The sequence below is a fragment of the Comamonas sp. MYb69 genome (genome assembly GCF_037479315.1).
GTDB lineage: Bacteria > Pseudomonadota > Gammaproteobacteria > Burkholderiales > Burkholderiaceae_C > Comamonas.
The window spans coordinates 115,344-159,813 of the sequence record NZ_JBBGZG010000008.1 but is presented as its reverse complement, the minus strand read 5'-3'; the positions used below and the strand labels follow the sequence as shown (position 1 = coordinate 159,813).

Sequence of the window (44,470 nt, the reverse complement as noted above, 5' to 3'; positions counted from 1 at the left end):
GTGCGGGAATAGCTCAGTTGGTAGAGCGATACCTTGCCAAGGTATAGGTCGACGGTTCGAACCCGTTTTCCCGCTCCAGTTTTCAAAGCTGGTGTGGATCCGTTCATGCTAGTTTTTGCGGGAATAGCTCAGTTGGTAGAGCGATACCTTGCCAAGGTATAGGTCGACGGTTCGAACCCGTTTTCCCGCTCCAGTGTTTCAAAGCTGGTGTGGATCCGTTCATGCTGGTTTTTGCGGGAATAGCTCAGTTGGTAGAGCGATACCTTGCCAAGGTATAGGTCGACGGTTCGAACCCGTTTTCCCGCTCCAACACATTGCGAAAAAGAGCCTCAGGGCTCTTTTTTGCTTTTCAGCTTCGGCTTTTCTGCTTGCCGGAGCTCGCTGCCACCGCGAGCCTGCGAGTCGCGCAGGATTCGCAGCTTCCTTCTTCTCTGTCTTCATGCGCTACACCAGCGCTTGCAATCATCGCTGCAGCGTTGCGCTCAGCCACGATCTGCCGCTGTCTTCGTCCAACAGCGTATCTGGAGCAGCTAGAATGGCAGGCTGCGTGCCTCGATGGTGAAATTGGTAGACACCCGGGACTTAAAATCCCGTGCCGCGAAAGTGGCGTGCCGGTTCGATCCCGGCTCGAGGCACCATCAACATGATTTGCTTTCACCGGATTTAACTTCGCAGAGTGAAAGCCGTGAAATTTCAAGCTTTAGCGGATACCATCTAACCCGTTTTAACTGCCAAAAGTGATTGTCCGTGAAGCTGGCTGCACGGGAAATGCACGGGCGAATGCACGGGAGGTCTGGGGATGGGAAAGCCAAGGAAAACTGCTGAGGGCACATGGCGAGTGCAGTACCAGCTAGATGGCAAGCGTGTTGGTGGCACATTCTCAACTAAGCGAGAGGCCGACGACTGGCTGGCTCGCACTCGAGTAGAAAGCACGGCGCGCCAACAAGGCAAAACCGGCACCATCAAGACGCTAAAGCAGGCGATGCTACGTTATGGGGAAGAGGTTTCTCCAACCAAGCGCGGCGGTGACAAGGAAATCATCCGCATCAATGCCATTCTGCAGCATGAGGCATTCCCCTCGAATGTGAAGTTGGCCGACCTGACCCCGGACCATTTGACAGCTTGGCGCGATGCTCGGCTCAAGATTCGGGCGCGCGGATCAGTTTTGCGGGATATGAACCTTCTCTCGTCCATTATGACGACGGCAAGGCGGGAGTGGCGGTGGATCTCGGCAAATCCCATGAGCGACGTTCGCCGGCCTGCTGAGCCTGACCATCGCGAGGTAGTCATATCGCGCGTCCAGATAGTCAAGATGATGCGAGCGCTTGACTACTCCAGTGGTCCTGTCCGGAGTGTTCGGCAAGCAGTAGCTATGGCGTTCGCTATGGCTCTATGCACGGGGATGCGGGCGGGGGAGTTGTGTAATTTGAAGTGGGAGGATGTGCGAGAGGATCATGTGATTCTGCACATCACCAAAAATGGGAAGCGCCGTGAAGTTCCACTGAGTTCACGGGCAAAGATGCTCATCACCCGGCTGCGCGGCTGGGATGAGGAGAAAGTGTTCGGGATTACTGCTCAATCCCTGGACGCGATGTTCCGCAAGTATCGGGTCCGTGCTGGACTCTCGGGGTTCACGTTCCATGACAGCCGGCATACGGCGGCGACGATGATCGCTGGCCGCATGCGCAGCGGCAGCATGCCAGCACAGCAGGCAGTCATGGACCTGTGCAAGATGTTTGGATGGTCCAGGATGGACCAAGCGCTGGTCTACTACAACCCCAAGGCTGGGGACATAGCAGCGCGCCTTGGCTAGGCCTTCTTCTTTGATTCCCACTCGAGAACCTCGGCGAGCAGCCAGCGGCCGTCGTTGCAGGGTTCGGGGAAGTCGCCACGGCGGACCATGGCCATCACTGTCTGGCGGCACCGGCCAACGCGTTCTGTGACTTGCACTGTGCTGAGCCGATCGCCTTTGTTCTGGGCCATCAAGATCACAGCATCAGTCAGGCGGGCGACCTCCTTCTGGAGTGCTTCGATTTCACTCATATCAGTTCTCCAAAAAAGAACCCCGCTCATTGGCGGGGCTCGGGTCAAAGTCCAATAGCCTTCAGCATCCTTCGAGCCGGACTGATGTCGATCACTTCCTTCTGCATCGACTGGAATTGGTAGACGGGCTCGATTCCCAAGCACTGCTTGATCAAGTCAGGGATTGATGCGCGCAGCTCTGACGGCATCTTGTTGTAATCGACGCAATGCAGAGCGCGGAGGATGTCATAGGCCTCTCCGCGAGCGCTCACGTCCAAGAGCTGTGCAGCGCTGTCAATGCAACAGATGCTCCAGTGGCCTTTGCGGAGTTGCTCGTTCACGGCGGTCATGGCCGCTAGTTCTTTCAGGTGTTGCATATCAATCTCCAAAATGAAGAACCCCGCAGTTGCGGGGCTCGGGTTCGTCTTGTTCGGGGAGGGGTGCTCGTTTGTCACCCCATTTGCGGGAGCGTTTGGTGGTCATAGTTACCGATCGGGTAGATTTCGGGCAATTTCCATCTTTGCCTGGTCATTTCTTCCCGTTCGGGAAGAGCCTGGGGCTGCGGGGAGGGGCTGCCAATGGGTTGCGCGGCAAGCTCCATCCGTGAAGTTCTCCAGGGAATAGCCGGGCGGGACCGTGGCCTCCCAGCATCCATAGTTGTGCGGAGTGCCTTTCACAATCTTGATATTGGCGTCGTGTGTGACGTGGGCGAGTGGCCGGTAAACAAGAAACTGAGTGCCATCCCTTGGTGCAGTCTCGATTGGCTGCCAGCGGTCTGCCTCACGGCTTGGGTCAGGGGTTGTCATTGGTGTCCTTTGCGATTGGTTGCTCAAGCAATTCTTGATCGCCCAGCTTGATAGAGGTGACAACGCCAGGTCGCCCATCGTCAGTCCAGATCAGCGCATTGACATTGAGGTCGTCTACTGGGCAATCAGCCAACTCAGCAATGGAATGCGCTACGGAGTGCCATGCGATCAGATCAGGGATGAACCGGACAAACTCATCTGCGGTTAGCTTGGGGATGTCGTACATGGTTTTGATGGTGCGAGCGGTCATCCCTCACCTCCAGTGCCGCGAGCGCGGATGGTAGAGGCGCAGTCCATACGCATCCAGTAGGCGCCGCTCTCTTTAGTGGCGGCCATGCCGGCCAACTGTTCACAGGCGGCGGCGCACGCCTCGCGCTCGGCCAGAACGGCCTTTTGCTTTTCGGCTGCCGCGACTTCGATGACAAAACTGGCGAACTTCTCAAGCCAAACGACTGGGACAGTGTTGAAGATCGCATTGACTGCTTTTGAGGAGGCGGCAGCTTTCATGCCTGCTTTAGCTGCCAAGGCGATCACAGTGTCTCGGTCAATCATTGGTGGCTCCTATTCCGTGTGCCCGTTCTGCGGCCCTGACGGCTTTCTGCATTGTTTTTCTGTCGCAAGGGCAGAAGGGGTTGTCTGTACTGAAGGTGTCTTTCCGAAGTTTTTCAATCTGCTCATCAGTCAGCGGCTCCCGCTCAGGTGGGGGAGGGGCGGCCAGGATGGCTTCTGCGAAGGCTCCAACCTCGCGCAAAGTTGCGCGCTCTCCGCGCACACGTCCTTTTGCATGGCCGGACTTAAAACCTTCAATGTAGAGAGGGTGAAAGCAGTCAGCAGCTTGCGGTAAGGCCTCAGCCAGACGCCTGCGAGCCGCATCTACCTGCCCATCCGGCGCAGCCTGCCGCGCTGATAGCTGGGCCTTGAGCTGCTGTATCTCGGCGTGCAGGCGGCGCAGTTCGGCGGCGGCCGCTCGCTCCAGGGCAACCACAACAGGGTTGCAGCCCTCGCACTCGTCTATTTCTGCGTTGCCGATCAGGCGGTCGGCCAGCTCCAGCGCTTCGGACTGTGCTTCTGTCTTGTCGGTCATGGTGTTTGTTCCTTTGCCCAGTATTCGGTGCAGTAATCGCCCTCGCAGCGCCTGCAGTGAGAGCAGTCGCAGGTCAGATCGGTTTCCCAGCACCAAGCTTTTCCCTTCTCGTCCTTGTACTCATGCGGCCCGTCGTGACCATCTGGCAGGTAGCAGCCGCTTACATCATTCCCTGGCGAATGCATATCGTGAAAAATTCCGCAGGCGATCTGGCTCTTGTCGGTCATGGTGCCCTCACATCGATGGCGTAAACCTGCACTGGCTCTGTGCCAAAGTGCGGGTGGGTGATGGTTTTGATGGTGTATCCACGCCATGGACGCACCAAGCGCCGGGCGTGGTCGTCGCGGGCGGGATAGCCCAGCGTCAGGATGATCTGGTCATAGTCGCGGCTCTCCAGGCGCTTGGCCCAATGCGGCGTGCACAGCCGGAACTCCTCGGGCTTGGTGCCAGCGCGGATGGCCTCGAAGTATTCGCGCTTGAGCGGCAGGTGCAGCGCGCTCATGGTGCTTCCTTGGGGGCGGGCTCGGCCAGCCGTTCAAAGTAAAAGGTCACCGGTGAGCTGGTGAGCTGCACGAGGCCGTAGCGCACGGCGCGGCGGAATGTGCTCACATCGCGCTGCAGCACATCGTTGCTCCGCTGGATGATGTCGCGCCAACTTTCCAGGCTCATGGAATGCTTGTCGATGTTGCAGGGCGGGCATGCTGGGTTCATGTTCTCCAGCGTGTCGCGGTGGGGGTAGTCGGGTCCCCTGGGGACCTTCAGCCAGTCGTTGCGCACAATCGGTTCAATGTGATCGGCATGCCAGCGTTCGCCCAGCGGCTGCCCGCAGTATGCGCACCGGCCGCCGAACTTTTCCCGAAGAGCGGCGCGCTTTGCTTTGTTTAGGGTCATCTCAATCCTCCTTCTTGGCCTGGGCTGTCATCAAGTCCGAGACAGAGCGCGTCTTAGCGCAAGACAGGCAGCATGGCGTGTTTGTCTTTTTGTGCCACCAGCGGGTTGGGGCCTTGCAGAGTGCACAGTGCTCTTTTATGAAGGCGAGGCCCATGCCCCACTTCTTCAACTCATCCACGTCTTCGTGTTCAACTGGGATCATTGGTTGCTGTCCTTCTGTTGCTTGACCCGCCGCCGGCAGCGCTGTTCAAGCTCCTGCTGCCACTGGGCGAGGTTGGTAGATCGGTCCCGGTAGATCCGGCAAGATGGGTCGTGGGTGTTGATGCACACCACATGGGAGAGGTCAGGGGCCAGGTCGCGGGCCCGAGACTCGCACTGCTCCAGCGGCATGGCGTCGCCAGCGGCACCGATCAGCCCTCTGGAGATGAACACGAGCAGCCAGATGTCAGGCATTGGGCTGGCCCTCCTGTGGTTGGGCCCGGTAGCCATCGCCAATCGCGTGCTTTACGCAGTCCTTATGAACGCGCAGTTCGTGGTTGTCAGGGTCTGTGACGATGGCAAAGATAAATCCGCCTCGTATGCGCACAAGCTGCTTGTGACAGTGAAAGCATGTGCTGATACCGCCCGTTTTGAATTTGCGCATCATTGACCCTCCCTCTGTTGGGCGTCAAAGTCCAGCAGTGGCACTGTCTTCCCTCGCAGGTCATGTGAGCAGTCGTCCAGGAACTGAACTTCTCCATCGTTGATCCAGGAATGGCACCTGAAGTCATGCCCCTCCGTAAGCACGCTGGGGCGCAGCGTTGGAGCCTCGGTGCTACCGTTCCATGTCCAACAGCCGGTTCCATCTCGCGTCCCGCTTCGGATAATGGGAAGCGTGAGCTGCCCCGTGGGGCCGGGTATGTTGAGCGTCACATGGTCGGCCTGGCCTGGAGAGCAAGGTTCGTAGCCAACGCCCCGAATTAGCCGCACTGGTTTTGCTCGCATCACTGGCCGCCTTCCTGGGCTGCAGCCATGGCGGCGTCGATAGTGTCATCGGCATTCTCTCCACACGAGAAGGTGCCGCCCAGCAATGCCATGCATCGCCAGAAATTCGGGTGCCCAGAGCCATCCAGCAGCATCCCCTGCGCGCGCAGCCATTCGTAGCGCGCAGCTTTCTTGATCGTCTCCGCATCCAGCGCATCAGCGGGCTGGGCCTGGGGTGCTGTGTAGAAGAATGTTCCGTGCTCAAACGCAGCAGTGCCCGTATGCCACTGAATTGCAGCGCCACTCAGTACAGTGGCAACTGGATTAGGATTCCCGCGCACGAAGAAATGTGTTCCTGCGTCCAGGTGGTATGGCTGTTTGTGCATCCAGCAGGTGCCGTACAGCTTGCTGTGCCAAGCAACTGGGTCACTGCTAACCGGCTCGGCCTGCACCTCTGCCAGGTCACCTGCCGAGGAATCCTCGGTAGCTGGAAGGGCTGGGGTGGCCAGCGGTTCTGTTTCATACAGGCCATCCATTTCATTGATAGCCTCCATAAATCCGTCGCCGTAGGCCACTGCTACGGGCGCTGCCTGTGCTTCCACTGCTGCAAGCCCGCCTCGCATCCGCAGGCATTCGTCGCGGATCGCCAAGCCGGCCGCATGCGAGTCAGCGGAATGCGGCCACTCAGCAACCACTGCGATCAGCACCGGGTCAATGTCCTGACGCTTGATACGGCAAATCGAGGTATTCAGGGCGTTTGCTTCTTCTAGCGCCACCTCGCGGGATGGCATTGGGTGCACATCATCAGCGCCTGTAACGTGCACACACCAAAGCGTTGCAGCCCCCTCGGCAGTCTTGAGGGGAGCGGAAGAGTTGTTTTCAGCCATGTTGGGCTCCAGAAATGGAAATGCCCGCTCAGGGCGGGCTGTGAATAGGGGACCACTGGGGGCGGTAGACTTGGCGCTATGACGCTTTTCGATTCAATGACCAACGCCATTCGAGCGCACTGGTCCCAACATGACAACGCCTACCCTCAGTGCATCGAGCTTGATGGTGTCTCTCTGAAAGACTTCATCGAGACCCGCAACATCGTGCGCAAGGGGTTGGGTAGCCCGCCTTCCACTGAGGCGGTGCCAACGCTGCTGGGTGTCAAGTTGGTGCTAGGCGACAGCAACGTGCTGGTCGCCAAGGACGGCACGCGGGTGCCACTGGGCTAACGCTTGGCCTGGCCCCGGTAGGTGAGGCCTGCGCCTGTGTACTGGCCCTGCACCGACGCAGCGCAGATGGGCGCATAGTCGGGCGGAATGCAGATATGGCGCTGAACCTCGACGGTTGCCGGGGTGATGATCTCGGCAGATTCTGGGAGATTGACGCCGGCCTGCTTGAGCGTGACCTGCAGTTGCTGGTGAGGCCCAGGCTGCTTCGGAGCCTTTGAGGCTTTGACCACCTTCGGAGGCTTTGGGGCCTCCCCCTTGGGTATCTGCGACATCCGTTTTGCTGCGGTGCTTTTGGAAATGCCCAGCTCCGCCGCAGCAACGCGGACCGACATCCCACTGGCGCGAAGCTCTCGCAATCTTTGCTCCATCTCAGGGGTGATTACCAATCTGTTTTGGGCCATAAGAAAAACCGCCTCTTGGGCGGTCCTGGGTTAGATCACTGAATACAGACGGAGGCTGCGGCGCATGGGGTCGATGAACGGGATGTCGTCGACCATATCTTCAAAGCCTCCGCCGCCTTGGCGGGGTGCCGGAGCTGGGCGTGGCGCTGGTGCCGGGGCCGGCCGGGGAGCTGGTGCCGCTGCTTCCTGGCGATTGCCATCGCGGGCGAAATCGTCAAAGTCGGCCACGCCTTCCAGTGCGAAACCCTCGCTGCCGTCGCTCTTTTGGAAGGTGGCAATGTGCAGATCGCGGACGATCAGCGAAACCTGCTTGCCCTTCAGGAGGTATTGGGCCAGTGACTCGGCCTGCTTGCCGAACATCGATACACGCACCCATTGGGTAGGGCGCTTGCCGTCATCTCCCTTTCGGCCATAGTTATAGGCCGCTGCGAGTTGTACGACGGTGGTGCCGCCTTGGGTCACGCGGGTTTCAGCATCACGGCCCAGCGTGAAAAGTCCTGTCAAAACTGCCATGTTTTTTCCTTATGCGGCCTGCTTGGCCTGTTCGTCGTTAGCGGCCAACGCGGCGCGCAGCTTCTCTTCGTATTCGGCGACCAGTCGCGCGAAGGCCATCAGGTCAGACTCCAACTCTTCGATTGCGTCCTCGTCACGCGTGATGCGCTTGATAACCATGTGCTCAAGATCGGGAACCCAGAGCACCAAATCCACCCACTGGCGGCCCAGGAGCCAGAGATAGCCCAGGCACTGATCGATGTAGCCGGACACATCTCCCTCCGCCACAGCGGTAAAGAGCGTGTCGCTGCTCACCATGGTCTTGATTTCCAACACCCCAACGTCGTCAATCAAGCCGTCTGGGGAGAGCCCAAACAGGCCGTCTTCAGTGGTGAAGAACCCCACCTCCTGGACCAAATTTCCCGTTCGGCGCTCGTATGCACGCCGGGCCAAGGGCTCCTGTTCTGTGCCGGTGCGCATTGCGGCGTTCTGGAACTTGCCCGGCGCCTTGCCACCACTTCGCTCCCGAGCTGTATCCATGGCATAGCCGATGCATGCTTTAGACGGCTGTCCGCCCTTTAGCTTGTCGCGGCAATCCTTGAAGCGGGAGCCTGTGATGCAGCCCTTGCGCACAGCAAGCCATTGCTCGCTGCCTTGCTCGTAATCGTGTTCAATCATTGCGCGGCTCCCTTCTTGTCAGCGTCCTTGGCGGCCTTCTTGAGTGAGTAGCTCTCAGGCTCCAGTGCTTCGCGGTCCTCAGGAGAAAGTGCCTTGATGTGCTTGCTCAGCGAAGCCCAGCCGCCCATCGCCGCATCCCGGGCGGCCGAAAGCAGGTGCAAGGGGACTGCAGCCGGGGGCGATTCGCCATCGGTGTCATCACCGCCCTCAGCCACGCCGCAAATAGCCTTCAGGGTGTAGCGCTCAAGGTAGCTCTTGGTGCTGGCTCGCGCCTGCAGGATGTTTTTGGCGCCGCCGGTATCGGGCGGGCCGCCCATGCTGACCGATTCGGAGTGCCCATTAACATGCTTCAAGGAGCATGTGACCTCGATCCAGTCCTTCTCGTCCTTGGTCAACTTCCAGGACGCGCTGAGCCCGTGGCGTGAAAGTGCTGGCGTTACGGCATCCACAACGTCATGCAACTCTGCGTAGTCGCGGCCCCGTAGCGGACCGTCAGTAACCTTGCGGCCTTTTACGATGCGCACCGCTTCGGCTTTGAAGGCGGCGAAGGCCACGTTATAGGCCTTTTCCGCTTCTTTTCGCTCCCAGCGGTCCTGCACATCCATCATCTTTCCGATCTCCTCCGGACTGATGCCTTGCGCGAATGCCGCCATCATCATCGCGGCTGGGGAATTCGGGGCCAGCGCAGTGGAATGGGTGGTCGCTAGGGGAGAGGCTTGCCGGGTGACAGGCTCAAGCTCCAAAACCTCTGCATGGGTTGTTGCGTTCATGGCTTGCTTTCAGTAGGCAATCGAAACTGCCGGGATGGATTTCTTGGCAATCAGGGTGACTGCCAACTTGGCGCACTCTTCGGTCATGCCGCCTTGCACGAAGGCTTCCAGGGCTGCTCGGTTGATGGCGGCCTTGTGTGCCTTGTCGCGTTCGCGGCGCTTGGCTTCGGCGGCTTCGGCTGCTGCCTGGGCTGCTACGCGGCGCTGTTCTTCTTCAACGGCCTCAGCGGCCCGGCGCGCTGCATCAGCCTTGGCCTGCTGCTCGCGCTGTACAGCCTCGGCTTTCTCACGCTCGGCACGCTCGGCGGACAGCTTCAATTCCAGCTCGCGGCGTTCGGCTGCAGCCTTGGTTTCTTGCTCGCGGCGAATTACAGCTTCTCGCTCGGCCTGGGCCTTGGCCTCGGCTTCTCGCTGGGCGCGCTCTCCTGCTTCGCGGGCGATGCGTTCTTCACGCTCCTTTTGCTCACGGGCTGCTGCTTCGGCGCGGAGGCGGGCGAGTTCTGCCTGCTCGGCTTCATGCTTCTCCCGGGCAGCAAGTGCGGAGGTCAGGGCATCAAGGGCTTTTGCCTTGGCTCGATGGGCCTCGGCTTCAAATTCCTCGAATGATTCATCAACCACAGTCAGATCGACTTCGTTGATAACAGCACTGAACTTGGCGCCATTCATGGCTGGGTCATCTGCTCGAATTTGCGCGGCAAGAGCGAACCATTCAATCGCGCCCTTGTGCTTTGCAATTCGTGCCTCCTCGGCTTCCTCCCACTCGGTCAGCGGGCGCCGTACATCGTCGCGCCACAGATCAAGCGTGTCGCGGACCCGCTTGCGCTCAGAATCGATCCGCTTTGGCACGTCCTTGAGGTCTGCCACCAGCTCCTTTCCGATGTTGTCCAGCGCCGTTTTGCTCTTGGCCACCTTGTAGGCGATGGAGGCAATCGCGTCACGGCCCTTCTTGGTGGTCACATCAGGCACAAAGGCGTCCAGCTCGGCCTTGATCTGGGCGAGGAATGGATCCAGGCCCATGGGCGTGCTGTAGACCTGCAGCGCCGTCTCGCTGGGCGGCAATGCGATGAGGTCGGTGTTCTGTTCTTTCATTGGTCACCCTTAAACAATCGCGCCCGCACGAACAGCGGCCGCAAAAAAAGAAAGCGCCGTTATGGCGCTCCATAGGAATGCGTGATGCAGAAGGTTCACGGCTTTTCTACTTTCCTGAGGTGAATTGATTGCAGCCGGCGAAATTTCTCGAAGGTCTTGCTCACATCGGTTGCAACGGCCGGCACGTAGCGGCTCTTCTTCTGGCCTCGCTCGGGGCACAGTGCTCGGGTTGGCATGGTCAGCATGGGGGTGGTGGTCATAGATCAATCCCTGCCTTTTCCTTCATTTCAACCGCCTCGTCTGCCGTAACCAGCAGCAAACGCATTGGCTCATCAACCATGGTGTTGATGGCGGCTTCTAGCGCCGACACGGTTGACACAATATTCAGTGGACTAGCGAACTGCTTTACAAGCTGGTCTGCCTGGAGAAGAAACGCTCGGCGAATGGCGACTTCGTTCATGCTGGCCTCACCACAAGCCCGCCAACGGGCCCAGAGAACAAAGAAAAAGCCGCATCAGTTGCGGCTTGGCGGGTTGGGTAATTGGCGGCGCTGACATGGCCGTGATAGACGTACACGTATTCACTCGTCATCTTCAATCCCCTCGATCTCGTTGCAGAGGCGCAGCATCCGATCCCCGGTGCAGCAGCGAATTCTGTTTGCGGTGTCTGCCAGGTCTCGGGCCTCTTCAACCAACTGGGCCAGCTGGTCGCGCAGCGTGAAGTTTTCGTCTTGTAGCTCCCGCAGGCTCTGCATGCGCGCTGGCGGGTCGAATTCAGGGACTCTGCTGTCCCATGCTGCCTGCCCACGGGCCAGCGCGTGATAGTTGGACAAGTCAGTCATGACAACGCCTTTCTGGCCCAAACTCCGGGGCGGCCAATTTGGTCGGCAACAATGCGCAGCGCCTCTTCTTGTGCGTACTGACACATCCCGCAGTCCATCAGGTGTTGAATGCGCTCGATTCCCTCGACAGGGGGAGCGCAATGCCCTCGACGCTCAAGCTCTTGAAGAAGGTCCTCGGTGTCGGCTTCGGTAAGGTCTGGACCATCGACCCATACGCTCACATAAGGCATAGCGATCTCCCAAATAAAAAACCGCCCGTAGGCGGCAAAAGCGCAGAATGTTCTAGAAACTGCGCTGAGTGGTCGTGAATAGATTGGCCAGGGTTGGCTGCTTATATGAATAAAACCATCATTTGGACGGGCAGGGCGCTACTCCTGCAAGGTGTTTCGACTTCACGCCATCCTGTGACGTAGAGCGGTCTGCGGCCACCTACCTACCTTTATGGCTTGGATTTCTGAGGTGCCATTCTTTCCTCTTTGCGTGTCTCCGTCGCACCACGCCGCCGCCCAAATGATGGCCCTCTTTCGAGGAGTACCCAAAGCATCAAATCATCTGAAATGATGCTCTTGGGGTGCTTATGGGGTTGCCTTGGCGATGGCCGCACGCTTCTCAGCATCCGGGCCGCACCAGCCCAGACCCTGGCATGCCTCGCACTCATCAAGGAAGGGCAACGAATCCGCACCCAATTGATGGCTGACCTTGTGATAAGCGGTCTTCTTTCCTTCTCCGCCGCACTCCGGGCACTCGTGCGCGTCGTACTCAACCCATTCCATCGGCTGCCTCTTGCCGCAGCTGTTGCACTCAATGCCGTCGTTCATCAGCAGCGAGAAGTTCACGGATCCGCAGTCACAGGTCACGGCCATGTGATCGCTGATGCTCATCACGTTGCTAGATTGCATTTATCATCCTTCCGCGCCTGTGCGCATAAATTGAAAACGCCCTGAGTAGGGCGCTTGGGGGGTTAGGGGCCGACTGCCTGCTTCGTGATAAAGCACTGGTCGTGTATGTAACCCTGTACCCATGATTCAGTGATAGCTGTCTGAACGGGAGGGGTGAATTTCAGCAAGGCCTCCGCGATCTTCTGGAAGCCCTCCATGCTCACCTCGAATTTTTCGTAAATCTTGTCCTCCACGTCGCGCTCATCGAGATCAGAGGCATCGGGATCAACGCCAACCACTCGGCAGGCAAGCTCTAGAGCTTCAAAGTCGTACATTGCATCTCCTTGAAAAAGCAAAAGCGCCAACCCGTGACGCTTGTGATTTCCCTCTGATGTCGCCCAGAGGGGAGCGCCGGCGGTTAGATGCCGCGCCGCAGGAATGCATCGGGCTTCGTTCTGGCGATGGACTTGAGCACCTCATCAAGCTCCTTGCGGGTCACTTTGTGCTTCTCCATTAACTCCTTGGCGCGCTCATCAGATAGCTGGGCGACCAGGGCCAAGGCCTTGGCCTTTTTGGCGTCGAATTCGGCCTTCCTAGCATCGAGTTCGTTGCGCTTTGCGATTGCCTGCTCACGCTTGTAGCGGTCAAGCTGGTTGTCGATGTTCCCGCGCTTAGCCAACGGAACATTCAGTACTCCGTGATCTAGCATTGCTACTCCCTAGAAAAACGAAACGCTCCCGATGGAGCGCTTTGGTTTTCTCCCCCGGCTAAACCGGGGTTGGCTGGTTACTAGAAAACCCCAATATGAGAACTGAGGTATGTGACTAATAGTTACCAGATGAGCATCGGATCAAAAGCCTCTCAAATAATCTGCAGCAGCGGATATTCGATCAACTACCTCTACGACCTGCACCTAAAGGCGAGTCGCGGGGATTCTGCTGCTCGCGAGCAGATTGGAGCTCTCATCAAGAAGAACAGGGAGTTGAGCCATGTCTTCTACACTTTTCAAAGTGCGGCCCAACGAGTACAGGACGCCCGTAGGGCTACACGCAAGCTCAAGCAGAAGGCCAAATCAACAGACCCCCGCAATGGCAGCTGGGAGCGCCTTACAGCTCGTGTTCGAAAGTCTCCAGGGCTCGCCCTCCAAGGAGGATTGCCAGGACTAGGTAAGGGAAGCCGATAGAAACAAGGCCTCGCTGAAGCCTTGTGTGTATCGCCCCTGCTCCTCTCGCAAGGGGGTTGCTGGCATCTCCCCTTTCGGGTCCAGCTTCGCTCTGGCAGCTTTATGCAGATCACTATCTGCGCCGTATGTGCACCATCGACCGCTTCGGGGCGGTCAAGTCGCAGCGCGTTCCGGAATTTCATCGGGGCGCCTTGTGTCTCACGACGTGCTTCAAACTCTCTTTTGTTAAAGAAGGGGAGTTAGCTCGATCACTTCACACCCATCGCCTGGTGCAACTAGCTGCGCTCCACTGGAGCTAGACCTTCCTCTTGCATCGAGTCGGTTCAGGGGCCGGATCGCTACCCCTTCGGTCGTTTCGCGTTCGTTGCTGCGATGAAGTCATCTTAAGCGATATGCTTAGATTTAGTCAAGCGAAATTAAGCGAAAATTTTAGCGATCTTAAGCGGTAGGGCTAAAATCCCCCATGCCCACCATCGGCCAGGGCAAGAAAGGTTGTCTATGGGGATGAAGAGCGCAGACGAGGCAAAGCCAGGCGCGGGCGTACCGGCCAGACCTAAGCCGGACGGGAGCACTCAGAGTGATAGGGGGGAGTGGGGGTACATACCGCCGGGCAGCGTGTTTGTGCCCAAGAGGTGGTTGGCATTCGTGAATGTCTGCCTGGTGGTGATTTTGGTAGGCAACGCCATCCTGCTTGTTGTGCAGGCGGCAAATTACTTCGAGAAGAAATCCAACACTGCAAAGGCTGTAGCTACAGCGCTGAGCACTGCAGCAGCGAGCGCAGCCAAGTAGTTCCTATCGTGTCTCCACGATTTCGGTGCAAGTTTTGCCGATTGCCTGCGCATCAATTCCATCGTGATGGCCATCTTCGCTCCTTCATCGAGAACGCCGTCTTGAGGAACGCTTTCCCGAGTCAGGTACTGCATGAGCTTTTCATCAGACAACTCTTTGATTTTCTCTGCGCGGAGGGAGTAGGGTTGAGGCTGTTTTTCGACCGGTATATAAGGCGGCTGCTGTGGTCTAGGTCCTGCCGGCGTAGAGCTACTCATGCTGCGCAGATGCTCGGAAATAAGTGACCGTGCGTTACGCTCCCGCTCTTCCACAGGCCCCAGGCCCGCAAGATCTGACAGCCGGCGGGCTTGTCGCGTGCGCGATTCGAGACTAGAGCCATCCTGATTTTGCGTTTGCTTCTCCATCATTGAAGTATCGCTGAGAGGGTACGCATCAGAGCATCCCAGGCAACAAAAAACCGCCCGGAGGCGGTTGTGTGGAGGAATAAAAAGGCCGATCCTGGTCACCCAGGTTAGCGTGCAAGTGTTAGAAGGGAGGGAGGGTGCTTCGCACGACTTCGGCATGAAATCTATGGATACATCTTAGACCAATTCTTTTGGTCAATGGTTCGCGGATGTCTCGTTGGTGCTACTTCAGGCATAAAAAAAGCCCGCAGTTGCGGGCTAAACACTCGAGAGCTCAACTCTTGTGCAGTGGTGCCTCCCCATGGAGTATGGCAATACTATGCCAGGCGCTGCTGCTCGACCTTGTCAATTGTCAAAGAATGATTGGCAAAAAAAGAACCCGCACAAGGCGGGCTGTGGGATCTATCCCCGAAGTACTCCTCCCTCCAGAGCAGTTAGCTAAATATAACAAATATATCGATATCTTTTCGTTGATTGATGTCAACTAGTGTCTTGTGGACGCCACCGGTAGAGGAAACTGTTGACAGGGTCAAGGTCTTGAGGGATACTGACTTCAGCTCATCGACCAGCGACTCGTGTAAGTGTTGAAGGAGTTACGAAGCCGTCCCTATGGGGCGGCTTCAGCTTTTGTGCTGGTGCTTCAACCATGACGCGTGACGTTTTACCAGTTTTGACCTCTGGTGTTCGCGATCTACGTAGTAGGCTGTCCAAGGCAGGATGTAGTCCTTTCTCTCATTCAGGACTACCAAATAGGCTTCATGTTCGAGATATATGTGGATTCTCGACTCATTACCTTTTTCTTCTTGCCACACTAACACTCCACGCGAATCGCACAAGTTAATACTAGGCTTGGGCCAGCGAATCCTCTCGCATCTTCGCAAGTCTGGAATTCGGTCGGCCTCTACATTTCCCTCGCTAATGAAATGCCAAAATGTACCCTCTTTATTGTCATACAGTGGGTATCGCTTCAGTCCTAATCTTTTGCCTCGAAATACAGGCTTTTCTACGACGAAATCTTGCTCAAATATTTTGTAGATCGCGTTTAGATATCGCGTCCAGTCTCCATCATGAGACCCCAACGGTTCAGATGCTGGTAACCATTCATAGTGTTCACTCACCATTTACCTCCTGGGCACGCCAGCAAAATATATTGAATTTCTTTTCTTGTAGTAAGGTGCTTTGATTCAGGCGATATCCAGATCTCTCTCTTATTCTGCTTATTAGGGCTTCCTTGGCCTTGCTGCCGCTAAGATTGCGATTCACATAAGAGACCGCGCCGGCGAGCATATCAACTATTTGCATTTGCTCGACTTCATCAGACCTTACCAATTGGACTTTCTGAACTATTCTTCGGGAGAAATCATACTGATTGTATGAAAGCACCTCGTGAAGTTTACTTATTTTTTTTGCTCCTTTAGTGTCCTTGATGTCAATATATATGTTGTATTTACCGGTGGGGGATAGAAGAGTTTTGATTAGGGTGAAATACATTTTATAGTACCAAACATCATGATCCTGGCCTTCTAAGCCGTTGTGATGGACCTTTGATTTATCTGGCACGACTAAGGCTCGAAAATGCAAGCTATCATCATCGAAAAAATAGTCAACTATATCCATATATAGCTGTAGTTTAGACGGTGATACTTTATTCCACTTGAGTTCAAAATTTGGCGGCATTTTATGCCGCTTTTTTATTTCACGAACTCGCCTAGCGATTTCTCTTGTGCTTTCATCGGAGCACCAAACTGAGCCGAGCGTCATTGCCAGCTGCCCATCATTTTCAAGATGGCAAGACTCATCACAATAAAGATTAAAAACTGCCATACATCTTTGTTAAATTTTAATTGCTCGCTCTTCCTAGGATGTCCATCCTACCAGCACTAGCCTTACATCAGCTTACAAGGTGTCGCTGATTCCTCGCTAAGTCGGCGGGGACACGCCCTCCATTTCCCTCAGCCTGTGCCCCCCATTCACAAGTCAGGCAGCGTCGTCCACTGCCTTCTGCTTCCTGACGCGCGGGATCTCGTAGTGTTGGCCAGGGAAGAAGAGCCGCTCAATCTCCCTGAGCTTCACAAGTCCAAGGCCTCTGATCTTCAGTAGATCCTTCGGCTCCATCGCGCAGAGTTGTTCTGCAGTCATGATCCCGTCCCGAGCCAAGGCCTGTACGGTTTCAGGGGTGAGGAGGCCGTTAAGAGACGAGTCTTTGATGTGACGTATGGGCCTGCGGGCCAGCACTGGCTCGAACGACTTGCCAGGGAAAAACGCTTTCTCAATTTGCTTGAACCTGAGCATTCCCATGCCCCGCAGCTTCAAAAGCTCGTGCGGGTAGGCTCTGCGCACTGCTTCCACGGTGTGAATGCCGTTCTTCGCGAGGACGTGAGTCACGTAGGCAGGCAGTAGATCGCGCAGGGGCGTCTCGGATTGTGGTTCATCCAGCATGCGAAACATCATATGTGGTGCCGCAAATAACTGCGATAGGGGAATGCGCAGTCGTAAAAAAGCCCTCCGAAGAGGGCTCTTGATCAGCTCGATTTGCGCCGGCGCATGAGGCCCATGGATCCGGCGACTACCCCAGAGAGCAGCAGCAGGCCAACACCACCTATAGTAGGGACTGTCTGAGGGGCAGTCGGTGGAGGAGGCGCTGTCACCGTAAAGTCTTGTGTTTGAGTGCTACTTGTACCGGTGAGTGTTGCGGTCACAGAGTACTGACCAGCAGGCAAACCTGCACCTTGAATACTGTAGGTATTGTCGGGATTCAGAGTAGCCTGAATGTTTTCGACGTACCCATTAGGACCAGTAACAACTAGGTCGACAGTGGTTGATGTGCCGGGGTTTGCAACTGATCCAGCGTACACAGGCTTGGTAAAGGCTGGCAATGTTCCGGGATTCGTCAAAGCCAAGCTTGAGGGTAGCTGGCCAGCAACCAGAAGTCCGTCAACCGCCAAACCGGATTGCTGACCATTGTCAGACCAATTGACCACTCCGATTTCAAGTCGGTAGGATCCTGCCGCAGGAACATTGTATGTAGCTTCAACCCAGCCCGAGTAGCCACATCCTGCGTCGTAGCATGAACCCGTGCCGCCTCCAGCAGTCCCCAATGGAGACCAAGTCGGAGCGCCCGCAATGATCGGCACACTTGGCGGAGTGAGTGTTGCTTGGGGCGGAGGCATTCCGTTACCTGGCACTACCGATTCCACTGGATCTGTACGCGCTGTGAAAAGTAGCGCAACTTCATTACCAGATCCGTCTAGGAGCCTTGCCCAAGCGAAATCAGAAAAACCTGCCCCATCACTAGTGACATAGTTGAATTGAAAGCTAATGGGTGCACCGGCTGCAGGAACTGCAAAGAGTGGCGAAGTATATGTAGAACCGTTCTTGACTTCTGTGTTCGGTACGCCGGTGGGCAACTTGGTCAAGTCAAAATCATCAGGGCTAGAGCCATCGGCATTTATTTGAGTACTCACCCATGCGTAGCCAGTAGTACCTGCTACAGGAGCATCAGTGACTACACCGTCTGCCGTTGAAGTCCCACATCCAATCAGATTGCTGCATGTCCAGCCGGTGGTGTCGATTGCCCAAGATTGGACTGAGAAAACTAATCCGGCTGTAGCCAAAAGAGTCTTAACTTTCATTTTTTCTCCTGAGAGTTGAGCTCCAAATTGAAGCGAATGAACACATCCTACAAAGTGGTGATTCAAGGCTTTGAACTGTTTGAAGGCAAGGCCCCTTTGACAGACCAGGCGACGAGGTTCACAATTTTCTAAAAAGCAATAAATGTAAACAGATTGTTGCGCATTGTCCATCACTGAAATTAGCGATAGGGATAACCCGAGCTAATAACAGCAGGGGCAAAAAAGCCCGCGTCTGCGGGCTGCTGTGTCGAGTCTACTAATCGCTTTGCCACCGCCATAAGCCTTAGTTGCTCAAAGCCAACCCATCTCTAGTGCAAAGAAAACTGCGACCATGAGCACCACATAGGCTGCAAACACAGCCTTGATGTAGATAGGCCAACCCCGAATCACTTGCCAGATGTTTTTGTTCTTCCAGGCCATCGTCTTCATGAGTCCTTGCGATGCCCGCCGGCATCGCAGCGGGGGAGGGCTAGCGACACTCAGGCCCGCCAGCTTTCGACAGCGCGTTGACTATTGCATCGTGCACGATGAAAGCTGTCGTAACATCCCCCACGAGATGCTCAACGTCTTTTGTCGGCAAAGTCAGATAGCCCTTGCTGCCAGTTATCCGTACAACGCGTTCCTTCGCCTTAATGAACTGCCTCAGCCCAATCTGATCAGCATCGTTAGTAATCAGGTCGATGCGCTCAAAGACTCCATTTGCGTCGTTGCTACGCTGAACCTCGTGATGCTGAAAATCACGCTCTAGGACAACTTTTCCGTCAGCAAGAATGGCGACTTTCTTCATAAAGGCCCATCCACCTTTGCGATCAACCACTGGGGCGATCAGGATCGCGGGGCGCTTGCACTCTAGTGCAGACACGTATATCTGGACATTGCTCTTTGTGCTCAGAGTTTCGTTGAGGTTGCTCCAGAATGGTGTGAACTGGTCGAGCTTCCGAAATGAGTCGTGTCTTCCTGCGACACGCGAACTTAATTCACACTTCAAGCCTGGCATTTCGTTGGGCACGAAACAAGCCGTGTATTCCGTCGTGCCGTCGGCATTCTTCTTCACCTCAGAGGCCACGAAAGATGACGCTAGATCTCTATTCCAGTCTGCCGCTGTATATGCGGGGGACTTTTGATTTGACGGGCTAGAGGAAGCGCAGAATGCCTTCCCCATGGCCAGCGCCCCCAAGAGCGCGATACACATAACTCTCTTCATCTTTCCCCCACGTTTTTAGCAAGTCTGGCAATGGTGTCTTGATACAGGGTGGTCTACCTGGAGGACTTTTATCATCGCTCTCTATGGCGATAGCGCCTGCGGTGCTCTGTCATGGTTCCAATTACAGTGAGATCGTGCTCATCACTACGCATGGAGGCATAGTTCTCATTAAGCGGAATCAGCTCAAAGATTTCGTTTCCAAACATATCAATCCCACGGGCTCGATATTTCTTGAATGTGGCTTCCTTGGAGCTGTTTTTGGCGGCAACGTAATCGCCTGGATTCGGGCGAACGTCAGGATCAATTCGCACGCGGTCCCCTTCTTTGAACTCAGGGAGCATTGAGTCGCCTTTGATTTCCAGGAAGAAGGCCCAAGGACCAGCATCGTCATCACCCGCCTCCGTAGCAAATCCGTCGCCCGGTCCATACGGATCCGCAATCTCCTTCAATGCACCCGCTTGAATAAACGAGATGACTGGATACTCGCGAACGCCAGGCTTGACGACCGCCACGTTCGCGTCGAAGGCTCTACGGGCATGGTCCACGTCCATCCATCCCTCCAACTTCTTGCAGCCGTGTTCCAGCTTGCGGGCCAGCTTATCTCCCATCTGACGTTGTTTGCCTGTCTTCTGATCAATTGACTGCTTTCGCAACTGGCTGAGGTACACGGCGCTCGTCTCAGCCAAGGCTGCGACTCGCTCCATCGAGCCTAACTCTGTAGCAAGTAGGTCGAGGTTTTCACGTCTTATCTGATGGACTGTCTTCATGGGACTGATTAGAAGCGAAACGCTTAAGTTATCAAATAAGCGATACGCTTGATTTTTCCTTTTTTATCGCTTAAGATGAGCCATGTTCTTAAGCGAATACACATCTGCGGTCCGAGGTCGAAAGTCGGAGCTCGCGCGAATCCTCAACCTGCCTGCCCAACTCATCGGCCAGTGGGCAAATGGCATTCGGCCTGTGCCAGTCGAGCGATGCCCCGCAATCGAGGCTGCGACCAAGGGTGCTGTGACTCGCCAAGACCTTCGCCCGAACGACTGGCAGCTGATCTGGCCTGAGCTCAAGAACAAAAAGGAGGCTGCTCATGGCTGACCTCAACCCCGGCTTGCTCTCGAAGCAAGCATGCGCGGCAGAGCTGGAGCGTCGCGGAATTAGGGCTGCTGAACAAGCCGTAGCAAGCCCTCGGAAGTTTCCCTCACTCCGGACAGCCATTCTTCGGATATGGCAGTGGATGGCAAAGCCAAGTCGTCCCACATCGAAACATTCTGGAGGTACGAAGTGATGAACGCTTGTTTTGATGGCTCCGGCAGTACCCGCACCAGTGTTGCGATGGCAATTTCCAACGCCTGTATTGAGCCTTGCTCGAAGGTTTGGTGCTTGGCTTCTTTCTTTTCCATGGCAAGGGCCCTTTCTAGTGTTGCTAAGTGCAACCGCAATTCTAGTCAGGCGTCCTTTGCCACCCCTTACGTTCATCACAAGGAGGCTGCATGACCGCATCGACCTCTGTCGTCTTGAATGAGCGAGCTCAGGCCGAGTTGAAGTCCCTTCTATCTGGGTTTGAACATGCTCCCGAGGGTGTTCGTCAATGCCTTGCGAACAGCCTCCGCAGCTTGCTTGCGGGCCTCGCCTACTGTGACCTGACGCTCGCACCCATTGCAGGTCAAGACGTCTTCCGGTTGGAGTTCTCTGCCGGATGGATGTCTGAATTGCGTGCTGCCGCAGCTCACGCAAGCCAATGCGATTCGTTCTGTGCTCATGGAGGCCCTCATGCGAAGTGAAGTTGTGGAACACCAATCTTCGCGTGGTGGGCTCTCCATGTCCAGCCCGACCCCATTGCCGATGGCATACGCAGACCTGGCATCGCTGGTCTGAATCGCAATATCCGAACTGATTTCCAGCCCCCTGATTTTTGAGAGAGAGGAAAAAAACACCATGGCCTACGAAAACCGCGACCTTGTCCGCGTTCCTATTTGCATGCTGCGAGGCAGCAAAGAGGAGGAGGAGAAGTTGTTGCGCCTGGCTAAGCGCTTGTCCAACGGCGGGTCGACCGCCGTGGCTCTTCGAGATGTGCTGTTGAAGCTGGCTGATGAGATGGAGCATGAGCGAAATCCTATTTCGTTCCGCCAGCTTGACAGGAACGCTTTCGGCGCTATGCGTGCGGCGTGATTCTGGTTTTCGTCACTTCATCAACCCTCAGCCCATGTAGATACCAATGAACCTATTCCCGCTGCGCATTGATCTGGAGGGCGCGACTCCACAACAGATTCGCGCTATCAATAACAAAGCATTTTGCGAAGGCGTGTCCTTCTCCGAGGCCGCCAAACGGATGCTTTTGGAGTACGAGGACCGGCTGGAAAAAGGTGTTGCGATGAACCCCATCGCACGTCTCTTCCGTTTCGCTTGGATGCACTAGGGCGGTACTTCTCAGTTACTCAAAAGTATGAACGCCTTCACCCGCCCAGCCAAATCCATCGCCTCCGGGCTCACCAAGCCCCGAATCCTCAAGACAGTAGAGCGCAACCCCCGCTACCACGGCTACTACATCGAAAGCGGGGCTCAGTCCCAGGCATCAACCCTCAAGACCCAACGAATTCTGAAAGGAGCCCTGCGATGAACAACGTCCGAGCAAGCGACCCAATCACTAGCGTCATCGCAGGCGAGCGCGCAGCCTTGTTCGCTGGCAACCACTACGTCCGCATCCTGGCAGCCCTGGGCGAAGAGAAGAGCCTGACAGCCGGCGAGATGGCTCAGGCCACCGGCATGTCGGTAGAGCAGGTCTGCCGCCGTCTGCCTGAGCTGCAGGCACGCGGCCAGGTGCAAGTTGTGCAGTTTGAAGGCGAAGACCTGCTGCGCAATGGCTATCGCGTCTGGGAGGCCACATGACCAGCGACACAAAAGAAAAACGCCTGTGGCTTTTGGCGAAGCGAGCAGGCGATTTATCTGTAGCGGCTTATCACGGCGGCAACCGGGACAAAGCCATTTGGTTTAACGAAAAACGTAAGCGCATTTTATGGCTGATTTATCGGCCTAGCAAGGGGTAAGACAAGTGGCACGCATCAGAACTATCAAACCGGAACTGTGGACAGATGAGCGACTCACTGAGTGCTCACTGAGTGCTCGCTTGCTTTTCATCGGCATGCTGAACTTTGCCGACGACAACGGCAATATGCGCCACTCCCCAAAGCGCTTGAAGATGCAAGTTTTCCCTGCCGACAACATTGATACGGCGCCATTGCTTGAGGAGCTGCTTGCTCAAGGAGTGGTAGTTGCCTACTCCGTGAGCGACGAGCACTACCTGCATCTCAAGGGCTTCAAGAAGCACCAAGTCATCAATCGCCCATCAAAGACAGACATCCCTCAACCATCCTTCATTGAGAAGGATGAGACTGATTCAGATGAAGGCGAGGATCACTCACTGAATGCTCATGGAGAAGTCAGTGACGGAAGGGAAGGGAATGGAAAGGAAGGGATTAGAGAAGCTAAAGCTTCTTCGTCGGCCGCTGCGCTGCCGGACTGCCCACATGCCGAGCTGATCGACCTCTTTGCTGCAAAGCTGCCAATGCTGCCTCAGCCAAAGCCTGAGCTGTGGAGCGGGGCTCGGGCGAAAGCGTTGAAGGCTCGCTGGGTCTGGGTGCTGACGGCCAAGAAGCGCAACGGCGATCGCTACGCCACCGACAAGCAATCGGCGATCGACTTCTTCGCCCGCTTCTTCGACTACGTCTCCGGGAGCGACTTCCTGTCTGGCCGCAACGGTCAATGGACGGGCTGCGACCTGGCTTGGCTGGCAAACGAAACCAACTTTGCCAAGGTCATGCAGGGCAACTACGACAACAAGGAGGCCGCATGAACTTCGAAACCATCGACCAGTTGGCGAACCCCGCCGAGCGTCTGAGTTCCATCCAGGTTGAGCAGCGACTGTTGTCCATGTTCATGCTGCCCAACGTGAACCTCGAAGAAGTGGCCGCCGGCGTCACTGCTGATTCGTTCTACTTTGAGCCCAACAAGCACATTTTCTCGGCGATCCAGTCCTTTGCGATCGGCGGCGAAGCCTTCGAGCTGGGCGCGATGCTGGAAAAGCTCAAGGGTGTCGTTGACTTCGTTTACTTCAACGAGGTGGCCAGTTGCAACGACCATGGCACCTACGGGATCTCCCGGCTGGTGAAGCTGCTGCTGGACCTTCAGCGCGCCCGCCAGCTCTACAGCGCGAGTGAACAAGTGTCCGCCCTGGCGTTCGAAGATGGATCGATTGACGATCGCATCGATCGTGCCCAGGCAGTGCTGTCCGGCCTTCAACAGAACGAATCCATTGAGGATTGGGTTGATGCCTACACAGCAGCAATGCAACACACCGCGCTCATTGAGATGCGCGAGCGTGGCGAGGTTGTCGGTTTGGCTTCTGGTCTGAGCGACCTCGATGAAATGTTGGACGGAGGCTTTGTGCGCGGCAATCTGGTGGTGGTGGGAGCCCGCCCAGCCATGGGAAAGACCTCGTTCGCAATGTCGATCGGCCTTCACCTGGCCTCCGAGTACCACACCGGCATGCTGTCCATGGAGATGCCGCATTCTGACCTGCGCGATCGTCAGACGGCGATCCTGGGCCGAATTGCGATCGGCAGCATCAAGCGCCCGAAGAAGGGCCAGGGCTTGGATTGGGATGCTGTTGTCGACGGGGTAGAGCGCTCCCGCCACCTCAAGTGGTACGCCTCCGACAAGTCGGGCCTGAACATCCTGCAGGTTCGATCGATGGCGCGCCGCTTGAAGCGATCGAAGGGCCTGGATGTCTTGATCGTGGACTACATCGGCCTGATGAGCGGCCTGGACCCCAAGCAAGCCCGCGCCTACCAGGTCGAGGAGATCAGCCGGGGCCTGAAATCGCTGGCCAAGGAATTGAACATCGTTGTGGTGTGCCTCGCACAGGTGAACCGCGGCGCTGCAGAGAAGCAGATGCAGCCTCCGGGCCTGCATGAGCTGCGTGATTCCGGCGCGATCGAGCAGGACGCCGACGTGGTGATGTTCCTGCATCGCCCGATCGCAGCGAACCCAAGCCTTGACGCCCAGTGGCAGAACTACGCGGTTTGCCGGGTAGCCAAGAACCGTCAGGGCCGCACCGGTGATGTGCATCTGTTCTTCCATGGTGAATCGACCCGCTTTGAAGCATGGGGCGGCACGCCGCCATCGCTGACTACATCAAGCGCAACCAAGACACACAGGGGAATGGATTGACATGTGCAACCTGCAAACACTGGCAGCTAAAGGACTCGTCCGGCCAAACAACACCGATGGCAAAGCACCACATGGCGCCATGCGAGTTTGGCCCATCGTGGCGGTTCCTGCCACCACACCAAACATGCAACAGCCACCAGGCTGCACCGGTAAATGTGATCAAGGTCAGGGATGCCTGGCTCAACAGGAAGGGGTGAGGGGATGAACTGCAAACCTGGAGATTTGGCCGTGCGTATAGCGGGCCCAGAGGGGGCTTATATCAAGGTCGGCCATGTGATGGTGGTTCTTGAATTGATAGGCGGGTCATCGATTTGTGCACGTACGGGAAAGTTTTGGGATGAAGGAAGTGTTTGGCTTGTAGAGATAAATGGCCGACGCATCGCCCCTGATGGGAATCCATTCGGAGTACCAGATATGTACCTCCGCCCCATCCGAGACAACGAAGGCGAAGACGAAACACTGCAATGGGCGCCAGTGCCAGTGAAGGAGATCGCATGAGCGCACTAGACACCCAAATCGGCGGCGACCACTACAAGAGCATGCCAATCCAGCCCATCGAGGTAATGCGTGAGGTGCTGACCAAGGAGGAGTACATCGGCTTCCTCAAGGGCAACATCATCAAGTACTCGATGCGCGCCGGCAAGAAGGAGGGCGCCTCCGACGACGCGGCCAAGGCGGCGCACTATCGTCAGTTCCTGGCTGAGGCGAAAGGCGAGCCATCCAATGGTTTGCTGGACCTGCCCGTGATCGACATGGGGGCTGGCCGTGACTGAGCCCATTGACCCACAGGCAGCAGTTGACTACATGCTGAAGACGGCGCCACGCTTCGCAAAGGCCCGCGCCGAACGGCTGCACCTCGAAGAATTCCGCAAGTCGAAAAAGGCGCTGCTGATGAAGGATTCGGACGGCAAGACCGTCTCCGAGCGGGAGGCAGACGCTTACGGCCATCCAGATTACTTGGAGGTGTTGGAGGGCTACAAGGTGGCCGTGGAGGCCGAAGAAACCCTGCGCTGGAAGCTAAAAGCCGCCGAGATGCAGGTGGAAATCTGGCGCAGCCAAGAGGCCAGCAACCGGGCAGAGGGGAGGGCGGTGCGATGAGGTTTGATCTTTCAAGGCGATTAGTGCAAGAGGCGGGCGGATTGACCCAGGAAGTGATGAAGCAGGTACTTTATTACGACAAGGTAAGTGGTTGCATGTACTGGCGGCACGCAGCTAAAGGTCGTAAGGCTTGGGCTAAAGCTGGCTGCTCCCGTGGTGATGGGTATACGGTGGTGAGCATCAGCGGAAGATTCTTTTATGCGCACAGGCTTGCTTGGTTGTATATCTACGGAAACATGCCGTCGGGGATCGTCGATCACATAGATGGCAATCCTAGTAATAACTCGATTGGCAACCTGCGCTTAGTTGATAAGCGCGGCAATGCGGAGAACATGCAGCGCGCGACAAGGGCTAGCAAAACGGGATATTTGGGCGTTTATTTGCGGAGCGATACAAGACGCTTTGCCACGCAAATAAAGGCGGATGGCAAGCGCCACAGTTTGGGTTGCTATGCATCTGCGGAGGAAGCGTACGCGGCTTATTTAAAAGCCAAGCGAGAGCTTCACCCCAGGGGGCGCCTGTGAACTGGCTTAGACGGACAAAGTGCCCCCACTGCAAGGCCAAGCTTGAAGCAGGCCAGCGCATCCACCCCGACTGCATTGAGCCGTGGGCAGAGGCCCAGGCCGCCAAGAAGGAGCGAGAGGAGGCCAAGCGCGCACGGGCTGCTGCCAAGGTAGAGCGAGCCGAAACCAAGCGCCGCAAGGAGGCCATCAAGACCATCCCGGAACTGACCCGGGAAGCACAGATTGCCTTCAACGCCTTCATCCGGGCCCGGGACCAGGCCGCAGGCTATCCCTGCATCAGCTCCGGCCGGCCGCTGGACTGGTCGGGGAATGCTGTGGATGCCGGGCACTACCGGTCAACCGGCGCTGCCCCACACCTGCGTTTCAACGAGGACAACTGCCACGCCCAGTCGAAGTTCGACAACCAGTGGCGGGCTGGGAACGTGGTGGATTACCGGATCAAGCTGATCGATCGGATAGGACTGGAGCGGGTAGAGGCCCTAGAGGCTGACAACCAGGTCCGCAAATGGACCCGCCAGGAGCTGATCGACATCCGCGACAAGTACAGAGCAAAGACGAAAGAACTGAAAGGTAGACCATGACAACCATGAGCGAAAAGCTGGCCCAGGAACTAGAGCGGTTTGCTGCTCTTTTACGCAGCGGGGAGTGGGATGCAGAGAAGTGCAGCTGGAGCCCTGAGTACGACACCCAATTAGTTGGTATCCAACTAATTGACGATGCGCCACATAAGCAAAAAACGGAGTTGGTGAGGCAGGAAGTCCAGTTCACCCTGGCCAGAAGCGCAAAGAAAGAGAGAGCCTGATGATTGAAGAACGCTACCTATCCGCATCCCTGGCCTCTTGCCTGGCAGACGAGCCCCACAAGATTGGCCAGGTCGATGTCATCAAGGCCAGCGGCATGAGCCCGCGAAACTTGGCTGCTCACTACCTGCGCTTGATCTCCAAGCCTACCAAGGAAGACATGACCCGGTTCTACGCCGCGCTGCTGCAGCACACGCAGGAGAAGAAGCTGGAAGGCGGCACAGACGCAATCGTGGCGGCCATCGAGTGGCTGGTGGATCCGCGTTGCAAGGTCTGCCATGCAACCGGGGTAGTGGCCAAGGGCGATAAGGAACACACCTGCCCAAAGTGCAAGGGCGAGAAATTCCGCAAGGAGCCGGCCAGCCGTGCAGCCCAGATGCTGATCGACCACGTTCGCACCTGCCGCGCAGCCCATGGCGGCCGAATGTTCAGCCTGCTCAAATAAATCTTGTAACGCAGCGAGAAGTGTGGTAACGTTCGGACTGCGTTATTTTGATGATGAATCAGTTTGGGCTGTGCTTAGGCCTCCCATGATTCAGATAAACCATCCCATGTATTCCATGGCAGGCCTTAGATGGCGGAGCGTTTCCGCTTCTAGGGCCATCACGCAGGCAGATTGACTGGCGCATAGCGTTGCCGGTGCCTTTCGGTACTTTGCGCGCTCCCTGGGAAGTCCTCATCAGTCTGCCTCTGTGATGGTGTAGCTCAACAGGCAGAGCGCCGTGCAATAGCTCGGAAGTTGAGGGTTCGATTCCCTCCGCCACAAGTGGGTGCAAGTCCCAACAACCAGTCCGAGGGGAAGGGCCTCGGCACCAACAACCAGCCTGCCGCCCAAGCGGTGAGCAGGTATCGAGAGCCATTCCCTGTAGTAGGGCGTGGCCCTCGTCGTTTCCAGCTGCAGCAAGCGCGGCCCGCACCCGAGCGGTATGAAGGTGCGGCATCTCCTACTGAGAGCTTCCCAGTGCTTGAAGAAGCGAACAGCAACCCCCGCCCATGAGGGTTGTCTGATGGGGTACGAATACCAAGGCCAGGCGTTAGTCTGGCCCTTCCTTTTTTGGAGCGACTATGTCCCTTGACGCTACGCACTCTCACATTACCAAGCTAGGCCGCATCGTGATTAGCGAGGGCGGTGAGGTGACTGTTCAGGGCTTCGAGGGTGAAGGTTGCTCATGCCGTGATCTGGCAGCGCAGGCCTGTATCTACGGTGCTCGGGTGCTCATGGAGCAGGCCCTGAAAGTTATTGAGCAGCCTGGCCGCAACAAGGTCACGGTTGACTGATTTACGCCGTGTGCCCGAGAGGTTGAAGGGTGACTAGATCAAAAGGACTGACGGGGCGACTAGAGCCAATGCGTCGGTCTTCCTGGGTTCGAATCCCCGCACAGCAGCCCAGGTAGGCAAATCCGCCTGGGCCTACATTCCAAGGCCAGTCAAGTGATTTAGTAGAGAGCGAAGGACTTGATGCCGCGTCGCTGTAACTCAGCAAATAAATCGTCGAGTGAGTACGCTGAAAGCGGAAATTCGGTCGCACCTGCTACTGCCCCTTGCGGCAGCAAAGTCTTGACTAGGGTTGGCTCAATGGCGCCTAGAGCCTGCAGCAAAGCGCGATGTGTTGCGGGTTTAGGAACTGACATGCCGGTGATATACCTGCCGATATTGGCGGGTGTAATGTCGGCGAGCCTAGCGAGGGCTGTTTTGTTTAGTCCTCGCTCGCTCATTGCTTCTGCAAGGCTAGCTCCAAAGTCTGGACTGTCGGGCGTCTGAAGGGGCATGTTCGCTCTCGTAGTGTTGTTGAGGCATGTATCGTACTTGAGATTTATCAATCCTACAAGATACTTTATGATAGTTGTTTTGGCGGCGGCCTCAAGCCTTGTTTGTTCCTTTGCTACGGGAGACAGTCATGAAAATACATCAACCCCCACGCAGCCCGATGCAGGCGCTGATCAAGGCCATCTACGATGTGCGGCCGCCAGTGCTTAAGGGCATGAAGATTGACGACGAAGGTCGGGGCATAGAGGTCGTGAGCCTTGAGGTCGCGCTGACCCCTGAGTTGGTGCAAGCATGGGGCGAGCACTGCAAGGAGATCAAATGAGCCTAAGACGAAAGATAGCCCTGTGGCTGTGCCCTGAGTTGGCTGGGCCTGTGGCTGAAACCGCTTTGCCTTTCCCGCATGCCCAGCACAAGGGCAGAGCAGAGGCGTGGGCCGACAGCGTGAATGCAATAGCCAGACAGAGCATGGAGAACGCCATCCATGCCGGAGAGCGCATCATCCCGCCGGCGGATAACAAGGCCCTGTGCGAAGCCCTCAAGGCAAGCCAACACGCAAGCGATGCATCTTGGAAGGCAGAGGTGCTTGAGCAGCTGAAGGCCATGAATGCCACGCTCACCAGCGTCACAGAGGGTGGCAACGCCATGAAGGTGACCATCCTCAAATAACCATTTACCGCAGGGCAGGCTCTCCGCACACGCGACCTACACACTTGGAGCCTAGCCCCTGCGACCCGATAGGAGAGAGCCATGATCAAGGATCAGATTCAGGCCGAGGCCGACAAGGCAGCAAAGGCAATCCATGAGGCCCTGGCCGAGTTCCACCGGGTCACTGGCCTGGAGGTGAAGGCTGAGGCCGGCTGGTTCTCATCCCAAAAGTTCAGCGCAGACAACCTGGGCGAGTACACCATCAAGCGTGAACTTCGTGCAGTCGTTGAGGTGGTGTGCGGCGCATCTTCAGTGTCAGGGGCTCGCGTGGTGGTGAATTAAGTGGCGCCCGACAGGGCCCATATTGGTAAGAACCCGCACTGTTCTTGAAAATGGATTATGCCGCCGCATATCTTCTCTGCCAACGTTGGCGGATGAGGAGTGGGTATGCTGGATAGCAAATACGTTTCGAAAGCTCTTTCAAGAGGCTACCTAAATATGGGGCGGCAAGCGAGCAATGCGCAGTTGGAGCGGTTTTTAGACCTCTTGAAGGCGGGCGAGGAGTTGCTGGCTGCAGATGGAATTACCCTCGAGCACGAGGCGCAGGTTGGGTGCGAATTTGAAATTCGTAGTCCAGTTGGAACCGTTTGGGCGGAAAGAAAAAGCTTCCTCAACGGCGATGCTATAGGCGCAGCGATTGTGTTTTTTTGCGACAGCTCCACAGGGCGCTCTGCCAACACGGTATTTTTGGGGTCGGTTCGACTCTATGACAACAAAAATTGGGTATTCTCGAAAGACATTGAGATAACAGACCATTACGGTCAAAACACTACAGCATCCGTTATTCAAGTCATTCAGTTGGCGCTAGGGCGGAAGCTGCAGCACGACCACGAAATCGTGATGCAATGAAGTGCTTTTAACTAACGCGCCGCCCTCGGGCGGTTTTGTTTTTATGGCAGCGCTAATTCCCAATTTTGGTTATCACGCCCTGCCGGCTGCTCGCAATGATCTTCTTGGCTTGCTCTGCTGAGACTACTTCATGCGGCCAGCGAAATGACGTATAGAGAAAATCCGGGCCGCCCTCGCGGTCTGTAATTTTCGCGTGAATGTGAAATAGCGTCCCAGCAGGCTGAGAGTCCCGCATTTTTGAAGAGCACTCTACCTTCATGCCTGTGTCTACACCTTGACCTGGGAGCGGCCTAGCGCGGAGTGATTTAGAGGATTGCTCGCCAATGGCTTGGTAGGTTTCCACCACGAAAGAAGAGTAAGTCACTTGGATCCGAACTTGAAGAGATGAAAGGCCCGCCATGGCAACAAAACCGGCGCAAGGCAAGCCGGTTGCCAAGCAGGCAGGCGGACGACCTAGCAAATATAAGCCAGAGTATGCAGGCCAAGCCAAGAAGCTCTGCATGCTTGGGATGACAGACAAGGAAATGGCTTCGTTCTTCGGCGTGGCTGAGAGCACTTTCAACCTTTGGAAGACCGTTCATCCCGAGTTTTCGGAGTCCCTAAAGGGCGGCAAGGACCTGGTCGATGCCGAAGTGGCGGCGAAGCTGTTCCACCGTGCAATGGGGTATGAGCACGAGGATGTGCATGTCAGCAATTACCAGGGGGTGATAACGGTCACGCCTCTGGTCAAGCACTACCCACCAGACACGACGGCTGCGATCTTCTGGTTGAAGAACCGCCAGCCGCAGAGGTGGCGCGACAAGCCAGACGAGGCTGGAGAGGGCGAGAACGCCCAACCCGTGCCAGTCAAGATCGAAGTGACAGTAAAGGACGCAAGAAAGCATGCCGAGCCTGAACATTCCGCAGGCTCGGTTCCTGGAGCTGCCTCATAAGTACCGCGCCTATGTTGCCGGGTTCGGCTCGGGCAAGACCTGGGCCGGCTGCGCTTCGACGTGCCGGAATGCCTGGGAGTGGCCCAAAGTCAACCAGGGCTACTTCGCGCCGACCTATCCGCAGATCCGGGACATCTTCTTTCCGACGATTGATGAGGTGGCGTTTGACTGGGGTTTGAAAGCGGACATAAAAGAGGCGAACAAGGAAGTTCACCTGTTCAGCGGCTCGCAGTACCGGACGACGATCATCTGCCGGTCGATGGAGAAGCCTTCCAACATCGTGGGCTTCAAGATCGGTCACGCGCTGGTTGACGAGCTGGATGTAATGCAGGCGGTCAAGGCTGAGCAGGCCTGGAACAAGATCATTGCCCGGATGCGCTACAAGGTGGACGGGCTGAAAAACGGGATCGATGTGACGACGACGCCTGAGGGCTTCAAGTTCGTCTATCAGCGGTTCCACAAGCAGCCACAAGAACGCGCTGCGCTGGGCAAGCTGTATGGGATGGTGCAGGCCAGCACGTTCGACAACGCGGCCAACCTTCCTGATGACTACATCCAGTCGCTGTATGAGAGCTATCCCAAGCAGCTGATCGACGCTTATCTGCGCGGCCAGTTCACCAATTTGACGGCGGGCAGCGTTTACCCCGACTTTGACCGCCGGCTTAACCACTCCAATGCATCGCTGCAAGCTGGTGAGCCTGTCCTGATTGGGATGGACTTCAACCGCCTGGCTATGGCTGCGGTGGTCTATGTTTTACGCGACGGCTGGCCGGTGGCTGTGGATGAGATAACGGACGGCCGAGATACGCCGTACATGGCCAGGCTCTTCAATGAGCGCTACAAGGCCAAGGGTCACACAGTGCAGGTGTTTCCTGATGCTTCCGGGCAGAACGCGAGCAGTAAGAACGCAACCGAATCGGACCTGAGCATCCTGAAGGCGCATGACCTGACAGTGCGGGTGAACTCAACCAACCCCGCTGTCGCGGACCGTGTGAACGCAGTGAATGCCCTGATCCTGAACGGAGAGGGCGAGCGGCGCTACCTGGTCAACACAGACCGATGCCCGAAGCTTACCGATGCGCTGGAGCAGCAGGCCTACGACAAGAACGGTGTTCCAGACAAATCAAGCGGCGTGGACCACGTTATCGACGCTGCAGGGTATGTGATCGCCAATAAGTGGCCGATTGTCAAACGAACCGCCAAGGTAGAGACATTCCGCTGGTAAGGAAAACATGACAGCTATCAACCAACAAAACGACACGGTCAAGCGGATGGCTGAAGCATGGGCGGTGATTGACCCTCTTATGGGGGGCACTCAGGCTATGCGGAAGGCGGGCAAGACCCTGCTGCCGCAACAGCCCCGTGAAGATGCCGAAGACTATCAGTACCGGCTGAAAACATCGACCTTATTCCCTGCGTTTGGGCGCACAGTCGGCGTGATGACGGGCAAGCCTTTCGCGAAGGAACTGACTCTTGGCGAGGATGTTCCTCAGCACATCAAAGACTTGTCCCAGGACATCGATGGCGAGGGCCGTAGCCTTCATGCGTTCAGCGCAGACTTGATGAACGAAGCGGTGGCATTTGGGTTTGGCGGCATTCTCGTTGACTACACCCGTACAGAGGGACAAGCACGCACACAAGCAGATGAAAAGGCGCTCGGCGCTCGGCCGTATTGGGTGCATGTAAAGCATCACCAGCTCCTGGGCTGGAAAACCGGTCTGGTGAACGGAAAGCCTGGACTGCTTCAGCTTCGAATTCTTGAAACCGCCGAGGTCGATGACGGCCCCTATGAAGTGAAGGTTGTAAACCGTGTCCGTGTGTTGACGCCAGGGCACTGGGAGATCTGGCAGGAAGACACGGGTGGTTGGGCACTGCTAGAACAGGGCACAACGACTATCAGGCGCATTCCTTTCGTGCCGATCTATGGCATCCGCAAGGGGTTCATGTGGGGCACTCCGCCGCTACTGGACCTGGCGCACCTAAACGTGAAGCACTGGCAACAACAATCTGACCAGGATGACTCTGCCCGGTTCGCCCGCAAGCGTTTATTGGTATTTACCGGAGTCAATGATGGTGAGCTAGCTTCTCCTTCAGCTGGATCGGCATACGCGCTGCGATTTGAAAATCCGGAGGCTAAGGCTGAGGTGATTCAAGGCTCCGCCGAATCAGTGACGGTTGGGCGCTCAGAGCTCGACTCGCTTGAATCGCAGATGGTCCAAACTGGTGCTGAACTCCTAACGGCTAAGCCTGGCCAGCGCACTGCGACTGAAGCGGCAAATGATGCTGAGGCCAACAAGAGCGACCTCCAGCGCATTGTCGAATCGTTTGAGGACTCATTAGACCAAGCATTGCAGTTCACCGCTGAATGGCTCGGCCTCCCTCAAGGGGGCCATGTGTCGCTGTTCAAAGACTTCGCAGCCGGCTCACTGTCTGAGGCAACAGCTCAGCTCATCTTGAGCTTCCAGCAGGGTGGACTCATTACGAAGCGGCAGGCCCTGATAGAGGCTCAGCGCATTGGCGTTGTGTCCCCAAACTTGGATCCTGAGGCGGAAATCGCTGCGGTCGAGGCTGAAGGGCCAAGCCTGGGGAACATGAATGGCTACGGTGAATGAATTGATTCGGGACGAGATGATCCGGCACGCGACCGCGCTGGATGGATACTCTAACAACGTCGTGGCCAGGATCATGGCGATCTTGAATCGCTCAAATGCGCGCATGGCTGCTGAGCTCGCTGAGATTCTGGCGGGCGTTGATGGACCGAACCTCAAGGTTGAGCGCTTGACTTCGATGCTTGCTAGCGTGCGATCGATGATCGCTGGCGGCAATGCTGAAATGGGCGAAAAGTTGCTGAACGAATTGAAGGTGTTCGTTGACTACGAGACGGCGTATCTGAATCAGATGCTGCTCAGCTTTACGCCGGCATCGGTCCACATTGCCTCCGTGTCCACGGCCGCAGTCTACTCGGCCGCGATGTCCCGACCATTCCAAGGCGTGCTGCTAAGGGAAGTGTGGAAGGACTTGGCAGCGCAGACCTTCAAGCAGGTTCGGCAGTCGATTGCTCAGGGCTTTCTTGAAGGCAAGACGACAGACCAGATCATTCGCGAGTTGCGCGGCACCAAGGCGAAGGGTTACGCTGATGGCTTGTTGCAGAAGTCACGGCGCGATGTCGAGGCTGTTGTGAGAACGGCGCTTGGCCATGTAGCTGGGAATGCCCACGACGCTTTCTACGTCAAGAACTCCGATGTGCTCAAGGGCTTGAAATGGTCTGCCACCCTGGACCTGCGGACAACGCCGGAATGCCGGATCCGCGACGGCAAGCTCTACACGCCCGAGACGCACAAGCCGATTGGGCACGAGATCCCCTGGGGCGCTGGGCCTGGAAGGTTGCACTGGCGGTGCAGGTCTGCTTCCATCCCAGTGGTGAAATCCAACAAGGAGTTGGGGATTGACCTGCCAGACCTGGAGCTGCGCAACAAGAGTAGGGCGAGTATGGATGGCCAGGTGCCACCTGACACGAGCTATGGGGACTGGCTCAAGAAGCAGTCAGCCGCTCGCCAGGATGAGGTGCTAGGCCAAACGAGAGCGCGACTTATGCGTGACGGAAAACTTGATCTTGCGGACATGTACTCTCACAAGGGCGTGTTTCTGACACTGGACGAGCTTCGGCAGCGGGATAAGCGGGCTTTTGAATTGGCTGGTCTTTGAGTAGACTTGGCCGGTGACCAAACTATCCATCGTTCCACCCCGAGAGCAGACGCCGGCAGAGAAGCTACAGCAAGTGGTTAAAAGCTTGCCGCTACCTGATGGTGTGCTCCAGTGCAAGAAATGCGGCGGGACGACCATGATGACGACCACCGTAGGCGCAAAGTTGGATGAGAAAGGCCACTATAAGCGTGGGACTGTTTGGCATGACCGGGTTTGCTACCAATGCCATATGCAGGGTATTCATTCCTTCATGTTGCCTGACGAGCCGCGCATAGTGAAGGAGCGGAAGCCGAGAACGCCGAAACCGAAGGCAGTCCACGCGAAGTAACTGAGCTTACCAAGGCTCAGTTGAAGGTCAAGCCTTCTTCACGAACGCGGATTTGAGCTGCATGCTGCCGATGCCGTCTATGCGGCAGTCAATATCATGATCGCCTCCGATCAGTTTGATGTTGCGAACTTTGGTTCCAACCTTGACGACCTGCGAGGAGCCCTTGATTTTCAGGTCTTTGACGACTGTTACGGAGTCTCCGTCTTGCAACACATTGCCGACAGCGTCCTTAATAACAATAGCGGATTCTTCTGCTTCTTCATTGGCCTCGGACGACCACTCATGGGCGCAATCTGGGCAGATCAACAAAGCGCCATCAGCGTAGACAAACTCTGACTTGCATTTGGGGCAAGGCGGCAATGTGGACGACATAGTTACTCCCGGAAAAACTTGAAGTCCAGCATTCTAGTTGCGACCCATCTGGATCCTTTAGTCACCATTCGGACCAAATAGGTCGATCACTTTTATTCAGCCGCCATGGAGCAATCCAAGGCGGCTTTTTCATGCCCAAAACAAGGAAGTGGAGTAGGGCGTCCAGCCGAGGAATCGGCAACCGTACTGAGGCTGGAAAGCCAAGGAAACAGCAAAAATGAAACTGAAACTGAACGATCAAGGCAATGTAGTTGTGCAAGACGGCAAGCCCGTTTATCTGCATGACGATGGTAAGGAAGTCGCATTCGATGCGCCGGCTGCAGTGAGCAAGATCACTTCACTCAATGCTGAGGCGAAAACCCATCGCGAGGCCAAGGAGGCTGCGGAGGGCAAGCTGAAGGCGTTCGAGGGGATCGAGGACGGCGAAGCAGCGCGCAAAGCTCTGGAAACCATCAAGAACATTGATGAGGGCAAGCTGATGGCAGCAGGCAAGGTCGAAGAGATCAAGTCCGCTGCTCAGAAGGCTGCTCAGGAGCAGGTTGCAGCTGCAAGCAAGGCGCACGCCGAGGAATTGGCTCGCACCAAGCAATCGCTGGACAAGATCACAAGCGACCTCTACGCAGAAAAGATCGGCGGTAGTTTCAACCGCTCCAAGCTCATCTCTGAGCGCTTCGCAATTCCCGCTGACCTGGTGCAAGCCCGGTTTGGCCAAGCCTTCAAGGTTGAGGAAGGAAAGATCGTTGCCTACGACCAAGCCGGTAACAAGATCTTCAGCCGCTCTCGGCCGGGAGAACTCGCAGAGTTTGACGAAGCGCTTGAGGCCCTGGTGGACCAGTACCCATACAAGGAGCAAATCCTCAAGGGCACAGGTGCATCTGGCGGCGGAGCAGGTAGCAGTAACAACGCTGGCGGGCAAAACAAAGCAAAGGGCAATTTCGGCGGATCTCGCACAGAGCGGGCAGCCGCTATTGCCAACCGTTTCCCTGAACTCTCGAAAGGCTAACTATGTCTCTCTCCCAAATGCAGGTGTTTAACCAATACATCATGCCTGCCACCATCGAAACTCTCGCTCAGATGGTCCAGCAATTCAACCAGGCCAGCGCCGGTTCTATTCGCCTGACCACTGAAGGTTTCGATGGCGACTTCCTGCAGGAGTCCTTCTTCGCAGCTATCCACAGCGCGCAACGCCGCGTTGACCGCTATGCCACCAACGGCAACGCAACGCCTACCGATCTGACCCAGCTCAAGCACAGCTCGGTGAAGGTGGCCGGTGGTTTCGGTCCTATCCGCTTTGAGCCTTCGCAGCTGACCTGGCTCAACAAGCCAACCGCGGAGGGCATCGAGGTCGCCTCGCGCAACTTCGCTGAGGCACTGATGGCAGACCAGCTCAATACCGCCATCGCCGCTCTGGTGGCCGCTATCAGCAACAACACCGCCGTGAGGAACGATGTCTCTGCGACGGCTGGCATCAGCTATGTTGCAATCAACGAGGCTCATGGCAAGTTCGGTGATCACAGCGGCAACCTGGTCGCTCAGATCATGAACGGCGTCACGTATCACAAGCTGATTGGTGCCAACCTGACCAACACGCAGCAACTGTTCCAGTCCCAGAACGTGCGCGTGGTTGATATCTTGGGCAAGGCGGTGGTGGTGACTGATGCTCCGGCGCTATCTGTTGCTGCTGCATCTCCGGCACCCGCCAAACTGAACGTGCTCTCGCTCACTGAAGGTGCTGCGACGGTCTCAGATGGCGGCGACTTGATCTCTAACATCGAGACCAGCAACGGCAAGGAGCGCATCGAGACCACCATGCAGGTGGACTACACGTTTGGTCTGGGCCTCAAGGGCTACACCTGGGATGAGGTGAACGGTGGCAAATCGCCGAGCGATGCGGAGATCGGCACAGGTGCCAACTGGGTCAAGAGCGCCACCAGCAATAAGCACACCGCTGGTGTCATCACTATCGGCGACGCAGCCAAGTAATTGAAGGGGGCTCCGGCCCCTTTCTCTTTGGAGAAACCATGACCGAAAAGATCGCATACGAGAAGCATCCTGTGTCGCCTGAGCGCAAGGCCGAGCTGCGTGCCCAGGGCTTCAAGATCATCGACGCCGTGTTCAAAACTGAAAGCTACGAGAGCCCCGTGGATGACGACACCGATAGCGCCAAGAAGGCCACTGTCGCCGAGCTGCGTGCAGCACTGGAGACGGGCGGCGTCGAGGTTCCCGATGGCGCCAAGAAGGCCGACCTGCTAGCACTGCTGGCAGCATTCGAGCGCTCCGGCTTGACTGGGGATCAGTGGAACAATCTCGATCCTTTGGATCAAGCCAACCGCATCGGAGCCTAGGCCATGCTGGTAGTCGCTCCACAAGATGGCTATGACTCACTGGTGACGCTGGCTGAGGCGCAGAATTATATGGAGCGCATGGGCTACGACTGGCCGGCTGATGAGGCCAGGCAAGAGATTGCTCTGCGGCGCGGCACGCAGTATGTCGTGACCATGTACAGCATCCGGCCTGAGTTCCTGGACCCGGTCGCAGATGCCTTGAAGCACGCCACGTGTGAGGCCGCGCTACGGGCAGCCGATGGCTCTCTGTTCTCCGATGTAGACGCGCAGGCAGTCACCGAGGAATCGGTGGGGCCGATCACCACCAAGTACGCACAGCCTGCAAACGGCGGTCAGAAGCGCTTCGGCGTGATTGATGCCTTGATGCGCGGTATGACGACTGGTGGTGTGGGCCAAGTTAAGTTCGTGAGGGCCTAGATGGCTGTGATTCCATTCAATCGCTCCGCGCCTGACGTACAGCACGGCGCAGGGCAAGCCTTTTGTCTTGGTTGCGGGCATGAGTGGACAGCTGTAGCTCCGACGGGCACGACTCAACTGGAGTGTCCCTCCTGCAAGGCGCATAAGGGGCGCTGGATGTTTGAGTTTGCGCCGGGCGAAGGTCAGATGGTGAGGGAGTGCGACTGTGGAAATCAGTTGTTCTACCTGACGCCTGACGGCCACATGTGCGCCAACTGTGGGATCTACCAAGGGTACTGATATGGCCAAGTTCGACTACTCCCGCCCAGCCTCGACTGCCAAGCGGTTGTTGGATCGCTTCGGCCAGGCAGGGGCGATCTCTCGCTCCACGCCAGGTGGCTATGACCCAGAAACTGGCCCGACCGATCCTGTGGAGCTGCAGTCACCATGCACTGTCGCGCTTCTGGAGTTCGACAACAGGCAGATCGACGGGGAGCTGGTCAAGATCGGAGACCGTCGTGCCTTGATCGCTCCAGATGCCACGTTTGAACCCGATGCAGGTGATGTGCTGACCGTGGCCTCAGAAACCGTTCAGGTGGTCCGAAACAGGCCACTGAAGCCGGCCGGCGTCATCGTCCTGCATGACTGCATAGTGAGGACCTCATGAGCTTTGCTGATGACCTTGCCAAGTACTGCCAAGCTGCCGGGGACAAGGTAGACCAAATGGTACGTGATACTGCCATCGGACTGCAGGCCAGCATGATGACCAAGTCTCCAGTGGATACCGGGCGCTTCAAATCGAATTGGCAATGCGGCCTTGGGGGCATGAATCCCGACACTACGGCAGCTGCTGGAAGCGATGCACTAGGCCGCACCGTGGTCGTGCTGCAGGGCTACAAGCCTGGGCAGACCATTTGGCTGACGAACAATCTGCCTTATGCAAAGCGCCTAGAAAACGGCTGGTCTCAGCAGGCCCCAAGCGGCATGGTCCGCCTGACGGTCCAAGACTTCAAATACGCGGTCAAGCGCGCAGCGGATGCAATGAAATGACCCTCTCGCAAATCAAAGCACTACTGGAGTCCAAGCTGCTCGCCATGCCTGGCGTGCTGCCCACGGCCTTCGAGAACGTGCCATTCAAGCCGCCAGATGGCCCATATCAAGTCTGTTATCACCTGGTGAATAGTCCGGTGGACCTGGGCATAGAGGGGACGCTGACGGAGGAGCGAGGCATCTTGCAGATCACGCTTCGCTATCCAGAAGGGAAGGGCCGGCAGGTGACTGATGCCATGGCCGACCAGCTCAAGCAGCACTTCAAACCAGCCCAGATCATTCCTGGCCCGGGATTTCGCATCGAACTGAACAAGACCCCGTCTGTGTCGTCTGGAATGCCTGATGAGGGCCGCTGGACTATCCCTGTCTCCATCTTCTGGGAGGCGTTCCCGTCATAGGGCGCGTCGCCAAAACCTAATGCCACCGAGAGGTGGTTTTTTTGTGCCCGATGAGGGCGAAACCTAGCCGCGAAGCATGTGCCGAGCGGCTTTTTTCATTTCTGAAAGGCCCATATGGCACGTACTCCAACCGGCACGATTACCTCCGTTGCCACCGCGCTCTCTACCTCAAAAACGATCAGTGGCATCTCCAATGCTGTAGAAGCTGTTGTCAGCTCTGTCGGTCACGGCTTTGCCAATGGCGACATCGTCCTGATCCTCTCGGCCTGGGGCCGCCTGAACTTCCGCGCGTTCCGCGTCAAGGGCGTGACCACCGACAGCTACACGCTGGAACGTGGAGACACCACGAACACCGAGTTCTTCACGCCTGGTCAAGGCGCAGGTTCGGCGCGCAAGGTCAGCACCTGGGTGGATCTGGACCGCACCATGAACCACGCCACCAGCGGCGGCGATGCCAAGACCGTGAACGTGAAGTTCATCGAGTCGGACAACGAAATCGTTCTGAACGACGGCTTCAACGCTGTGCAGCGTACCTTCGACATGGACGCCGACATGATCGGCTCGCCAGCCTATGAAGCGCTGCGCATGCTGTCCGACACCAACGCTGACACCGTGGTGCGTCAGCGTGCAAAGACCGGCGCTCTGTCGCTGATCCCCGCCAAGGTGTCGTTCAACGAAGAAGAAACCCTGACCGAAGGCCAAGCCGTCGTGGTCAAGGGCACCTTCAACGCTCAGAACAAGTCCACGCGCTACCCAGCGTAACCCGGGCATTCTGCCCAAACCCTCTGCACCGACGCAGCCGCTTCGCTCCTTCAGCGGGGCGGGCGGTTGCGCACGGGCTTAACTTCTCCCGCTGAAAGACAAGACTATGGCAAAGCAAAAAACTGTACCCGTGACCAGCCTGAAGCTGATGGCTGGCAAGCTGCCGACCTTCCCGCTGACCGTCACAGTGAAGAACTTGGATGGCGACGAATTCCCCATCGTGTTCACCGCGAAGGCTCAAAAGAAGAGCGAGTGGGCCGCAATCCGTGATGCGCATCGCAAAACCGTCGATGGCGAAGACTCGCCCGCCGAAAAGGCTGAGTTCTCTTTCGAGGACCTGGTGAAGGATGGCATGCGCCACGCGGCCGAGACGGTTGCCGGTGCTGTGAGCGGCTGGAACCTGGAAGACGAGTTCACCGTGGACAGCCTGATCGTGCTGGAAGACCAATGCGGCGGCTCGCTGGCCAAGGTGCTGAACAAGTACGACGCCGCACTGTTCACCGGCCAACTGGGAAACTAAAGCAGATAGCTCGATCCCTGTTTGAGCCCCCTGTCACTGAGGCAGAGGCTCAAGCTGCAGGGTTCGAGCTAGAGGACTACCCAGAGCCCGAAATCATCGAAGTCTGGCCCGACAACGAAGCCGCGCTGGACATCGCGATGATGATCGGCACCCGGTGGGTCTACCCAGCAATGGGTGGGGTGCCACTGGGTGTGCGATGGGAGGCCATGTACCCACTGATGGACCGCAAGGCCTCAGGAGAGGCCTGGAATGAGCTGCATGAATACATGATGGTCATTGAGGCTGAGGCGTTGGCGACACTGCGCGAATTCGCACCGAAGGCGACAAAGAAATGACCTCAGCAAACGGGAATTTTCTCCGAGGAGGCTACATGCGGCACAATCAGACCATCATGAGTGAAGTCCTATCACCTCCAGAAATCCGCAATGCCCAGCTATTGGCAGTTGCATCCATTGGCACTGATGGAGGTGGTAGTTCAGGCTTTTCTTTAGAGCTTGAAACCGCACTCGCAGCGTTGAGGAGTGCTGAGGATAAGCAGGAGATTGAGCGTTTGGGTCAATATGCTCGCTATCTGCTTAGCGTGAAATTGCCGCGCTTTCATCGGGATTGGGTGTACTCGCTTGCTGATCTGAAAGACCTCTTGGCTGCCATCGACTTCTTGCAGGCAGGTCTGCAGTACTCCGTAAAGCCTTCTCTTACTGGGAACCCGGCAGTCCTTGAAATTGCGAGAGAGGTAAAGTCTGCAGCCACAAAGCTATTCGATTACTCTGAAGAAATGCGATGGGCTGTAATGAGCGCCCAGGCCGAAATGGAGATCGAAGCAGGCAAGTCTAGGAGCTTCGGTAGCCTCGACGCGGCTATTAACTTTCTGAAGAGGAAAGTTTAGCAATGGTTGTGCGTGGCGGGTTATCGGTGAAGATGTCGGACCGATTCATGAAGGACTTTGAGTCCTTGTCGCCAGACTTGAAGCTCTGCGCTATCGAATGTTTAGAGGATTTTGGGCGAGAGTTCTTGCCTAATGCTCGCAGACCTCATTCAGTAACATCGAAGGGCGTTAAGCCCACAATCTTCACAATGGACGTTACGCGCAATAAATCGCATAAGCTGAGCTACTTGGTCAAGGGAAATGTAGCTTTCTTACTTCGGCTGGATACCCATCGGTCAATCGACAGGGATCCTGGCTATACAGATGCAAAACTTGCTACAGTAGATGTATGAGTATGTTAATACTTCTTAGGTAAGGGGTCTTGAATAAGTTCTGTAAAATAATCAGGAACATCGTCAGCCATTATTTCAATTTCTTGGGTGGCAAAGTCAACTACGCCTGTTATATTCATGCCATCTGTAGCAATTGAAACATCGCTGATGTGATTTATACCTGCGCTTTCGAATTTTTTGCGGACTAATTCGTCCTCAATTGATTTCTTTTCAAATCTCCCGCTAAGCTTGGTCATTTTGTATGCCAAATCCAGGTGGAATTTATTAGAGATATCATTTCCTTTTGAATCGTGCACGCTATCGCAAAGAAGTTTGCCGTGATACGTTGGGACAATTTTTTTTAAGTCGCTATCCTGCATTGCTAATTCATAAGCATCAGTTTCGAATTTAAATACCTGTTCTATATGATTGCGCGAAACATTGCTCTTATTTTTGAAAACCTTGATTGCAAAACCCTCGTCATCGAAGAATACGCACCCAAATGATCCGCATTCATAGTAATTAATCTTAACCTCATCGGAAATCCATTGCGATTCTCTTTGTACAAGTTTAGTCATGTGTTTCTGGGTAGGGTAGGCTAGATATCACTCCTGATCATCAGATCCACTAGGGTTTCAGGAGAGATTTTCCAATTTAGTAAAGTTACTATTGTATGGCTCGCTTCGGCGGGCCTTTTTCATGGGCTCACGCATTTCGCGGGCAAAACTTCAACATAATTAAATTACAATCATTGTGGTAAATGTTTTGTGTTATTGCTGTTAATTTCGATTCCATATAAGGTCGTCACACGCAGATGGTTGATTTTATTTTGCGAAGCGATCGATTTTAAAGCTTTTTTGGTTGTTTCATATATCCGCGTATACTTCTCTGTCTCTTTATCATCATTGCCCAAAAGCTTGCCAAAGAAAAGAAGCCCATTGCTTATTTTTTTAAACATGTCATCTGGATTTGTTAGCATCCACTCTTTTAATTCATCCTCTGTAATAGATGAAAGATAGGCAACATTTTCTGGGCTTATATCCCTATTTGTGCAGATGGCAGATATCACTTCATCGATGTTCCTGGAATCATTTTTTTTAAGTATTTTTTCTATTGCTTCTCTTAGTGGTAGAAAGCGGATTTGAGAGACTTCTTCCTTGTGCATGGTTTCTAATTTTTGTTTGTGCAATAACACATAATTAGTAATTGAGTTGGTTATATCTCCGCCTAAATTTTGAATTATTTCAATCGACGATGAAAATTGGTTCAATTCAATTTGTTTGATGTTTTTGGCGACAGAGGTTTCAAACTTATCCAGGATGGATGTACCGTCATCATTAAATGAGGAAGAGTACTCGCTCCATATTTTGCTCAACTCCTCGTGCGCTCTGAGTACTTCAATTTTTGATTTGAGATTGGTCACTTCTGCTTTCGCGGCATCCATGTCTAAGTAACCTTTTTCGAGATACTCTATAATAAAGTCACTAAATATTGATTTATTAATATTTAATTCTCGTGAAATGGCTGAGTATCGATTGTCTTCTTCCGATGAGTTATTGGGGAGGAATCCCTCCCATGGATTGCTTCTTAGTCTCTTCTTAAGAAGTTCGTAGTTTATGGCTTCAGTGGGCATGTAGTGTGCCCAAACAATTATGGCGGCATGGGTGCTAAATTCTTTAAAAATAATTGGGTCAGATTCCAGTAGTGCATCCTTGAAGTAATCCATTACCCTTTTTAATTTTTTTAGTACTCGAATATTTGTAATCTTTAGAACTTGGGTAATCGAGGCAATTTGCTGGAACTCTGGAAGATCAGCGGAAAATACGGCTGATAATGCGTCAGTATGACTGGGGTCGTATTCTATTTCTATATCTACAACTTTTTCACGGTATTGTTGGAATTCTTCTTCATCATCCCTGGTTAGCGATTTATCATTGAACAATATAATTGCTTTGCATTGCTTCTGGGTCGCTAACTCATCGATGAGACCCATAATTTCTCGGATGGACAGATCTTTACTTTTGCGCTCAAGATCGTCTATGCAAATCAAATATTTATTAACAAGTTTATATTCCAAAGTGGCGATCAGACCGGAGAATTTATCAGTGTATGGTGCTGATTTTGCTATGCTGCTTATCCAGCCTAGCATTGGGAA

Annotated in this window: 71 protein-coding genes, 4 tRNA genes and 1 pseudogene (1 of these 76 running past the window's edge); 40 read left to right on the top strand and 36 right to left on the bottom strand. The window is 55.7% G+C overall.

The annotated features are described in order from the left end of the window. The first annotated feature begins 2 nt into the window (after nt 1-2). The 5 genes from WH303_RS13110 to WH303_RS13090 all read left to right on the top strand — a co-directional run bounded on the left by WH303_RS13110 (nt 3) and on the right by WH303_RS13090 (nt 1,813). Nucleotides 3-78 (top strand) — tRNA-Gly (locus WH303_RS13110). A 39-nt stretch (nt 79-117) separates the two neighbouring features. Beyond that, nucleotides 118-193 (top strand) — tRNA-Gly (locus WH303_RS13105). Between the two features lie 40 nt (nt 194-233). Then, nucleotides 234-309, top strand: a tRNA-Gly gene (locus WH303_RS13100). 240 nt (nt 310-549) lie between these two features. After that, a tRNA-Leu gene (locus WH303_RS13095) sits at nt 550-638 on the top strand. A 200-nt stretch (nt 639-838) separates the two neighbouring features. Further along, entirely contained in the window at nt 839-1,813 is a 975-nt protein-coding gene (locus WH303_RS13090; protein WP_339519013.1) for a tyrosine-type recombinase/integrase, read from the top strand. Here the strand turns inward: WH303_RS13090 and WH303_RS13085 are convergent. The 11 genes from WH303_RS13085 to WH303_RS13040 all read right to left on the bottom strand — a co-directional run bounded on the left by WH303_RS13085 (nt 1,810) and on the right by WH303_RS13040 (nt 6,653). Next, on the bottom strand, nt 1,810-2,043 hold the full coding sequence (locus WH303_RS13085; RefSeq protein WP_313333546.1) for a helix-turn-helix transcriptional regulator: 234 nt from the start codon (nt 2,041-2,043) through the stop codon (nt 1,810-1,812). The two genes, WH303_RS13090 and WH303_RS13085, sit on opposite strands and share 4 nt — an antisense overlap. A 44-nt stretch (nt 2,044-2,087) precedes the next feature. Further along, nucleotides 2,088-2,399 carry a hypothetical protein gene (locus tag WH303_RS13080; protein WP_339519009.1) on the bottom strand — a complete coding sequence of 104 codons (312 nt, stop codon included), beginning with the start codon at nt 2,397-2,399 and terminating at the stop codon, nt 2,088-2,090. A gap of 415 nt (nt 2,400-2,814) precedes the next feature. After that, nucleotides 2,815-3,078, bottom strand: coding sequence for a hypothetical protein (locus WH303_RS13075; RefSeq protein WP_339519008.1), 264 nt, complete (start codon nt 3,076-3,078; stop codon nt 2,815-2,817). Next, complete coding sequence (locus WH303_RS13070; protein ID WP_339519006.1) at nt 3,075-3,380, bottom strand: hypothetical protein; 306 nt, start codon at nt 3,378-3,380, stop codon at nt 3,075-3,077. The genes WH303_RS13075 and WH303_RS13070 overlap by 4 nt, the downstream gene beginning before the upstream one ends. Next, nucleotides 3,373-3,912, bottom strand: a complete 540-nt coding sequence (locus WH303_RS13065; protein ID WP_339519005.1) for a hypothetical protein — start codon at nt 3,910-3,912, stop codon at nt 3,373-3,375. The genes WH303_RS13070 and WH303_RS13065 overlap by 8 nt, the downstream gene beginning before the upstream one ends. Beyond that, nucleotides 3,909-4,139, bottom strand: a complete 231-nt coding sequence (locus WH303_RS13060) for a hypothetical protein (RefSeq protein WP_339519004.1) — start codon at nt 4,137-4,139, stop codon at nt 3,909-3,911. Before WH303_RS13060 ends, WH303_RS13065 begins: the two co-directional genes overlap by 4 nt. Next, nucleotides 4,136-4,414 (bottom strand): ASCH domain-containing protein, encoded by a 279-nt coding sequence (locus WH303_RS13055; protein WP_339519003.1) that lies wholly within the window; start codon nt 4,412-4,414, stop codon nt 4,136-4,138. The genes WH303_RS13060 and WH303_RS13055 overlap by 4 nt, the downstream gene beginning before the upstream one ends. Beyond that, a complete protein-coding gene (locus tag WH303_RS13050; protein WP_339519002.1) occupies nt 4,411-4,803 on the bottom strand; it encodes an HNH endonuclease in 393 nt (130 codons plus the stop codon). The genes WH303_RS13055 and WH303_RS13050 overlap by 4 nt, the downstream gene beginning before the upstream one ends. Before the next feature lie 198 nt (nt 4,804-5,001). Beyond that, a complete protein-coding gene (locus tag WH303_RS13045; protein ID WP_339519001.1) occupies nt 5,002-5,256 on the bottom strand; it encodes a hypothetical protein in 255 nt (84 codons plus the stop codon). Between the two features lie 189 nt (nt 5,257-5,445). After that, the gene (locus WH303_RS23750) at nt 5,446-5,787 is read right to left on the bottom strand and encodes a DUF6527 family protein (RefSeq protein ID WP_445228282.1); all 342 of its coding nucleotides are present in this window, start codon (nt 5,785-5,787) and stop codon (nt 5,446-5,448) included. Continuing rightward, nucleotides 5,787-6,653 (bottom strand): hypothetical protein, encoded by an 867-nt coding sequence (locus WH303_RS13040; protein ID WP_339518999.1) that lies wholly within the window; start codon nt 6,651-6,653, stop codon nt 5,787-5,789. Before WH303_RS13040 ends, WH303_RS23750 begins: the two co-directional genes overlap by 1 nt. Nucleotides 6,654-6,731: 78 nt before the next feature. Between WH303_RS13040 and WH303_RS13035 the strand changes: the two genes are divergently transcribed. Then, nucleotides 6,732-6,983: a hypothetical protein gene (locus WH303_RS13035; protein ID WP_339518997.1), complete on the top strand. Its 252-nt coding sequence runs from the start codon at nt 6,732-6,734 to the stop codon at nt 6,981-6,983. Here WH303_RS13035 and WH303_RS13030 read toward each other — a convergent pair. The 19 genes from WH303_RS13030 to WH303_RS12940 form a co-directional block, all read right to left on the bottom strand. After that, complete coding sequence (locus WH303_RS13030) at nt 6,980-7,384, bottom strand: hypothetical protein (protein WP_339518995.1); 405 nt, start codon at nt 7,382-7,384, stop codon at nt 6,980-6,982. The two genes, WH303_RS13035 and WH303_RS13030, sit on opposite strands and share 4 nt — an antisense overlap. Nucleotides 7,385-7,414: 30 nt before the next feature. Then, nucleotides 7,415-7,897 carry a single-stranded DNA-binding protein gene (locus WH303_RS13025; protein WP_339518993.1) on the bottom strand — a complete coding sequence of 161 codons (483 nt, stop codon included), beginning with the start codon at nt 7,895-7,897 and terminating at the stop codon, nt 7,415-7,417. Between the two features lie 9 nt (nt 7,898-7,906). After that, complete coding sequence (locus WH303_RS13020) at nt 7,907-8,554, bottom strand: lambda exonuclease family protein (RefSeq protein WP_339518991.1); 648 nt, start codon at nt 8,552-8,554, stop codon at nt 7,907-7,909. Then, the gene (locus WH303_RS13015; RefSeq protein WP_339518989.1) at nt 8,551-9,324 is read right to left on the bottom strand and encodes an ERF family protein; all 774 of its coding nucleotides are present in this window, start codon (nt 9,322-9,324) and stop codon (nt 8,551-8,553) included. Before WH303_RS13015 ends, WH303_RS13020 begins: the two co-directional genes overlap by 4 nt. A gap of 9 nt (nt 9,325-9,333) precedes the next feature. Next, the gene (locus WH303_RS13010) at nt 9,334-10,413 is read right to left on the bottom strand and encodes a hypothetical protein (protein WP_339518987.1); all 1,080 of its coding nucleotides are present in this window, start codon (nt 10,411-10,413) and stop codon (nt 9,334-9,336) included. Between the two features lie 95 nt (nt 10,414-10,508). Continuing rightward, complete coding sequence (locus WH303_RS13005; RefSeq protein WP_339518985.1) at nt 10,509-10,673, bottom strand: hypothetical protein; 165 nt, start codon at nt 10,671-10,673, stop codon at nt 10,509-10,511. Beyond that, nucleotides 10,670-10,873: a hypothetical protein gene (locus tag WH303_RS13000; RefSeq protein WP_339518984.1), complete on the bottom strand. Its 204-nt coding sequence runs from the start codon at nt 10,871-10,873 to the stop codon at nt 10,670-10,672. Before WH303_RS13000 ends, WH303_RS13005 begins: the two co-directional genes overlap by 4 nt. A 120-nt stretch (nt 10,874-10,993) precedes the next feature. After that, complete coding sequence (locus tag WH303_RS12995) at nt 10,994-11,254, bottom strand: hypothetical protein (protein ID WP_339518982.1); 261 nt, start codon at nt 11,252-11,254, stop codon at nt 10,994-10,996. Then, on the bottom strand, nt 11,251-11,484 hold the full coding sequence (locus tag WH303_RS12990) for a hypothetical protein (RefSeq protein WP_339518981.1): 234 nt from the start codon (nt 11,482-11,484) through the stop codon (nt 11,251-11,253). The genes WH303_RS12995 and WH303_RS12990 overlap by 4 nt, the downstream gene beginning before the upstream one ends. Before the next feature lie 345 nt (nt 11,485-11,829). Next, on the bottom strand, nt 11,830-12,153 hold the full coding sequence (locus WH303_RS12985; RefSeq protein WP_339518980.1) for a hypothetical protein: 324 nt from the start codon (nt 12,151-12,153) through the stop codon (nt 11,830-11,832). A gap of 62 nt (nt 12,154-12,215) precedes the next feature. After that, nucleotides 12,216-12,467 (bottom strand): hypothetical protein, encoded by a 252-nt coding sequence (locus tag WH303_RS12980; RefSeq protein WP_339518978.1) that lies wholly within the window; start codon nt 12,465-12,467, stop codon nt 12,216-12,218. 83 nt (nt 12,468-12,550) lie between these two features. Next, on the bottom strand, nt 12,551-12,841 hold the full coding sequence (locus WH303_RS12975) for a hypothetical protein (RefSeq protein ID WP_339518976.1): 291 nt from the start codon (nt 12,839-12,841) through the stop codon (nt 12,551-12,553). Nucleotides 12,842-14,025: 1,184 nt separating this feature from the next. Continuing rightward, entirely contained in the window at nt 14,026-14,511 is a 486-nt protein-coding gene (locus tag WH303_RS12970) for a hypothetical protein (RefSeq protein WP_339518975.1), read from the bottom strand. Nucleotides 14,512-15,618: 1,107 nt separating this feature from the next. Continuing rightward, on the bottom strand, nt 15,619-16,332 hold the full coding sequence (locus WH303_RS12965; protein WP_339518973.1) for a DUF3800 domain-containing protein: 714 nt from the start codon (nt 16,330-16,332) through the stop codon (nt 15,619-15,621). 153 nt (nt 16,333-16,485) lie between these two features. Further along, nucleotides 16,486-16,947, bottom strand: coding sequence for a DNA-directed RNA polymerase subunit alpha C-terminal domain-containing protein (locus WH303_RS12960; protein WP_339518972.1), 462 nt, complete (start codon nt 16,945-16,947; stop codon nt 16,486-16,488). Nucleotides 16,948-17,030: 83 nt separating this feature from the next. Next, a complete protein-coding gene (locus tag WH303_RS12955) occupies nt 17,031-18,311 on the bottom strand; it encodes an NF038132 family protein (protein WP_339518970.1) in 1,281 nt (426 codons plus the stop codon). A 120-nt stretch (nt 18,312-18,431) separates the two neighbouring features. Then, on the bottom strand, nt 18,432-18,569 hold the full coding sequence (locus tag WH303_RS12950) for a hypothetical protein (protein ID WP_339518969.1): 138 nt from the start codon (nt 18,567-18,569) through the stop codon (nt 18,432-18,434). 40 nt (nt 18,570-18,609) lie between these two features. Next, nucleotides 18,610-19,194, bottom strand: a complete 585-nt coding sequence (locus WH303_RS12945) for a hypothetical protein (RefSeq protein ID WP_339518968.1) — start codon at nt 19,192-19,194, stop codon at nt 18,610-18,612. Nucleotides 19,195-19,415: 221 nt separating this feature from the next. Continuing rightward, nucleotides 19,416-20,111: a LexA family protein gene (locus tag WH303_RS12940; RefSeq protein WP_339518966.1), complete on the bottom strand. Its 696-nt coding sequence runs from the start codon at nt 20,109-20,111 to the stop codon at nt 19,416-19,418. An 82-nt stretch (nt 20,112-20,193) separates the two neighbouring features. Here WH303_RS12940 and WH303_RS12935 point away from each other — a divergent pair, with 82 nt between their 5' ends. After that, complete coding sequence (locus WH303_RS12935) at nt 20,194-20,436, top strand: transcriptional regulator (protein ID WP_339518964.1); 243 nt, start codon at nt 20,194-20,196, stop codon at nt 20,434-20,436. Between the two features lie 59 nt (nt 20,437-20,495). Here WH303_RS12935 and WH303_RS12930 read toward each other — a convergent pair whose 3' ends face one another. Further along, nucleotides 20,496-20,741: a hypothetical protein gene (locus WH303_RS12930; protein ID WP_339518962.1), complete on the bottom strand. Its 246-nt coding sequence runs from the start codon at nt 20,739-20,741 to the stop codon at nt 20,496-20,498. Nucleotides 20,742-20,891: 150 nt separating this feature from the next. Next, nucleotides 20,892-21,101, bottom strand: a complete 210-nt coding sequence (locus tag WH303_RS23745; protein WP_445228285.1) for an ECs_2282 family putative zinc-binding protein — start codon at nt 21,099-21,101, stop codon at nt 20,892-20,894. Nucleotides 21,102-21,276: 175 nt separating this feature from the next. On the opposite strand from WH303_RS23745, the gene WH303_RS12925 reads away from it, so the two are divergent. The 14 genes and pseudogenes from WH303_RS12925 (at nt 21,277) to WH303_RS12860 (ending at nt 28,267) form a co-directional block, all read left to right on the top strand. Then, complete coding sequence (locus WH303_RS12925; protein ID WP_339518960.1) at nt 21,277-21,510, top strand: hypothetical protein; 234 nt, start codon at nt 21,277-21,279, stop codon at nt 21,508-21,510. Nucleotides 21,511-21,556: 46 nt separating this feature from the next. Beyond that, nucleotides 21,557-21,757 (top strand): hypothetical protein, encoded by a 201-nt coding sequence (locus WH303_RS12920; RefSeq protein WP_339518958.1) that lies wholly within the window; start codon nt 21,557-21,559, stop codon nt 21,755-21,757. Between the two features lie 197 nt (nt 21,758-21,954). After that, complete coding sequence (locus WH303_RS12915; protein WP_339518956.1) at nt 21,955-22,227, top strand: hypothetical protein; 273 nt, start codon at nt 21,955-21,957, stop codon at nt 22,225-22,227. Beyond that, nucleotides 22,224-22,385, top strand: a complete 162-nt coding sequence (locus WH303_RS12910) for a hypothetical protein (RefSeq protein WP_339518954.1) — start codon at nt 22,224-22,226, stop codon at nt 22,383-22,385. The genes WH303_RS12915 and WH303_RS12910 overlap by 4 nt, the downstream gene beginning before the upstream one ends. 80 nt (nt 22,386-22,465) lie before the next feature. Next, nucleotides 22,466-23,191, top strand: a complete 726-nt coding sequence (locus tag WH303_RS12905) for a hypothetical protein (RefSeq protein WP_339518953.1) — start codon at nt 22,466-22,468, stop codon at nt 23,189-23,191. Further along, nucleotides 23,188-24,567, top strand: coding sequence for a replicative DNA helicase (locus tag WH303_RS12900; RefSeq protein WP_339518951.1), 1,380 nt, complete (start codon nt 23,188-23,190; stop codon nt 24,565-24,567). Before WH303_RS12905 ends, WH303_RS12900 begins: the two co-directional genes overlap by 4 nt. Nucleotides 24,568-25,061: 494 nt before the next feature. Beyond that, entirely contained in the window at nt 25,062-25,340 is a 279-nt protein-coding gene (locus WH303_RS12895) for a DUF3310 domain-containing protein (protein WP_339518950.1), read from the top strand. Next, the gene (locus tag WH303_RS12890) at nt 25,333-25,665 is read left to right on the top strand and encodes a hypothetical protein (protein WP_339518949.1); all 333 of its coding nucleotides are present in this window, start codon (nt 25,333-25,335) and stop codon (nt 25,663-25,665) included. The genes WH303_RS12895 and WH303_RS12890 overlap by 8 nt, the downstream gene beginning before the upstream one ends. A gap of 41 nt (nt 25,666-25,706) precedes the next feature. After that, nucleotides 25,707-26,189: an HNH endonuclease gene (locus WH303_RS12885; RefSeq protein WP_339518947.1), complete on the top strand. Its 483-nt coding sequence runs from the start codon at nt 25,707-25,709 to the stop codon at nt 26,187-26,189. Then, nucleotides 26,186-26,770, top strand: a complete 585-nt coding sequence (locus tag WH303_RS12880; protein WP_339518946.1) for a recombination protein NinG — start codon at nt 26,186-26,188, stop codon at nt 26,768-26,770. The genes WH303_RS12885 and WH303_RS12880 overlap by 4 nt, the downstream gene beginning before the upstream one ends. After that, nucleotides 26,767-26,991 carry a hypothetical protein gene (locus WH303_RS12875; RefSeq protein WP_339518945.1) on the top strand — a complete coding sequence of 75 codons (225 nt, stop codon included), beginning with the start codon at nt 26,767-26,769 and terminating at the stop codon, nt 26,989-26,991. The genes WH303_RS12880 and WH303_RS12875 overlap by 4 nt, the downstream gene beginning before the upstream one ends. After that, nucleotides 26,991-27,434 carry a hypothetical protein gene (locus WH303_RS12870; RefSeq protein WP_339518944.1) on the top strand — a complete coding sequence of 148 codons (444 nt, stop codon included), beginning with the start codon at nt 26,991-26,993 and terminating at the stop codon, nt 27,432-27,434. The genes WH303_RS12875 and WH303_RS12870 overlap by 1 nt, the downstream gene beginning before the upstream one ends. Nucleotides 27,435-27,682: 248 nt before the next feature. Next, nucleotides 27,683-27,755 (top strand): annotated as a pseudogene (locus WH303_RS12865). A gap of 299 nt (nt 27,756-28,054) precedes the next feature. After that, nucleotides 28,055-28,267, top strand: a complete 213-nt coding sequence (locus WH303_RS12860; protein ID WP_339518943.1) for a hypothetical protein — start codon at nt 28,055-28,057, stop codon at nt 28,265-28,267. Nucleotides 28,268-28,425: 158 nt separating this feature from the next. Here the strand turns inward: WH303_RS12860 and WH303_RS12855 are convergent, their stop codons facing one another. Then, nucleotides 28,426-28,758 carry a helix-turn-helix domain-containing protein gene (locus WH303_RS12855; protein WP_339518942.1) on the bottom strand — a complete coding sequence of 111 codons (333 nt, stop codon included), beginning with the start codon at nt 28,756-28,758 and terminating at the stop codon, nt 28,426-28,428. Between the two features lie 128 nt (nt 28,759-28,886). Between WH303_RS12855 and WH303_RS12850 the strand changes: the two genes are divergently transcribed. The 8 genes from WH303_RS12850 to WH303_RS12815 all read left to right on the top strand — a co-directional run bounded on the left by WH303_RS12850 (nt 28,887) and on the right by WH303_RS12815 (nt 34,947). After that, nucleotides 28,887-29,078: a hypothetical protein gene (locus WH303_RS12850; RefSeq protein ID WP_339518941.1), complete on the top strand. Its 192-nt coding sequence runs from the start codon at nt 28,887-28,889 to the stop codon at nt 29,076-29,078. Further along, the gene (locus tag WH303_RS12845; RefSeq protein WP_339518940.1) at nt 29,075-29,422 is read left to right on the top strand and encodes a hypothetical protein; all 348 of its coding nucleotides are present in this window, start codon (nt 29,075-29,077) and stop codon (nt 29,420-29,422) included. Before WH303_RS12850 ends, WH303_RS12845 begins: the two co-directional genes overlap by 4 nt. Before the next feature lie 81 nt (nt 29,423-29,503). Further along, complete coding sequence (locus tag WH303_RS12840; protein ID WP_339518939.1) at nt 29,504-29,743, top strand: hypothetical protein; 240 nt, start codon at nt 29,504-29,506, stop codon at nt 29,741-29,743. Nucleotides 29,744-29,848: 105 nt separating this feature from the next. Then, nucleotides 29,849-30,310, top strand: coding sequence for a hypothetical protein (locus WH303_RS12835; RefSeq protein WP_339518937.1), 462 nt, complete (start codon nt 29,849-29,851; stop codon nt 30,308-30,310). Between the two features lie 398 nt (nt 30,311-30,708). Beyond that, complete coding sequence (locus WH303_RS12830; RefSeq protein WP_339518935.1) at nt 30,709-31,242, top strand: helix-turn-helix domain-containing protein; 534 nt, start codon at nt 30,709-30,711, stop codon at nt 31,240-31,242. After that, nucleotides 31,193-32,467: a terminase large subunit domain-containing protein gene (locus tag WH303_RS12825; protein ID WP_339518933.1), complete on the top strand. Its 1,275-nt coding sequence runs from the start codon at nt 31,193-31,195 to the stop codon at nt 32,465-32,467. Before WH303_RS12830 ends, WH303_RS12825 begins: the two co-directional genes overlap by 50 nt. 7 nt (nt 32,468-32,474) lie before the next feature. After that, nucleotides 32,475-33,854 carry a DUF4055 domain-containing protein gene (locus WH303_RS12820; protein WP_339518931.1) on the top strand — a complete coding sequence of 460 codons (1,380 nt, stop codon included), beginning with the start codon at nt 32,475-32,477 and terminating at the stop codon, nt 33,852-33,854. Continuing rightward, nucleotides 33,838-34,947 carry a phage minor head protein gene (locus tag WH303_RS12815; RefSeq protein ID WP_339518929.1) on the top strand — a complete coding sequence of 370 codons (1,110 nt, stop codon included), beginning with the start codon at nt 33,838-33,840 and terminating at the stop codon, nt 34,945-34,947. The genes WH303_RS12820 and WH303_RS12815 overlap by 17 nt, the downstream gene beginning before the upstream one ends. Nucleotides 34,948-35,302: 355 nt before the next feature. Here WH303_RS12815 and WH303_RS12810 read toward each other — a convergent pair whose 3' ends face one another. Continuing rightward, the gene (locus WH303_RS12810) at nt 35,303-35,647 is read right to left on the bottom strand and encodes a zinc ribbon domain-containing protein YjdM (RefSeq protein ID WP_116924375.1); all 345 of its coding nucleotides are present in this window, start codon (nt 35,645-35,647) and stop codon (nt 35,303-35,305) included. A gap of 217 nt (nt 35,648-35,864) precedes the next feature. Between WH303_RS12810 and WH303_RS12805 the strand changes: the two genes are divergently transcribed. From WH303_RS12805 to WH303_RS12755, 11 genes are all read left to right on the top strand, one after another. Then, nucleotides 35,865-36,650 (top strand): DUF6651 domain-containing protein, encoded by a 786-nt coding sequence (locus WH303_RS12805; RefSeq protein WP_339518928.1) that lies wholly within the window; start codon nt 35,865-35,867, stop codon nt 36,648-36,650. A 2-nt stretch (nt 36,651-36,652) separates the two neighbouring features. Further along, nucleotides 36,653-37,630 carry a major capsid protein gene (locus WH303_RS12800; protein WP_239808869.1) on the top strand — a complete coding sequence of 326 codons (978 nt, stop codon included), beginning with the start codon at nt 36,653-36,655 and terminating at the stop codon, nt 37,628-37,630. A gap of 38 nt (nt 37,631-37,668) precedes the next feature. After that, nucleotides 37,669-37,992, top strand: a complete 324-nt coding sequence (locus WH303_RS12795) for a HeH/LEM domain-containing protein (RefSeq protein WP_339518925.1) — start codon at nt 37,669-37,671, stop codon at nt 37,990-37,992. A gap of 3 nt (nt 37,993-37,995) precedes the next feature. Further along, nucleotides 37,996-38,409 carry a DnaT-like ssDNA-binding protein gene (locus WH303_RS12790; RefSeq protein ID WP_339518923.1) on the top strand — a complete coding sequence of 138 codons (414 nt, stop codon included), beginning with the start codon at nt 37,996-37,998 and terminating at the stop codon, nt 38,407-38,409. 280 nt (nt 38,410-38,689) lie between these two features. Further along, nucleotides 38,690-39,055: a hypothetical protein gene (locus WH303_RS12785; protein WP_339518922.1), complete on the top strand. Its 366-nt coding sequence runs from the start codon at nt 38,690-38,692 to the stop codon at nt 39,053-39,055. Then, entirely contained in the window at nt 39,052-39,438 is a 387-nt protein-coding gene (locus tag WH303_RS12780; protein ID WP_339518920.1) for an HK97 gp10 family phage protein, read from the top strand. Before WH303_RS12785 ends, WH303_RS12780 begins: the two co-directional genes overlap by 4 nt. After that, nucleotides 39,435-39,836 carry a phage tail terminator-like protein gene (locus tag WH303_RS12775; protein WP_339518918.1) on the top strand — a complete coding sequence of 134 codons (402 nt, stop codon included), beginning with the start codon at nt 39,435-39,437 and terminating at the stop codon, nt 39,834-39,836. Before WH303_RS12780 ends, WH303_RS12775 begins: the two co-directional genes overlap by 4 nt. Before the next feature lie 114 nt (nt 39,837-39,950). After that, nucleotides 39,951-40,598 carry a phage tail tube protein gene (locus WH303_RS12770; protein ID WP_339518916.1) on the top strand — a complete coding sequence of 216 codons (648 nt, stop codon included), beginning with the start codon at nt 39,951-39,953 and terminating at the stop codon, nt 40,596-40,598. Between the two features lie 106 nt (nt 40,599-40,704). Further along, a complete protein-coding gene (locus WH303_RS12765) occupies nt 40,705-41,118 on the top strand; it encodes a phage tail assembly chaperone (RefSeq protein WP_339518914.1) in 414 nt (137 codons plus the stop codon). Next, nucleotides 41,046-41,453, top strand: coding sequence for a DUF1799 domain-containing protein (locus tag WH303_RS12760; RefSeq protein WP_339518912.1), 408 nt, complete (start codon nt 41,046-41,048; stop codon nt 41,451-41,453). Before WH303_RS12765 ends, WH303_RS12760 begins: the two co-directional genes overlap by 73 nt. A gap of 56 nt (nt 41,454-41,509) precedes the next feature. Beyond that, entirely contained in the window at nt 41,510-42,004 is a 495-nt protein-coding gene (locus WH303_RS12755) for a hypothetical protein (RefSeq protein ID WP_339518910.1), read from the top strand. Between the two features lie 337 nt (nt 42,005-42,341). Here the strand turns inward: WH303_RS12755 and WH303_RS12750 are convergent, their stop codons facing one another. Next, the gene (locus WH303_RS12750) at nt 42,342-42,893 is read right to left on the bottom strand and encodes a hypothetical protein (RefSeq protein WP_339518908.1); all 552 of its coding nucleotides are present in this window, start codon (nt 42,891-42,893) and stop codon (nt 42,342-42,344) included. A 170-nt stretch (nt 42,894-43,063) separates the two neighbouring features. After that, nucleotides 43,064-44,470: the 3' portion of a P-loop NTPase fold protein gene (locus WH303_RS12745; protein ID WP_339518906.1), read on the bottom strand. The gene runs 342 nt beyond the window's last position; the window shows 1,407 of its 1,749 coding nt (coding positions 343-1,749); its start codon lies beyond the right edge, outside the window; its stop codon occupies nt 43,064-43,066.

Excerpts from the sequence above, each read along its gene's own strand:
- WH303_RS12790 (WP_339518923.1), top strand. The coding sequence starts at position 37,996 with ATGCTGGTAGTCGCTCCACAAGATGGCTATGACTCACTGGTGACGCTG.
- WH303_RS13060 (WP_339519004.1), bottom strand. The coding sequence starts at position 4,139 with ATGACCGACAAGAGCCAGATCGCCTGCGGAATTTTTCACGATATGCAT.
- WH303_RS12855 (WP_339518942.1), bottom strand. The coding sequence starts at position 28,758 with ATGCCCCTTCAGACGCCCGACAGTCCAGACTTTGGAGCTAGCCTTGCA.
- WH303_RS13085 (WP_313333546.1), bottom strand. The coding sequence starts at position 2,043 with ATGAGTGAAATCGAAGCACTCCAGAAGGAGGTCGCCCGCCTGACTGAT.
- WH303_RS12990 (WP_339518981.1), bottom strand. The coding sequence starts at position 11,484 with ATGCCTTATGTGAGCGTATGGGTCGATGGTCCAGACCTTACCGAAGCC.
- WH303_RS13050 (WP_339519002.1), bottom strand. The coding sequence starts at position 4,803 with ATGACCCTAAACAAAGCAAAGCGCGCCGCTCTTCGGGAAAAGTTCGGC.
- WH303_RS13020 (WP_339518991.1), bottom strand. The coding sequence starts at position 8,554 with ATGATTGAACACGATTACGAGCAAGGCAGCGAGCAATGGCTTGCTGTG.
- WH303_RS13055 (WP_339519003.1), bottom strand. The coding sequence starts at position 4,414 with ATGAGCGCGCTGCACCTGCCGCTCAAGCGCGAATACTTCGAGGCCATC.
- WH303_RS13040 (WP_339518999.1), bottom strand. The coding sequence starts at position 6,653 with ATGGCTGAAAACAACTCTTCCGCTCCCCTCAAGACTGCCGAGGGGGCT.
- WH303_RS12925 (WP_339518960.1), top strand. The coding sequence starts at position 21,277 with ATGGCCTACGAAAACCGCGACCTTGTCCGCGTTCCTATTTGCATGCTG.
- WH303_RS12840 (WP_339518939.1), top strand. The coding sequence starts at position 29,504 with ATGATCAAGGATCAGATTCAGGCCGAGGCCGACAAGGCAGCAAAGGCA.
- WH303_RS12920 (WP_339518958.1), top strand. The coding sequence starts at position 21,557 with ATGAACCTATTCCCGCTGCGCATTGATCTGGAGGGCGCGACTCCACAA.
- WH303_RS12875 (WP_339518945.1), top strand. The coding sequence starts at position 26,767 with ATGACAACCATGAGCGAAAAGCTGGCCCAGGAACTAGAGCGGTTTGCT.
- WH303_RS12850 (WP_339518941.1), top strand. The coding sequence starts at position 28,887 with ATGAAAATACATCAACCCCCACGCAGCCCGATGCAGGCGCTGATCAAG.
- WH303_RS12995 (WP_339518982.1), bottom strand. The coding sequence starts at position 11,254 with ATGACTGACTTGTCCAACTATCACGCGCTGGCCCGTGGGCAGGCAGCA.
- WH303_RS13080 (WP_339519009.1), bottom strand. The coding sequence starts at position 2,399 with ATGCAACACCTGAAAGAACTAGCGGCCATGACCGCCGTGAACGAGCAA.
- WH303_RS12830 (WP_339518935.1), top strand. The coding sequence starts at position 30,709 with ATGGCAACAAAACCGGCGCAAGGCAAGCCGGTTGCCAAGCAGGCAGGC.
- WH303_RS12895 (WP_339518950.1), top strand. The coding sequence starts at position 25,062 with ATGAGCGCACTAGACACCCAAATCGGCGGCGACCACTACAAGAGCATG.
- WH303_RS12775 (WP_339518918.1), top strand. The coding sequence starts at position 39,435 with ATGACCCTCTCGCAAATCAAAGCACTACTGGAGTCCAAGCTGCTCGCC.
- WH303_RS13045 (WP_339519001.1), bottom strand. The coding sequence starts at position 5,256 with ATGCCTGACATCTGGCTGCTCGTGTTCATCTCCAGAGGGCTGATCGGT.
- WH303_RS23750 (WP_445228282.1), bottom strand. The coding sequence starts at position 5,787 with ATGCGAGCAAAACCAGTGCGGCTAATTCGGGGCGTTGGCTACGAACCT.
- WH303_RS12860 (WP_339518943.1), top strand. The coding sequence starts at position 28,055 with ATGTCCCTTGACGCTACGCACTCTCACATTACCAAGCTAGGCCGCATC.
- WH303_RS12935 (WP_339518964.1), top strand. The coding sequence starts at position 20,194 with ATGTTCTTAAGCGAATACACATCTGCGGTCCGAGGTCGAAAGTCGGAG.
- WH303_RS13075 (WP_339519008.1), bottom strand. The coding sequence starts at position 3,078 with ATGACCGCTCGCACCATCAAAACCATGTACGACATCCCCAAGCTAACC.
- WH303_RS12845 (WP_339518940.1), top strand. The coding sequence starts at position 29,075 with ATGAGCCTAAGACGAAAGATAGCCCTGTGGCTGTGCCCTGAGTTGGCT.
- WH303_RS12820 (WP_339518931.1), top strand. The coding sequence starts at position 32,475 with ATGACAGCTATCAACCAACAAAACGACACGGTCAAGCGGATGGCTGAA.
- WH303_RS12910 (WP_339518954.1), top strand. The coding sequence starts at position 22,224 with ATGACCAGCGACACAAAAGAAAAACGCCTGTGGCTTTTGGCGAAGCGA.
- WH303_RS12755 (WP_339518910.1), top strand. The coding sequence starts at position 41,510 with ATGAGTGAAGTCCTATCACCTCCAGAAATCCGCAATGCCCAGCTATTG.
- WH303_RS12750 (WP_339518908.1), bottom strand. The coding sequence starts at position 42,893 with ATGACTAAACTTGTACAAAGAGAATCGCAATGGATTTCCGATGAGGTT.
- WH303_RS12985 (WP_339518980.1), bottom strand. The coding sequence starts at position 12,153 with ATGCAATCTAGCAACGTGATGAGCATCAGCGATCACATGGCCGTGACC.
- WH303_RS12815 (WP_339518929.1), top strand. The coding sequence starts at position 33,838 with ATGGCTACGGTGAATGAATTGATTCGGGACGAGATGATCCGGCACGCG.
- WH303_RS12835 (WP_339518937.1), top strand. The coding sequence starts at position 29,849 with ATGCTGGATAGCAAATACGTTTCGAAAGCTCTTTCAAGAGGCTACCTA.
- WH303_RS12825 (WP_339518933.1), top strand. The coding sequence starts at position 31,193 with ATGCCGAGCCTGAACATTCCGCAGGCTCGGTTCCTGGAGCTGCCTCAT.
- WH303_RS12940 (WP_339518966.1), bottom strand. The coding sequence starts at position 20,111 with ATGAAGACAGTCCATCAGATAAGACGTGAAAACCTCGACCTACTTGCT.
- WH303_RS13005 (WP_339518985.1), bottom strand. The coding sequence starts at position 10,673 with ATGACCACCACCCCCATGCTGACCATGCCAACCCGAGCACTGTGCCCC.
- WH303_RS12955 (WP_339518970.1), bottom strand. The coding sequence starts at position 18,311 with ATGGACAATGCGCAACAATCTGTTTACATTTATTGCTTTTTAGAAAAT.
- WH303_RS13015 (WP_339518989.1), bottom strand. The coding sequence starts at position 9,324 with ATGAACGCAACAACCCATGCAGAGGTTTTGGAGCTTGAGCCTGTCACC.
- WH303_RS12760 (WP_339518912.1), top strand. The coding sequence starts at position 41,046 with ATGCGGCGGCTCGCTGGCCAAGGTGCTGAACAAGTACGACGCCGCACT.
- WH303_RS12980 (WP_339518978.1), bottom strand. The coding sequence starts at position 12,467 with ATGTACGACTTTGAAGCTCTAGAGCTTGCCTGCCGAGTGGTTGGCGTT.
- WH303_RS12770 (WP_339518916.1), top strand. The coding sequence starts at position 39,951 with ATGGCACGTACTCCAACCGGCACGATTACCTCCGTTGCCACCGCGCTC.
- WH303_RS12975 (WP_339518976.1), bottom strand. The coding sequence starts at position 12,841 with ATGCTAGATCACGGAGTACTGAATGTTCCGTTGGCTAAGCGCGGGAAC.
- WH303_RS12785 (WP_339518922.1), top strand. The coding sequence starts at position 38,690 with ATGGCCAAGTTCGACTACTCCCGCCCAGCCTCGACTGCCAAGCGGTTG.
- WH303_RS12930 (WP_339518962.1), bottom strand. The coding sequence starts at position 20,741 with ATGGAAAAGAAAGAAGCCAAGCACCAAACCTTCGAGCAAGGCTCAATA.
- WH303_RS12900 (WP_339518951.1), top strand. The coding sequence starts at position 23,188 with ATGAACTTCGAAACCATCGACCAGTTGGCGAACCCCGCCGAGCGTCTG.
- WH303_RS13070 (WP_339519006.1), bottom strand. The coding sequence starts at position 3,380 with ATGATTGACCGAGACACTGTGATCGCCTTGGCAGCTAAAGCAGGCATG.
- WH303_RS12780 (WP_339518920.1), top strand. The coding sequence starts at position 39,052 with ATGAGCTTTGCTGATGACCTTGCCAAGTACTGCCAAGCTGCCGGGGAC.
- WH303_RS12915 (WP_339518956.1), top strand. The coding sequence starts at position 21,955 with ATGAACAACGTCCGAGCAAGCGACCCAATCACTAGCGTCATCGCAGGC.
- WH303_RS23745 (WP_445228285.1), bottom strand. The coding sequence starts at position 21,101 with ATGAGCACAGAACGAATCGCATTGGCTTGCGTGAGCTGCGGCAGCACG.
- WH303_RS12800 (WP_239808869.1), top strand. The coding sequence starts at position 36,653 with ATGTCTCTCTCCCAAATGCAGGTGTTTAACCAATACATCATGCCTGCC.
- WH303_RS13065 (WP_339519005.1), bottom strand. The coding sequence starts at position 3,912 with ATGACCGACAAGACAGAAGCACAGTCCGAAGCGCTGGAGCTGGCCGAC.
- WH303_RS12970 (WP_339518975.1), bottom strand. The coding sequence starts at position 14,511 with ATGATGGAGAAGCAAACGCAAAATCAGGATGGCTCTAGTCTCGAATCG.
- WH303_RS12965 (WP_339518973.1), bottom strand. The coding sequence starts at position 16,332 with ATGGCAGTTTTTAATCTTTATTGTGATGAGTCTTGCCATCTTGAAAAT.
- WH303_RS13010 (WP_339518987.1), bottom strand. The coding sequence starts at position 10,413 with ATGAAAGAACAGAACACCGACCTCATCGCATTGCCGCCCAGCGAGACG.
- WH303_RS12765 (WP_339518914.1), top strand. The coding sequence starts at position 40,705 with ATGGCAAAGCAAAAAACTGTACCCGTGACCAGCCTGAAGCTGATGGCT.
- WH303_RS12810 (WP_116924375.1), bottom strand. The coding sequence starts at position 35,647 with ATGTCGTCCACATTGCCGCCTTGCCCCAAATGCAAGTCAGAGTTTGTC.
- WH303_RS13000 (WP_339518984.1), bottom strand. The coding sequence starts at position 10,873 with ATGAACGAAGTCGCCATTCGCCGAGCGTTTCTTCTCCAGGCAGACCAG.
- WH303_RS12950 (WP_339518969.1), bottom strand. The coding sequence starts at position 18,569 with ATGAAGACGATGGCCTGGAAGAACAAAAACATCTGGCAAGTGATTCGG.
- WH303_RS12805 (WP_339518928.1), top strand. The coding sequence starts at position 35,865 with ATGAAACTGAAACTGAACGATCAAGGCAATGTAGTTGTGCAAGACGGC.
- WH303_RS12960 (WP_339518972.1), bottom strand. The coding sequence starts at position 16,947 with ATGCTGGATGAACCACAATCCGAGACGCCCCTGCGCGATCTACTGCCT.
- WH303_RS13025 (WP_339518993.1), bottom strand. The coding sequence starts at position 7,897 with ATGGCAGTTTTGACAGGACTTTTCACGCTGGGCCGTGATGCTGAAACC.
- WH303_RS12795 (WP_339518925.1), top strand. The coding sequence starts at position 37,669 with ATGACCGAAAAGATCGCATACGAGAAGCATCCTGTGTCGCCTGAGCGC.
- WH303_RS13030 (WP_339518995.1), bottom strand. The coding sequence starts at position 7,384 with ATGGCCCAAAACAGATTGGTAATCACCCCTGAGATGGAGCAAAGATTG.
- WH303_RS13035 (WP_339518997.1), top strand. The coding sequence starts at position 6,732 with ATGACGCTTTTCGATTCAATGACCAACGCCATTCGAGCGCACTGGTCC.
- WH303_RS12870 (WP_339518944.1), top strand. The coding sequence starts at position 26,991 with ATGATTGAAGAACGCTACCTATCCGCATCCCTGGCCTCTTGCCTGGCA.